The sequence below is a fragment of the Cupriavidus sp. 22TCCZM01-5 genome (genome assembly GCF_057798915.1).
The window spans coordinates 1-56234 of sequence record NZ_JBYOJR010000019.1 but is presented as its reverse complement, the minus strand read 5'-3'; the positions used below and the strand labels follow the sequence as shown (position 1 = coordinate 56234).

Here is a 56234-nt window from a genome sequence, read left to right as displayed (position 1 = left end):
GGCGGAGATGCCGGTCAGTTCGCAGATATCTTCTTCCTTCTGGACCTTGCCTTCGTCCAGCAGCTGGCGCCAGGCGATCGCGTTGTCGAGCGCCGACTGGTCCGACCGCTGCTCGTTGAGCATGAACGACAAGCGGTAGAAATCCAGATCACTGAGATCATTCTCGACAAAGCACTCCATCTCCAGCTTGCCGGCAGACGCCAGGGCTCGCTTGCGATAGTGGCCATCGATCAGGATGTAGTGGCCGGGACGGGACGGATCCGGCGCGGCCAGGCCCGGTGTCTTCTGCCCGTGCGTGGCAATTGACGCAGCGCGCTCTTGCACCACGGCAGGGTCATAGATCCTGCGCGCGTTGAGCGGATTGTCATGCAGGTGGGTCAGGAGAATCCGGACCAGCGGGCGGGAACTCTCGGTTTCCGCACTTTCAGCGCTGAAAGACGGTGCCTGTTCCTGTTGGCGCGCCTGCAGCAGGCCGTTCGGATGCTGTGAGATCGCCGCCTCCGCCCGTGCAAAGCGGTCCAGAGAATCGCTGCGGCTCTTTTCGGCCGCCATTCCGGCCAGCATGCCAGCCTTCAGGCTCTTGAGTTTGGTAGCCATGCCTTAATGCTCAATCAAAGACAACACTTCATCGACCATCATGTCGACCTCCTGCACGGCTTCGCGCGCGCCAGCAACGCCATGGACGGTGCATCCGATCGCCTGGCATTCGCGGAATGCCGATCGCGAACCAATCATGGAATTCAGTAGCGGAACTTCGCCATCGTCGCCAAGGATCTCGATCGCCTGGCGCGCGATCGACACGCGCCGTTGCACCATGTTCGCCATCACGCGGATCAGCAACGTCTCGTTCTGGACCTGTGCATGCTGCGCCAGCGTCTTCGCTGCCACGGCGGCCCACAGGTCGGGCGGCGAGGGTACCACGGGGATGATGGCCAGGTCTGAAATCAGCAGGGCACTGGATGGCGCCGCAGAATGTACGGCCGGCGGGCAGTCGACGACGATGTAGTCATAGTCCTGCACAAATTTACGGACTTCCCGATGCATGGCACCACCGGAGGGTGCCAGACCGATAACCGAGGCCGGAAAGGGACGCTCATCACTGGCCTGGGCCGCCCATCGTGTCGCCGTGCCCTGCTCGTCCATATCGACCAGCATGGACCGGGCGCCGCGCAGGCCCAGAGTTCCGGCCAGATGCATGCTCACCGTAGTCTTGCCGCACCCGCCTTTCTGGTTGAAGACCGTGATGATTTTTGCTGCCACGAGGACCTCTCTTTCAGCGCTGAAAGCGCGATTAACTTTAGGCGTCACTTTAGCCAAATCCCGGTGGGGCATCAACCCAATTCTAAATCTTTATAAAATATGTAACTTTTCCAAAGGAGACATCTTCCCGTCACAAAGCGCAAATCCGCCAATGTTTGATATTTCTGCTTGAAATGCGGCAGACAGTCCGCCTAAAGTATTTGTAGTGCGCTTTACGGCGCACATGACAGACCAGGACAAATCTGGTTATGATGCGCCCTACAGTCGAGTCAAGTCGTGTCAACCTCGTCGGCTTCCGTTCGGTATCTACGAGAATTCAACGTGCTTGAACGGTTGTTTGCGTGGTGTACAAGAACTTGCTTCGAAAGGAAATTCCTATGGCAACCGGTACGGTCAAGTGGTTCAACGAGACCAAGGGCTTTGGCTTCATCACCCCGGACGACGGCGGTGCGGATCTGTTCGCGCACTTCTCCGAGATCCAGGGCGCTGGTTTCAAGACGCTGAAGGATGGTCAACGCGTGACCTTTGAGGTCAAGCAAGGCCCGAAGGGTCTGCAGGCATCGGCCATCAAACCCGCCTGATGAGCGTGCGCCACGCAGCTTGCTGCGTGGCCATCGCGCGAAAGCAAAAAAGGCAAGCCGCGCGCTTGCCTTTTTTGTCGCCGGGTGCCGGGCTCAGCCCAGCTTGCGGACGCTGGTTCTGGATGGCTGCAGGATCAGTGCCTTGGAGGAGTCCGCATCGACCTTGGCGCCGGGATAGACCACCAGCACATCCTTGAGTGCCTTGCGGAACAGCGCCCGGAACTTCCGCTCGCTCTCGGTCTCCGTGCCGAACTGCATTTGCAAGGCTTCCCACGGAATCTCTGTACGCCGCTGGATCGTAAAGAAGCGGTACGTCAGCCACGAGTAAACATCGAGGGCAAAGGGCGACTGTTTCAGTGCCTTCAGCGCCCGCATGTCGACCGGTACCGGGCGATTCACCAGTTCGTTGAAGAACGGCTCGGAGAGCACCACGAAGCTCTCGAACATAGAGCCTTGCCCAGGCTGCATCGGATCCCACCACGTTGACAGCTGGTCGGCCAGCAGGTAACCGACGCGGTCGATTGACAGCGGCTCGTGGTTGCTGTTCTGGTTCTGGCTCGGCGTGGATTTGTTCTGGACAATTGCGATGGTGGCCGAGAACAGGCGGATCATCTGCTGCCGGACCAGCGTCATGGTGCCGCGCTTGCCACCCGTCGCCATCGGAATGCCAAGGTTGTACATGAACTCCGACAAGGAATTGCCCAGCGAGATGCGTCGGTCTTCCACCGTTCCGGTGAACTCTCCGCGCTTCTTCTTGGCCATGATTTCCTTGCCGATCCATGCAAGCATCAGGCGCGGGTACGAGCCATACGGATAGCCCAGCGAGACCGTTTCGGAAACGAGTTTCTGCCGGCCGTTGCTGGCGCGCTCAGAACGCTGCTGCGTGAAGTAGCCAGGCTGGATCATCAACGAAATGTTGCCGCTGGTACGTGTCCATACCGGCGGCGCACCCTTCGGCGCGCGATACGGCAGCGTTACCTGAACGCTGGCGCGGCTGAGAAAGCCGACTTCGCCACTTTGCCAGGCGTCCTCGCGTTCCATGGCTTGCGCCTCGTCGAACAGACGTTGGAATTTCTCGGACGGAACCAGGCTGTTCTCGTTACCGGGAACAATGATGCGGGATGGTTCTCCATCCATATCCAGGATGGAGCGATCCCCCGCGGCGACCGGGGTGCGTTTGATGGGCATATTAGCGTGCTTCGAATTACCCGCCTTTGTACGCGAAGCCGTAAACCTTGTCACGCAGAAACGGGTACGTATACGTTTCCTGCGGCGTTTACGTGAATGCCGACTGGTTTGAGGTGCCGTGTTTACCTGGTTGAGGAAAGGCTGGCGCTCGGTGGGCAACCCGGGAGGGTTGTCCACGGATGGCCAGTCCTTGGCTACAAGTAAACGATACCGATACGGGTTAACTACTTGTAAACCGTATACGGAGCGTTCAGGGCCTTGATTTCAAAACAGATTTTGACTGCGTGCGAACCCGAATCTGCGGGCAACCGTACTCGATTCTGCGAACCGCTGAACCTGATTCTGCGCAATGCCGAACCCGTTTCAGCGCAGGGGCCGAACCGGATTCTGCGTGGATAACTTATTGTTCCCACAGGCTTTTCCACAGCAAGAGGCCACCGCGGCGTACCAATTTCTGCGATGAAAGTGGCGCGACGTGCATTAAGAGGCACTGCTGCGTATACTTCTCCGAGTTATTCACGCAGAAACGGGTTCGCCCCCCGGGTATCCCTGTCGGCTTTCTCGCCCCAACCGTACCCATTTCTGCGTCGTCCGCGGGCAAAGCGTACCTGATTCTGCGTTCGGCCTCTTTTGGGGCTGTCGGGCGCCTCAGCGTACCTGATTCTGCGGCGTACCCGTTTCTGCGATTGCCTGGCCCGCGGCCTGTTCGACGCCTGCGTACCTATTTCTGCGTGGATAGGCGCGGTTCCGTTCAGCCTCTGCGTACCCGTTTCTGCGTTGGGTACTACGCCCTTGCTTCAGTATCCTTCGCGCAATGTCCATTATAACTACCATATGTAGCAAAAGCTAGCGCTCACATTTCGACGTATACGTAATCTTGTCTCGATAGCGAGTGCGTACCCGTTTCTGCGCGCGACTTGCCGTTGCAGGTTCCGGGCTAGCCAGCGATCCTTTCCACTTCGACTGCGTGGCGTACCCATTTCTGCGCACACTGGCACGAAAACACCCCGGATTAGGCGTACCCAATTCTGCGAAGCGCTCAATGAAGGGACTTTCGATGTGGAAATTCCGCGCCGCAGCAAAGCGCGTACCCATTTCTGCGGGCAGAAGGAGGCGCGTTGGCGCATGAGTCTGAGGCGTCTACGCGACGCTGGGAGATTCCAGTCCGGAGCGATCTTCGTCCCATGCGTACCCGTTTCTGCGCGCCGGGCATTGGGGCCTGCAATCGGCTAAGGGCAATGCGTACCTGTTTCTGCGGACGAAAGATCCGCGGAGCGTACCCATTTCTGCGTTGTGCGCTGCAGTACCTCGTCTAAGGCAGCTTTGAGATGGGAAAGGGCGTACCCGTTTCTGCGGAATCCGTCAGTCGGAGGATTTCGCTGGGACAGATGGGAGTTCTGTCCGGTCCGGGGCCTGGCGGGAAAGAGGAGAAAAAGGCGCCGGCGGCGGGTCTAGGCCGTCTCCGGGCACAAAAAAACCCGCCACAGGGGCGGGTTTCTTATCGTGGCGCGCTGGACGCGCCGCGTGCCTGCTTACAGCGGGGTGATGTTCGCAGCTTGCAGACCCTTCGGGCCGTTCTTGACTTCGAACGACACACGCTGGTTTTCCTGCAGCGACTTGAAACCCTCCGAGCGGATTTCCGAGAAGTGGGCGAAGAGGTCGTCACCGCCTGCGTCCGGCTTGATGAAGCCGAAGCCCTTGGCGTCGTTGAACCATTTGACGATACCGGTTTGCATGATTTGCTTTCCAGAAAAAATAAAAGAAGCGAATGGCGCATGCGCCACTCTAGACGGAACTCAAGGAAAGGACACCATGGACAACCGAAGTACCAGACGGTGGCTAACGAATGAACTGTTGCCTCGTCGCTTGAATCTAGACCGATTTATACGGGGGTTCGATGCCACCGTCAAGCTCGGGATGGCCCGTAGCCGGGGCTGGCCTCACATTCTGCCGCTGTGGGATCATCACGCCTTTTGCATGTCGTTCATGCGTCGGCGCAGACACATGTGCGTCCAATCTGCACCAGAGTAGGCTTGCCGCAAACTACGGGCCGCGCTGGCCTGAGTCACGGCCACGGCAACTCCGGCCCCGGTGCCCCCTTGCACAAGCAGCACGTCGACGCCGTAACGATAGACTGTCAGGAGACCTCCCATGTCGATACCGGAACCCGCCTCCAAGGCGGGTGGCCCCGCCATCAGCCAGTCCGCGCCCTCCCTGCTGGAGCGGCTTTTCAGCTTGTCCGAGCACCAGACGGACGTCCGCACGGAAGTCCTCGCGGGAATGACCACGTTTCTCACGATGGCGTACATCATCTTCGTGAACCCTTCGATCCTGGGGGATGCCGGCATGCCCAAGGATGCGGTCTTCGTGGCCACCTGCGTGGCTGCTGCGATCGGCACGCTGATCATGGGCTTCTACGCCAACTACCCGATCGCCATGGCGCCGGGCATGGGCCTGAATGCGTACTTCGCGTATACCGTGGTAAAGGGCATGGGCTTCGCCTGGCAAGCCGCGCTTGGCGCCGTGCTCATCTCCGGCTGCCTGTTCCTGCTGGTGACGCTGTTCCGCGTGCGTGAAATGATCGTCAATGGCATTCCGCATTCGATTCGCGTGGCTATCACGGCGGGCATTGGCCTGTTCCTGGCTATCGTCGCGCTCAAGAACGCGGGCATCGTCACCGCCAGCCCGGCCACGCTTGTGACCATCGGCGACCTGCATCAGCCGTCGGCCGTACTCGCGATTGTCGGCTTCTTCGTCATTGTTTCGCTGGATCAGCTGAAGGTGAAGGGCGCCATCCTGATCGGCATCCTGCTGACCACGGTGCTGAGCTTCCTTTTCGCGGGCAATACGTTCCACGGCGTGTTTTCCGCACCGCCGTCGATCAGCCCGACCCTGTTCAAGCTTGATGTGTCCGCGGCGTTGTCGATCGGCATCGTGAATGTGGTGCTGGTCTTCTTCCTGGTAGAGCTGTTCGATGCCACCGGCACGCTGATGGGCGTTGCCAATCGTGCGGGATTGCTCAAGGCCGGACGCATGGACCGCCTCAACAAGGCGCTAATGGCCGATAGCACCGCCATCATGGCGGGCTCGTTCCTGGGCACGTCGTCGACCACGGCCTATATCGAAAGCGCGTCGGGCGTGCAGGCCGGCGGACGCACCGGCCTTACCGCGGTGACCGTCGCGTTCCTGTTCCTGGCCTGCCTGTTCATCGCGCCGCTGGCCGGTACGGTGCCCGGCTATGCCACCGCGCCGGCTTTGCTCTATGTGTCTTGCCTGATGCTGCGCGAACTGCTCGATATTGACTGGAACGACGTGACCGAAGTGGTGCCTGCCGTGCTGACAGCGCTCGGCATGCCGTTTACGTATTCGGTGGCCAACGGCGTGGCATTTGGCTTCATCACCTATGCGGTGCTCAAGCTGCTGACCGGCCGCGCCCGTCAAGTGCCGATGATGGTGTGGATCATCGCCGCCGTGTTTATCTTCAAGTTCTACTATCTGCCTGGGCACTGATACCGGCAGGGCCGCAGACGCTACCTGTCCGGAATGCTTGCTGCGGCTCTGTCGCGTACCCAATTCTGCGTACGCGAGGGCAATTAGCGTACCCGTTTCTGCGGGTAGTTGCGGCCCGATTACATTGCCACAGAACCACCGGGCCGCCCAGGATGAGGACGCTGGGGCGCTTCTCGTGCGCATCATCCCAAAGGATGAGTCCGGCATGAGTTTGGTCGGACATCCCCCACTCGGGGCTGGACAAACCGATGCAAATGCACTGAACTATAGGCGTGGCAAAGAGGGGGCGCGCGTGACGCGCCCCTTCTCGACTCCGGTTCATTCGGGGAAGGCGCCGACGAGCGCCGTGATACAACTTCGGCAAGTCTGCCCGTTGTGGGACGCATCCGATCAGACCGTAATGCAATACGGCATCGCCACCACGAAGACAAAGCAGAGCGTGCGGACACATGTGCGCCAAGCGAAAAACAATTTCAACACAGAAGAGTGGTAAACGCGAACGTGTAGTGCCGGGGGTGTTGTACAACGGGGATCAGATCATGACCGCAGGAGAAATCCGGCGACCCGCCATCGGGCCCATCAGCGAGTCCGCCAGTCGTTCCATGCATCGCACCTGGGCTGTACTGGGAGAAGCCGCAGGTGAATCATCGAGCCGCAAGCACCGTCATGACGGCGCGGCCGTGTCCGATGTGACCTTATTGCTCGAGGAAGGCGAGTTGTCCTCGAGTGCGCGCCTGGCCGTAGAGAACCTGCTGCGGCGCCACCGGCTGCTTGAGGCGGAGCTTGTCCGCCAGCGCGAGCTGCTGCAGGAATGGATCCTGAGCCAGCAGACCTACAAGGTCCTCTACTACCAGTATTCCGGGCAGGCACCCGAGGCGCCGCGCGTCGAGCTGATGCGCGAGCGCGATGCTGTCCGACGCCGTCTCCAGGAGGAGCTGCACCTGGGCAGCGATGCTCTCGCTGTCATGGACGAGCAAGCGCGCAGTCAGTCCAGTTCGTGATACCGACGTCGAGTCCGCGGCGAGCGCACCGGCCGGGAGGGCCGGAGCCGATACGCCGGGAAACCGGGATGAACAATAAGCCCAACGTCCGGGAGATCGTTATGGACCGACTGTGCAAGGCGCCGGCACGCGCTGCGCAGGTCGTGGTCGTGTCGCGTCATGAGGATTTTGGTTTTACCGCTGCCCAGTTCGGCCCGGGCTGGGACGTGCGCCGCATCCATCAGGTGCGCGACCTGGAGCGCATCGTGCGCGGGAGCGCCCCCATGGCGGGCGTGATCGACCTGCAGGACGAATACAGCGATGCCGAACTCGCGCAGCTGGAGCAGGGCCTGCAACACCTGCACGTGTCGTGGGTGGCGATCACCAGCGACGCGCGGCTGGCCGACCAGCGCATTCGCCGCCTGATCCGGGATTACTGTGTCGACTACGTGCGTACGCCGTTTTCGCACGACGAACTGCTGTACACACTCAAGCATGCGCACGGCATGGCCTGCCTGCATCACGGGCGCACCACAGAGATGGCGCCGCACGGCACCATGATCGGGGAATGCGCGCCGATGCGCGCCATGTTCCGTTCGCTGGCAAAAGTCGCGCATAACGAAGCGCCGGTATTCATTTCGGGCGAGTCGGGCACAGGCAAGGAACTCGCGGCCCAGGCTATTCACGAGGCCTCGAGCCGGCGCAAGGGGCCGTTCGTCGCGATCAACTGCGGCGCCATCCCGTCGCACCTGGTGCAGTCGGAACTGTTCGGCTACGAGAAGGGCGCCTTCACCGGCGCGAACCAGCGCAAGATCGGCTGGATCGAGCAGGCACAGGGCGGCACGTTGTTCCTCGATGAGATCGGTGACCTCCCGCTCGAAAGCCAGGTCGCGCTGTTGCGCTTTCTGCAGCAGGGCACCATTACCCGGCTGGGCGGACACCAGTCCATTCCGCTGGACCTGCGCATCATCTCGGCCACGCACGTGGACCTGGTGGCGGCGCAGGGCGATGGCCGCTTCCGCTCGGATCTGTTCCATCGCCTGTGCGTGCTGACGCTGACCATCCCGGCGCTGCGCGAGCGCGGCGAGGACATCCTGCTGCTGGCCAATGCCGTGCTGGCCGAGCATGGGCACGAGGCGCACCGGCGCATCCGCGGATTCTCCCCTTGCGCTACGCAGGCGATGATGCAGTACGCGTGGCCGGGCAATGTGCGCGAGCTGATCAACCGGGTGCGGCGTGCCATCGTCATGACCGACAACCGCAAGATCACGGCGGAGGACCTGCAGCTGCTCGGCGGAACGGAGTTGCCGCGCAAGACGCTCGATGCCATTCGCGAAGAAGCCGAGCGCGAGGCGATCCGCAGCGTCATGGCCAGCCACGGCTTCCACGTCGTGCCGGCCGCGCGCGAGCTGAACGTGTCGCGCGTAACGCTATACCGGCTCATGCACAAGCACAACATCCGCGTGGAAACCCAGCCGCCCGCGGGCGAGTAGCCCGGAACCCGTCGCACTAACGGTCGCTCGGCAACGGTCGCGCGCCTCAGGCGCTCCAGGGAAAGGGGAACTGGCGACGTCCGCTCGCCGGTTCCCCCTTCCCCGTGCCCTGCGGCACGTCAGCGCACAACAGTGGTGACCGGCGCGCGTGGCGGATGGCCCGGTCCGGTCGTGTCTTGCGGCCCCGCAACCGACGTGGCCGCCAGGTTCATGCTGATCTTGCCGCGCGTATTGCGCGGCTGTGCATTGCTGCCGCCGTTGTTGTGGCGGCCGGGCGCCGTGTCGCGGCGGTCCAGGCCATCGTGTGCCTGCCGCTCACTCGGCGTCGCGGCGCCCGGGTCCTGCTTGAACTGCAGTTCGCCCCACGCCCAGCCGAAGCCGCGCACGTAGATGTCATTGCTGACGGCGGCATGCGAGTCGGCGCTGGCGTTATCGGGCCTGTCGAAATAGGCATAGCTGGCCGCGGCGGCGCTGGTCGAGAACAGAGCCAGGGCGGCGGCAAGATATCCGGCTTTCATGGGTGGCTCCTCCCTTGGTGGAAAAAAGTGCCCGCCGGGGGACGGAGCACAAGTTCCTGCTGGCTTGGGCGCTGCTCGGGCTGCGCGCCGTGGCCTGGTCTAGTGTCCCGTCCGGCGTCGATATGCCGCCACCGCAAGCGCCCGGCTCCACAGCGCGCAGGGCGATGCGGGCTGCACGGGCAATCGCGGATATGGCAGCAGCGGCGACGACAACAGGTCCATGACGGACGGTGGCGGTCCCGCCAACCGGTGTGAGCGCCGGCGTGCCGTCATGCGTGCTGGCGGATGACGCATGGCTGGGCCCCTCCTGCATCTGTGAGCAATTGCGCTACGGCTTCTTACGACTCCCTTTCGGACAGAGAGCGACAAGTGTGCCAATGGCCGCAAACGCTTGTTCTATGCGGCTTTCAGGCAAGTGAGCGGGGCTCCTGACAGGACCGCGTCGCGGCCGGCGACGAATTGGTTACGCTGCTGCAACGCCTGCGTCCCACATCATGCATCGCGGCTGCCAGCGTGCGTATGACTCACATGCCGCAATGCCGCGCCCTGTGCGGCATCGACTGGCCGCAGGGTCCACGCGCGGCGATTCCGGCACGGTTGCAGGGCTGATACAGGGCAGTGCCCGCGTTACACCCCTGCCGCCACCCGAGGCACGCAGAAACGGGTACGCTTTGCGGCCCGCCTTGCCACCCGGTCAAGCCTGCTCAGCGTGCCGGTGCCGGGGATTGCGCTGGTGCCGGAGATTGGCTCGCGCCGCTCGCCGCGGTGCCGGAAATCGGCTTGGGGCCGGGCTGGCTGCGCTCGCAGCCTGCCACCAGGCTCAGTCCAAGCAGCAGGATGGCGGCCAGAGACCGCCCCGGTGGGATGTGGGTCACATTGCCTCCTTTCGCAGCCCTTGCGGCGCAGGCGCCCGTTACAGGCGCTGGCAGGCGTGCCTTGTCTTACTGTAGCAGGTCGGCCCGGCCCCTCCGCGGACGGCGCCCCGGCTCGGTAAGGCGCGCCGATGCGCAGTATCATGAACGCAGGGGCCGCGTCCGCTGCGCCAGGCACAGAGCGGTGCCGCGGACGCGGCGTTCTGTCCGTAGTGCTGCGAAGGTTTCCCGAGCATGGCTGCCGAAGAACATAACCTGCCAGATGACCAGAATCGCGACCCCGGCGGTCATGCATCCCGTCCGTCCTCGGGCATGCGGCGCTACCTGCCTGACCGCCACACCGGCCAGCGTACGGTCCGCGTGGTCACGGCTGCCGTGCAATCCTGGTTCGTCCACCGCGCGGCCAGCAAGGGCGCCGCGCTGTCCTTCTACATGCTGTTTTCGCTGGCTCCGATCCTGGTGCTGGTGATCTCGATCGCGGGCCTGTTCTTCGGCGCCGAGGCGGCGCGCGGTGAGATTTTTGAGCAGATCCAGGGCCTGGTCGGCGAGCAGGGCGCCAGCGCGATCCAGGGCATCCTGGCAGCCACGCATCGTGCCGGCGGAAGCGGCGTGGCGGCCATGATCGCGACCGGCATCCTCTTTGTCGGCGCGACCAGCGCCTTTGCCGAGCTCAAAAGCAGCCTGGATGACATCTGGCACGTGCCCGTGCCGCCCACCGCGGGCTGGCAGCAGTTGCTGCGCTCGCGCCTGCTCTCGTTCAGCCTGGTGCTGGTGCTGGCGTTGATGCTGCTCGTATCGCTGATCGTCAACGCCGCGCTGGCCGTGGTGGATCGTTTCTGGGGACAGCTGTGGACGCAATCCTGGTTCTCGCCGGTCGCGGACGCGCTTTCCACAGGTTTTTCGTTCGCCGTGGTGACGGCGCTGTTCGCCGTGATCTTCAAGATGCTGCCCAATGCCCGCATTGCCTGGCGTGACGTCACCATGGGCGCGATCATCACCGCCCTGCTGTTTTCGGTCGGCAAGCGCCTGATCGGCATCTACCTGGGAAACAGCGCCGTGGCGTCGTCTTACGGTGCGGCGGGTTCGGTTGTGGCGCTGATGCTCTGGGTGTACTACTCGGCACAGATCTTTTTCTTCGGTGCGGAACTCACGCGCCAGTACGCACTGCAGTTCGGCAGCCTGCGTGGCCAGCAGGCGGATGCGTTTCCCGGGCCGGGCGGCGAACCGGTAAAATAGCGCCCCATTCCCTTTCGTGCGTGCCCGCAGTGCCGGCCCGACCGCCCGCGTGCGGTCCTTGCCGTTGCCCGGCCGGCCCCCGCATGCCGGGCCCTGCAATCCTCCCGATCCCTATCCGCTGCCGTGAGCTCGCTCGTATCCGAAATTGCGCGTCGACGCACCTTTGCCATCATTTCCCACCCTGACGCGGGCAAGACCACGCTGACCGAGAAGCTGCTGTGGTTCGGCGGCGCGATCCAGGTGGCCGGCGAAGTGCGCGCGCGCAAGGCCGACCGCCATGCCACTTCGGACTGGATGGAGCTGGAGAAGCAGCGCGGCATTTCGGTGACCTCGTCGGTGATGCAGTTCCCTTACCGCCGCGAGGCTGCCGAGGGCAAGGCCGAAGAGAACATCGTCAACCTGCTCGACACGCCGGGCCACGAGGACTTCTCCGAAGACACCTACCGCACGCTGACCGCGGTCGACTCGGCCGTGATGGTGATCGACTCGGTCAACGGCGTGGAAGCGCAGACCATCAAGCTGCTCAACGTCTGCCGCCTGCGCGACACGCCCATCCTCACCTTCATCAACAAGCTCGACCGCGAAGGCCGCTCGCCGATCGAACTGCTCGACGAGATCGAGGAGGTGCTGCAGATCCAGTGCGCGCCGATGACCTGGCCGATCGGCATGGGCAAGGCCTTCCGCGGCGTGTACCACCTGATCGACGACAAGGTGCAACTGTTCGACCCGCACGGCGACAAGGGCACCGCGGCCATCCTCGACGGGCTCGACAACCCCGAGCTGGACCGCATCCTCGGCAGCCAGGCCGACGAGCTGCGCCTGGAGATCGAACTGGTGCGCGGCGCTTCCCACATCTTCGACAAGGACGCGTTCCTGGCGGGCAAGCAGACGCCGGTCTATTTCGGTTCGGCGATCAACAACTTTGGCGTGCAGTCGCTGCTGAACGCGTTGTGCCAGCTGTCGCCGCCGCCGCTCGCACGCAACACCGAAACGCGCGTGGTCGGGCCGCAAGAAGCCAAGTTCACCGGTTTCGTGTTCAAGATCCAGGCCAATATGGACCCGCGCCATCGCGACCGCATTGCCTTCGTGCGCGTCTGCTCGGGCCGCTTCGAGCGGGGCATGAAGCTGCTGCACGTGTCGCAGGGCAAGACCGTGGCGATCAACAACGCCATCACGTTCATGGCGCAGGACCGCAACACCACGGAAGAGGCCTACGCGGGCGACATCATCGGCGTGCCGAACCACGGCACCATCCGCCTGGGCGATGTCTTCACCGAGGGCGAGCCCCTCAAGTTCACGGGCATCCCGTCGTTCGCGCCGGAATTCTTCCGCCGCGCGCGGCTGAACAACCCGCTCAAGGTCAAGCAGCTGCAGAAGGGGTTGCAGCAGCTCGCGGAAGAGGGCGCCACGCAGATGTTCCGCCCGCTCGCGTCCAACGACCTGGTGCTGGGCGCGGTCGGCATCCTGCAGTTCGACGTGGTGGCGCACCGGCTCGAGCATGAGTACGGCGTCGATGCCATTTTCGAATCGCATGAATGCGCGACCGCGCGCTGGCTCCGGGGCGAGCCGGCCGAGATCGAGAAGCTGATCGCCAAGGCCGGCCACAACGTGGCGCTCGATGGCGCCGGCGATCACGTCTACCTGGCGCCGAGCATGGTCAACCTGCGGCTCACGCAGGAGAAGTTCCCGAACGTGCAGTTCATGGAAACGCGCGAGATCGTCTGACGCCTGCCCATTCGAAAGCAAAACGGCCCGCAGCCATGCGGGCCGTTTTGCTTTGCCGGAACTGCCGCCGAACAGCGTTCAGCATTTCGTGTGCGAATGTCGGCAGTTGCATGCACGCAGTCGCGTGGCCGGCCGTAGAATGAGGGTTTTGCCGTGGCGGGCCGTGCGCGACTGCCTGAAGCGGCACCTTGTGTCGTTGCCGTGACCGGCCTGCCGCCGGCGATCTCCCGCCCATGTCTTCCCCTGCCGCCACTATTGCCGAAGCGCCCGACAGCGTCTTTGGCGACCCCTCGTTCCGCCGTTTCTGGTTCGCGCGCCTGTGCACCACCATTGGCTACCAGATCTTCACCGTGGCGGTCGGGTGGCAGATGTACGACCTGACGCGCGACGCGTTCATGCTTGGGCTGGTGGGCCTGGTGCAGTTCCTGCCCTCGGTGGTGCTGATCCTGATGTCGGGCCATGTGGCGGACCGTTTCGACCGCCGGCGCATCGTGCGGACCTGCCAGGCGCTTGAAGCGCTGATCGCCGTGGCCATGGCCGTGGCGAGCCTCTCGGGGCGGATCAACCCCGAGCACATCTTCCTGTTCGTCGCGCTGATCGGTGCCACGCGCGCGTTCGAGACGCCGACGCTGCAGGCGCTGTTGCCGAGCGTGGTGACGCCGCGCCAGTTGCCGCGCGCCGTGGCGCTGGCCAGTTCGGCGGGCCAGGCCGCCATCATCATCGGCCCGGCCATCGGCGGCTTTGCCTATGTCGCGGGCCCGGGGGTCGTGTACGCACTGAGCGCCACGCTGTTCGCGGTAGCCGCCGTGCTGGTCACCGGCCTGACCCTGCGCCAGCCCGTGCAGCGGCTAACCGCGCCGGTGAGCGTGAAGACGCTGTTTGCGGGGTTTGCTTACATCCGCAGCCGGCCGGTGCTGCTTGGCGCGATCTCGCTGGACCTGTTCGCGGTGCTGCTCGGCGGCGCGACGGCGCTGCTGCCGATCTATGCGCGCGACATCCTGCATACCGGCCCGTGGGGTTTGGGGCTGCTGCGTTCGTCGCCTGCCGTCGGCGCGCTGGTGACGGCGTTATGGCTGGCCCGGCATCCGCTCAACCGCCGCGCGGGCAAGGTGATGTTCGGCGCCGTGGCGGTGTTCGGCGCGGCCACGCTGGTGTTCGGCGTGTCGCACTGGCTGCCTTTGTCGATGGCCGCGCTGGTCGTGCTCGGCGCGTCCGACATGATCAGCGTGGTGGTGCGCTCGACGCTGGTCCAGCTCGATACGCCCGATGACATGCGCGGGCGCGTCGGCGCCGTCAACTCGGTCTTCATCGGCGCTTCCAACCAGCTTGGCGAGTTCGAATCGGGCGTGACGGCGGCGTTGCTGGGCCCGATCGGTGCGGTGGTTCTCGGCGGCGTGGGCACCCTGCTGGTGGTGGCGCTGTGGATGCGCCTGTTCCCGGCACTGGCCCAGCGCGACCGCCTGCACGATCACCCGGCCTGAGTGCCGGGGCGCGAGCGTACCCGTTTCTGCGTACGAACGCAGGGCTTGGCGGCGGCGCTTCCGGGGATCGCGTATAGTCACCGGACACTTTCCTGACGCCCATGGCCGCCCCTGACACCAGCCTCTACAGCGCGACCGATCCGCTGCGACACCATGCGGTGTTCAATGCGCTGACGGACTCGCGTGCGTCCCTGGAGCGCGCCACCGCGCTCGGCGACGGACTGGGCCTGGCACTGTGGCGCAACCGGCACGACAACACCGCGTATGCGCAGCCGGGGCATCACACGCTATCGGTATACCTGGAAGGCGGCCACTCCACGTACCGGCTCGACCAGCCTGGCAATCTTGGCGCTCCGGGCCGTCTGTGCCTGTTGCCCGCCGATCATGAATCGCGCTGGCACGTGGGCGGCACGCAGCGCTTTCTGCACCTCTATTTCGACCCCGAATACGTAGCCTGGCACTGCATCAGGCTGCTGGACCGCGAGCCGCGCGGCCTGCAACTGCGCGACCTGACCTTCGCCCAGGATCCGTACCTGTTCGCGCTCGGCCAGCGCCTGGCCGCGCTCGACTGGCAGGCGCCCGACACGCGCATGACCGGCAACGCGCTCGCCCACGACGCCGTCACCCACCTGCTGCTCAGCCATGCTTCGCACCGGCCGGGCGCCGACTGGCGCGGCGGCCTGTCGGCCATATCGCGCCGCACGGTGCGCGACTGGATCGAGGCCCATCCGGAACAGAACCCGACGCTCGGCGAAATGGCCGCGTTGGCAGGGCTGTCGGAATACCACTTCGCACGCATGTTCCGCGTGAGCTTCGGCATGCCGCCGCACGCGTGGATCCTGCGCGCGCGGCTGCAGCGCGCCATGCGGCTGCTGGACGACGCGCGCCTGCCCTTGAACGAGGTGGCAGCGCGCGCCGGCTTCGCCTCGGCGAGCCATTTCAACAACCGCTTCCGTACTGCGTTCGGCATCACGCCTGGCGCATGGCGCGCCGCCCGCACGCGTTGATCGTGCCCGCCGCTGGCGGCGGAGGTGGAAACCAAACCCTCCTTTGCATTGGTCCTCTTAAAAGCAGCGAACGCTTATGTACTGGCGCCGTTTGTCAGTGAATGTCTGACATTGAGGCGTGGTCAGGAGGCCGATTCCCAACTTTGCCGCGATGTTCGCGCCGATGCGCCCATGCGGCCTGCGCACGCAGAAACGGGTACGCCTCACAACCAGGAGACTTTTGATGAACTGGAACATCGACGCCAACAGGATCGAGAACGCCTGGAACTACCTCGTGCAGCTGGCCGTGCACCAGGGATGAACTGCATCGCTGCCCCGCTGATCGACGCACAGGGCGTCGCCGGCACGGTGCGCGAGACCGACCGTGCGAACCCGCTGCGTCGCACGGGCTAAGTGCGCGCGTCCTCATCCGCGAACAGCGTGCAGGCCCCGGCTTCGGCCTCGCTGACGTGGCGGCGGAACGCCGCGAACAGGTCGCGGCCCACGCCGTGACGGTTGGCGCTGAGGTCGGGCCGGTCGGGCTGGCGCGCGTTCCACTCGGCGTCGGGCACCAGCACGGTCAGTACGCCGGCGGGCGCGTCGACGCGCACCATGTCGCCGGTGCGCACGCGCGCGATGCCGCCGCCGTTGAGCGCTTCTGGACAGACGTGGATGGCCGCGGGCACCTTGCCCGAGGCGCCGGACATGCGTCCGTCGGTCACCAGCGCGACATGGAAGCCGCGGTCCTGCAGCACCGTCAGTGTCGGCGTGAGCTTGTGCAGCTCGGGCATGCCACATGACGCGGGTCCCTGCCATGGGAGTACCGCAACGAAATCGCGCTCCAGTTCGCCACGCTTGAACGCGGCGATCACGTCGTCCTGGTGCGCGAACACGATCGCGGGCGCTTCCACCACCTGGTGCTCCGGCTTCACCGCCGAGGTCTTGATGACCGCGCGCCCAAGCTTGCCGTCGAGCAGCTTGATGCCGCCGTCCGGCAGGAATGGCTGCGCGGCGCCGCGCACGATGGTGTCATCGAGCGTGGCGGCCGGCCCGTCGGTCCATTCCAGCTTGCCGTCGCGCAGCACCGGTTCGCGCGTGTAGGCCTCCAGCCCGCGGCCGACCACCGTCGTCACGTCGTCATGCAGCAGGCCCAGTTCGAGCAGCCCGCGGATCACGACCGACAGCCCGCCCGCCGCCTGGAACTGGTTCACGTCGGCCTTGCCGTTCGGGTAGACGCGCGCGAGCAGCGGCACCGCCGCCGACAGTTCGTCGAAGTCGTCCCACGTCAGCACGATGCCGGCCACGCGCGCCATGGCGATCAGGTGCAGCGTATGGTTGGTCGAGCCGCCAGTGGCCAGCAGGCCGACCACGCCGTTGACGAAGGCGCGCTCGTCGAGCACGTCGGCAACGGGCGTATATCGTTCGCCGCCGTGCACCAGGCGCAGCGCCTGCCGGGCCGATTCGCGCGTGAGCGCCTCGCGCAGCGGCGTGTTCGGGTTGACGAAGGCGGTGCCCGGCAGATGCAGCCCCATCATCTCCATCAGCATCTGGTTGGAGTTCGCCGTGCCGTAGAAGGTGCAGGTGCCGGGGCCGTGGTAGGAACGTGTCTCGGCTTCGAGCAGCTCCTTGCGGCCGATCTTGCCTTCGGCGTAGAGCTGGCGCACGTGTGCCTTCTCATCGTTACTCATGCCGGTGGTCATCGGGCCGCCGGGCACGAACACGGCAGGCAGGTGACCAAACGACAGGGCGCCCATCACCAGCCCCGGCACGATCTTGTCGCACACGCCCAGGTACAGCGCGCCGTCGAACATCTGGTGCGACAGCGCCACCGCCGTTGCCAGCGCGATCACATCGCGCGAGAACAGCGACAGGTCCATGCCGTCCTGGCCCTGGGTCACGCCGTCGCACATGGCCGGTGTGCCGCCGGCGAACTGCGCGGTGCCACCGGCCTCGAGCGCGGCTTCCTTGAGCCATTGCGGAAAGGCCGCGAGCGGCTGGTGCGCCGAGAGCATGTCGTTATAGGCCGAGACGATGGCGAGGTTCGGCCTTTCGTCGGCCTTGAGCCGGATCTTGGCCTGGTCCGGCATGGCCGCCATGGCGTGCGCGAGGTTGGTACAGGAAAGCTGGGCGCGCTCGACCTTCTGTCCCGCCATGGCGTGGGTACGGTCAAGGTAGGCCTGCCGGGAAGGGCCGCTGCGCGCGATGATGCGGGCCGTGACCCGTTCGAGCACTGGGTGACGTGGCATAGGTTTCTCCTGCGGGGTTGCTTCCAGCCTAGCGCACTTCGCGGCACGCTGCACGCCGTGCGGGGCGGACTCCGGGCACGCAGAAACGGGTACGCTTGTGGCCCGCGCGCCTCGCCAAGCGGCGGCGACTCACGTAAACTGCCCGGAACTTATGCGCCGCGGGCAGACACTCAATCCATGAGGCCGCATCGGGCAGTGCAGCGCTCGCAGTGTTCTGACCGCCATCCTTCAAGGAGTCCACGGTGAGCATGCCTGATTTCGACATGGTGCTGTTCGGCGGCACCGGCGACCTGGCCCGGCGCAAGCTGTTGCCATCCCTTTTCGAAGCCCATCATGCCGGGCTGCTGCATCCGCAGGCGCGCATCCTGGCTACGGGCAGCCAGCCGATCAGCCAGCAGGATTACCTGGATTCGCTAGAGCAGGGCGTGCGCCCGGGCCTGGCCCATGCGCCGCCTGACTCATGGGCCGCATTCCTGGCGCGCATCTGCTACGTGCAGGCCGATGCACGCGTGCCGGCGCACTTCGACGCGCTCGCGGAGAAGGTGCTGGCGCGCCATCCTGAAGTGGTGGTGTGCTACCTGGCCACGGCGCCGCACCTGTTCGTGCCGATCTGCGAACAGCTCGCGCGCACCGGGCTGAATACGCCCAATGTGCGCATCGTGCTGGAAAAGCCGCTGGGGCATGACCTCGAATCGTCGGAGGCGATCAACGCCGCCGTGGCGAAGTTCTTCGCCGAGGACCAGATCTATCGCATCGACCACTATCTTGGCAAGGAGTCGGTGCAGAACCTGATGGCGATCCGTTTCGGCAATGCGCTGTTCGAGCCGCTGTGGCGCCGCGAATGGGTCCAGGACGTGCAGATCACCATCGCCGAGGAGCTTGGCGTCGAGACGCGTGGCGATTTCTACGACCGGACCGGCGCGCTGCGCGACATGGTGCAGAACCACCTGCTGCAGCTGCTGTGCATGGTGGCCATGGAGCCGCCGGCGAGCCTGTCGGAAGACGCCATCCGCGACGAGAAGATAAAGATCCTCAAGGCGCTCAAGCCGATCACGCCGCAGCAAGTCGCGGAGAAGACCGTGCGCGGCCAGTACCGCGCCGGGGCCATCGGCGGCAAGCCGGTGGCGGGCTACCTCGACGAGAAGGGCATCGCCGCCGACAGCCGTACCGAGACCTTCGTCGCGATCAAGGCCGAGATCGCCAACTGGCGCTGGGAAGGGGTGCCGTTCTACCTGCGCACCGGCAAGCGCATGCAGTCGCGCGTGGCCGAGATCGTGGTCCATTTCCGCGATGTGCCGCATGCCATCTTTCCGCGCCCGCTGACGCTGTCGCCGCAGAACCGGCTGGTGATCCAGCTGCAGCCGGAAGAGAGCATCCGGCTGTACTTCCTGGTCAAGCAGCCCGGCGACACGCTGGAGCTGACGCCGACCTCGCTCGATCTCGATTTCGCCAACTCGTTCAAGGTGCGCCGCGCCGGCGCCTATGAACGCCTGCTGCTCGACGTGATCCGCGGCCGGCTGGGCCTGTTCGTGCGGCGTGACGAGCAGGTGCAGGCGTGGCGCTGGGTCGAGCCGATCCTCGACACCTGGGAAGAGAGCAACGTGCCGCCCAAGCCGTATACCGCCGGCACGTGGGGCCCGGCCGCCTCGTCGGCGCTGATGTCGCGCGACGACGCGCTGTGGCATGAGGAAGCCTGAGGCGGAGACACGACCATGCGCGATTTCGAACACGCAACGTTGATGGACCAGGCCGAAGCGCTGGCGATCTCGATCGGCCATGCGCTGGACCTGGCGATCCGCGCCAACGGCTGGGCCGTGCTCGCGGTATCGGGCGGACGCTCGCCGGTGCCGATGTTCGAGCGCCTGCGCTACCGGCCCGTGCGCTGGGAGGCGGTGACCGTCACGCTGGTCGACGAGCGCGTGGTGCCGCCGGACCATCCCGACAGCAACAGCGGGCTCGTCCGCGCGCACTTGCTGCGCGAGGCAGCGGCAAGCGCCGCCTTCGTGCCGCTGATCGCCGACGCCGCGGAGGTTGCCGACCCCGAGCGCGCGGTGGCGCGCCTGAACCAGGCGTACCGCCAGCCCGACGTGATCGTCCTGGGCATGGGCGAGGACGGTCATACCGCGTCGCTCTTTCCCGACGCACCGGAGCTGCAAGCCGCGCTGAGCGACCCCACGCCTGGCTACCTGCTCACGCATCCGTCGAGTGCGCCCCATGTCCGCGTAACGCTGAACCTGGCCGCGCTGCTGGCCGCCGAGCGGGCGTTCCTGGCGGTCGCCGGCGCGCAGAAGGCCAAAGTGCTGGACCGCGCCAGGCAGGGTCCCACGCCGGCCTTGCCGGTCAGCATCGTGCTGGCCAACCAGCGGCGCGGCTTCGATATCTTCCGCGCGTGATCGATGCCATGACTGCTCCCGCCGTGCCCGCCGACGACACCTATCCGCGCCTGCTTGGCGACGTGGGTGGCACCAACGTGCGCTTCGCGCTCGAAACCGCGCCGATGCAGATCGGCACGGTGACCGCGCTGAAGGTGGCCGACCATGCGTCGCTGGAGGCGGCCATGCGCCACTACCTCGACGGGCTGCGTGCAGCAGGGGCTGCGCTGCCGCGCTACGCGGCCATCGGCCTGGCCAACCCGGTCACGGGCGACCAGGTGCGCCTGACCAACCACGACTGGGCTTTTTCGATCGAGGCCACGCGGCAGGCGGTGGGCTTGGAGCGGCTGGTGGCCCTCAATGACTTCACGTCGCTGGCGCTGGCCTTGCCTTACCTCGGCGCGAACGATCTTGTGCAAGTGCGGCCTGGCCAGGGCGTGGCCACCGCGCCCCGCGCGTTGGTGGGGCCCGGCACCGGGCTTGGCGTATCGGGACTGGTGCCGTCCGCAGCCGGAGTCGCGGTGGCACTGGCCGGAGAGGGTGGCCATATCGAACTGATGCCGGTGACCGACGACGAATGGATTGCCTGGCACGCCGCGCAACGTACCTTCGGGCGCGTGTCGGCGGAGCGGCTTTTGTCGGGCATGGGCCTGTCGCATATCCATGCCGCGCTGTCCGCAGAAACGGGTACGCCCGTGGCTGCGCCGCTGACGCCGGAGCAGGTCACGGCGGGGGCGTTCGAGCGCCACGATCCGCTCTGCGAGCGCACCATGGCGGTATTCTTCGGCCTGCTCGGCTCGGTCGCGGCGGATGTGGCGCTGGTGCTGGGCGCGCTCGGCGGCGTGTACCTCGGCGGCGGCATCCTGCCGCGCTTCGTGCCGGCGCTGCAGGCGTCCGCGTTCAGCACGCGTTTCGTTGCCAAGGGCCGCTTGCAGGGCTATCTCGACAAGCTGCCGGTGTACGTGATCACCGCCAGCTATCCCGCGCTGCCAGGGCTGGCGCGCGCGCTGGCCGATGCGCTTCATGCCGGCCGGCCACAGACCGGATAAGACATGCGCGTATTGCTGGTGGAAGACGATGCCATGATCGGCGACAGCGTGAAACTCGCGCTGCGCCAGGAAGGGTTTGCCGTGGACTGGGTGCAGGATGGAGAGGCCGGCCTCGCTGCCGCCACCCCCGCGGGCGGGCCGGGAGACGCTGCCTGCTATGACCTGGTCCTGCTCGACCTGGGGCTGCCGCGCCGTTCGGGCCTGGACGTGCTGCGTGCCCTGCGCGCGCGCGGCGTGTCTACGCCGGTGCTGATCCTGACCGCGCGCGACGCGGTGGCGGACCGCGTGGCCGGGCTCAATGCGGGCGCGGACGATTACCTCGTCAAGCCGTTCGACCTGCAGGAACTGGCCGCGCGCATGCACGCGCTGGCGCGCCGCGCCGAAGGACGGGCCGAGCCGGTCCTCAGCTACGGCACCATTTCGCTCAATCCGGCGACACGGGAAGTGACACTGAACGGCGAGCCGGTACGGCTGTCCGCGCGCGAATTCTCGCTGCTGTCGGCGCTGTTGGCGCGCCCGGGCAAGGTCTGGTCGGTGGCGCAGTTGCAGGAGCGCTTGTACGGCTGGGATGACGAAGTGGGCAGCAACACGGTGGAGGTCTATATCCACGCGCTGCGCAAGAAGTTCGGCGCCGCGCTGATCCGCAATATCCGCGGCGTGGGCTATGTCGTGCCGCGGCTCGAAGAGGAAGCAGGACACTGATGCGTTCGATCCAGCGAACCCTGCTGTGGTGGCTGGCCGCCGGCCTGCTCGTCGGCATCGCCATGGCGACCGTGCTGATCTACGGGCAGGCCCGCCAGGAAGCCAATGCCCTGTTCGACTACCAGATGAAGCAGGTCGCGGCCGCGCTGCCGAGCCAGTTCGCCGACCCGGTGGCGCCGCCGTTCCTGGTCGAGGGCGGGGCCGGTGTCGACCTGCTGCACGCGGACGAAGATGTGGTCATCCATATCTGGGACGGCTCGGGCCGCAGCCTGTACCTCTCGCACGCGCATCCGGCCCTGCCGGCGCGGGCGGAACTGGGCTTCTCCAATGTCACGACCGGCGAAGGCGAATGGCGGCTCTACAGCATGCAGCTGGGTCCGGCCGTGGTGCAGATCGCGCAGCCCATGAGCGCGCGGCGCACGCTGGCCGCGCGCATGGCGCTGCGTACCGTGGCGCCGCTGCTGCTCCTGCTGCCGTTGCTGGCCTGGCTGGTATGGATGGCGGTAGGCCGCGGCCTGCGGCCGTTGCGCGAGATCGCCACCGAAGTGCGGGCCCGCGACGCCAGCTCGCTCGCGCCGCTGGCCGTGCGTCCGATGCCTGATGAGATCGCGCCGCTCAGCGCCGCACTCGACCAGCTCCTGGCGCGCCTGTCGCATGCGCTGGACACCCAGCGCGCGTTCGTGGCCGATGCCGCGCACGCGCTGCGTACGCCGCTGGCGGCGTTGCAGCTGCAGGCGCAACTGGTGGAGCGCGCCGAAGATCCGCAGGCCCGGCGCGAAGCGCTCGGCAAGCTGCGCCAGGGCCTGGAGCGCCTGACCCACCTGGTGGCGCAGTTGCTGACGCTGGCGCGCCAGGAACCCGGCGCGGTGACGCTGCCGCACGAGCCGCTGGACTTGCCCGGCGTGGCCGCCGGGGTGGTGGCCGACATGGCGCAGGCCGCGCTCGACCGCGAAATCGACCTGGGGATGGACGCCGACAGCGGCCCCATCCGTATACGCGGCGACGCCGATGCCCTGCGCATCCTGCTGACGAACCTGATCGACAACGCACTGGCGTACATCCCGCGCGGTAGCCGCGTCGACGTGCAGGTCCGGCACCCAACCGGCAGCCACGAGGTGGAACTGGTTGTCAGCGACAACGGGCCGGGCATTCCGGCGGCTGAGCGCGTGCGCGTATTCGATCGCTTCTACCGCTTGCCCGAAGCGCCGACCGGCGGCAGCGGGCTGGGTCTGGCCATCGTCGCCGAGATCGCGCAGTCGCACGGCGCCCGAGTGGCGCTGGAGGATGCGGCGCCGGGACTGCGCGTGCGCGTGACCTTCCCCGCCGCCTGAGCCGGCAGGCGCTTCAGACCGGCGTCAGCAGCGGCTCGCCGGCAAAGTGGCGGCGGGCATTTTCGAGGAACTGGTCCACCGAGGCCTGGATCGCTTCAGGCGACCAGCCGGCCATGTGCGGGGTCAACACCACGTTCGGGCAGTCCAGCAGCACCGTGGGCGGGGCCGGTTCGCTTTCATAGACATCCAGGCCGGCACCGCCGACCGTACCGGCATGCAGCGCCTGCGCGAGCGCGGCAGTGTCGACCACGCTGCCCCGCGCGATATTGACGAGAAAGCCCGACGCACCCAGCGCGGCCAGCACGCCGGCGTTCACCAGGTGGCGCGTGCCGGCGCCGCCGGGCGTTGCGATGACAAGGTAGTCGGCCCACAGCGCCAGCGCCGTCACGCTGTCGAAATAGCGGTACGGCGCGTCGGGACGCGCCATGCGGTTGTGATAGCCGATCTCCAGGTCGAACCCTTCGCCACGCCGCGCGATGCGCCGGCCGATGGTGCCCAGTCCGACGATGCCCATGCGCTTGCCCGAGAAGTTCGGGCGCAGCGGCAGCGCGTCGCGCCAGTGGCCGGCGCGTGTGTCGGTGTCCAGTTGCGGCACCCCGCGCACCGTGGCCAGCAGCAGCGCCATGGCGTGGTCGGCCACGCAGCTGTCATTGGTGCCGGCCCCGTTGGCCACTGCGATGCCGCGGGCGCGCGCATGTTCGCGCGCGATGTTCTCGAAGCCGGCGCCGAGCGCGCAGATGAGCTCCAGCTGCGGCATGGCGTCGATCTCGGCCGCTGTCAGGCCGATCGAGCCGATCGTGAGCACCGCCCGCGTCGTGCCGCCGTGCGTGGCCACGGCGTCGGCGCGCTTGGCGGCGTCTGGCGCGTAGTGCACGGTGAATCGCTCGCCAATGCTGGCGAGGTGTTGGGGCGACATCGGGTTCAGGACAATCAGGACGGGCTTCATGACGGGGAGACTGCAGGAGGACTGCCGCGTGGGGCGGCGACGGCGGAAAAGGCAAAGAGGCGCACATTCTAGCGCCGATGCGCCTTGCGTGCCGGCACGCAGAAACGGGTACGCCTGGCCGGGAATCATGCCCGCAGAAACGGGTACGCACGCAGAAACAGGTACGCTTCGTGGCGTCGCGCGTCAGGGACAGGTGGCGTTTGCGCTTTCCGGCGTAGCGATTTGCGGCTGAAATCCCGGGCGCCATGCCGCTGTTGCCAGGCACGCAGAAACAGGTACGCTTTTGCCGGCGCGTATCATCGAGTTCTCCTTCACTTCCGGAATCCCTGCATGCGCGCGATCGGCAATTTCCTCTGGTTCATCCTTGGCGGCGTCCTCATGGGGCTGGCCTGGTGGCTCGCAGGACTGCTGGCCTTCTGCTCAATCATTGGCATTCCATGGGGCAAGGCCTGCTTCGTGATCGGCAGCTTCACGTTCTTTCCGTTCGGCAAGCAGGCGATCAGCCGGCGCGAACTGAACCAGCGCGACGACATCGGCACCGGCGCACTCGGCATGGTCGGCAACGTGCTGTGGTTCGTCTTTGCAGGGATCTGGCTGGCGATCGGCCATGTCATGTCGGCCATTGCCTGCTTCGTGACCATCATCGGCATTCCGTTCGCCATCCAGCACCTGAAGCTGGCCGGCATCGCGCTGGCACCGATCGGGCAGACCGTGGTGAGCAACGAGGTGGCCGAGGCCGCGCGGCGCGATGGGGCGCGCGCGCACGTGGATGGGCTGAGGCGTTAAGCGTCTTCGGGCTGGTCGTCCCGCGTGGCGTGGGCAACCAGCTTGTCGAGCAGGTTCCCCAGCTGCGCCTGCTCCGCCTCGCTCAGGCAGCCGAAGATTTCGTCGTTGCGCCTGGCGATCATCGCGATGGCCTGGCGATACAGCGGCTTGCCCTGCGGCGTCAGTGCCAGCACCACGCCGCGGCCATCGGCCGCGCTCGCGGACTTGCTGACCAGTCCGCGCTCCACCAGCGCCTGCGCCGAACGGCTGGCCTGGCCCTTGGTCAGGTTGGCTTTCTGCGCGAGCGCATTGACTGACAGCGGCGCGAACGCGCCGATGGCGGCCAGGCAGCGGCCTTCGCTGAGCAGCAGGCCGCACTGCTCAAGGTAGGCGTAGGCGCTGTCCTTGTCGCTGAGCTTGTTGACCTGGTGCAGGCGGTAGGTCAGGAACTGGTCCAGGCGGGGCAGGGCTTTCATATCGGATCCGGGCAGGGAAACGGGACTTTACACCCGCGCCTCGGCCGTTTCGATCAGGTCGAGCACCGGGGCCAGTGCGTCCTGGCGGCTTATCAGGCCCAGGCAGACCATGGCGAGCAGCAGCGGCGCCTTGTCCTGGCCGACACCGGCCATGGCTTCGCAGAGGCGGGTGTAGGCGAGGTCGAGTTCTTCAGCTTGCACGGCGGGCTCTGTCAGCGGGGGTTTGCAGGAAGCGGGCGAGGACGGTGCGGAGCGGCTCCGGTTGCGGAGCGCGCCAGCGCGCCAGCACATAGCCGTCCGGACGGATCACGTACAGCGTGCCGGCTTGCGCGCCATAGCGCGCGAAGGCGTGGCCGTCGAGATCAGCCAATGCGCCGGGCTGCGGCGCACCGCCGGCGGGAACGATCACGCGAAGCTGCAGGTTCGTGGCATGCGCCTGCACCAGGGCCGTCAGTTCGTCCGGCACGGGCGCACCATCGCCGAACCACAGCAGCGTGAAGCATTGGCCGAAGCTTGCAGTCAGGTGCCCTTCACTCAGGCGCGCTTCCGGCGCGGGCATGCCCGGCGCCGCGCCGGGGCAGTCGTCGCCGAAGTCGGTCGGGCCGTTGAGCGCCGAGCCTGTATAGGCGATGGGTGCCGACTGGCGCGGGTTGATCAGCGAGCGTACCGCGGGTTGATCGAGCGCGAGGCGCAGCGTGGCCTCGCGCATCAGGCTGAAGGCGAAGTTGGGCGGCGCCATGAACTCTGTGCTCTTGGCACCGTAGGCGATGTTCTGCCGCGTGGCATGGACACGCTCGGTCGAGTAGGAATCGAGCAGCGCGGCGTCGGCGCGGCCATGGATGACCCAGGCGAGCTTCCAGGCGAGGTTGCCGGCATCGTCCAGTCCGGAATTGAGCCCGCGCACACCGAAGATCGGCACCAGGTGTGCCGCATCGCCTGCGAACAGCACGCGGCCGTGCCGGTACGCATCGAGCGTCAGGCACTTGGCGTTGTAGATCGAGATCCACAGCGGTTCCCACGGCTCGGTCTCGCCGATCATGTCGAGGTGGCTCTGCACGCGCGGCAGCACGTTCTCGGGTTTGACGGCTTCGACCGGATCCTCATCGTCGCGGATCTGGTAGTCGATGCGCCAGACGTCGTCGGGCTGGCGGTGCATCAGGATGGTCGAGCCGGGATTCGACGGCGGATCGAACCACGCCAGCCGCTCGACGTCGCGCCGCGTCTTCTGCACGATATCGACGATCACGTAGCGCCCTTCATACTGCGTGCCTTCCATGCGCAGGCCAAGCTGTTCGCGCACGGTGCTGCGGCCGCCGTCGCAGGCCACCAGCCACCGGGCGCGGACCTGCCGGATGCCCTGCGCGGTCTCGATGTCCACGCTGACACCGTCGGCGTCCTGGCGCACGGCCGCCACGCGCGCGCCGAAGCGCACGTCGGCGAGCGGGCCGCAGGCCAGCGCGGCCTGGTGGGCGAAGGCCTCCAGGTAGTACTGCTGGATGTTGACCATCGGCGCGAAGCGCTCGCCGGGTTCGCTCGGCATGCTGAAGTGCAGCACTTCGGTATCGCGGTAGTAGCTGCGTCCGCCGACCCAGGGCAGGCCCTTGCCGACAGTGGCCTGGTCGGCGCCCACCCAGCCGAGGATCTCCAGCGAGCGGCGCGACATGCAGATGGCGCGGCTGCCCGCGCAGTAGCCGTCGTCGGCCTCCACCACGAGCGAGGCGATGCCTTGCCGCGCGAGCAGGGCGCTCAGCGCAAGGCCAACCGGGCCGCCACCGGCGATCAGCACCGGTACGGAAGACGGCCACGGCCGCGCTTCGACGGCGGGCGGCGCGGGCATTGCCGCGCTGGCAGGGGCGGATAGGTCTGGCATGGACAAGCTCTGCGATGTAGTTGTGTGCGCAACTATATCGACAAAATAGTTGCGCACGAAACTAGTGTAAACCCCGGCGAACCGGTCTCTCGCCTATGCTTTGCCTGAAGCACTTGTCCGGCAACCCGCCCGTCCACCATGCCTTCCGCCCCATCAGAAGCCGCTCCCCGCCTGCCCTGGCTGCCCGCGCCCGGAAGCTGGCAATACCACCTGCTGCTCGGCGCGGCGGGCATGCTGGTGCTTGGGCCGCTGGGCGGGATCGCCGCGGCCTACATGAACTTCTCGCTCGGCTTCTTCGTGGGCGGGCAGGTGCTGGCCGGCATCCTTGGCTCGGTGGTGACCTGCGGCTACGGGGCCGCGGGCCGGCACGGCGCCAACTACATCCAGACCGCGGCGGCATCGGTGGCCGGCATGAGCGGCATGGCCGTGGTGATCCAGGCGATGAGCTGGCTCGGGCTGGCGCAGCCGCCGCTGTGGCAGCTGATGGCATACATGCTGTGCATCGGCATGTATGGCGTCGGCGTCGGCATGCTCTATACGCCGCTGCTGGTCGACCGCATGCAGCTGACCTTTCCGTCCGGCCTGGCGGTGGCCAATATCCTGCGCGCGCTGACCGATCCGCTGCTGTTGCGCCGTTCCGTGTCGCGCCTGGCCGGGGGCATGGCGGTGGGGCTGGCCAGCGGCCTCTGGGTGGCCCGGCTGGCGCCGCTGGCGGCGCTCGATGTGTCGGCCTCGACCATGGGGGCCGGGATGATCGTGGGCGCGCGCATCGGCATCGCGGCCTTGACAGGTGGCCTCGCGGGCTGGGCCATGACGCCATACTTTGTCTCGATCGGCTGGCTGGCGCCGGGCGAGCCGTTTCGCAAGATCACTTTCCTGATTGCGCTGGGCATGATCATGGGCGCGGCCGTGGTCGACGTCTCGCTGCTGCTGGCACGTGCGTGGCGACAGTGGCGCAGCGCAGCGGCGCCCGCGGCGCGGCAAGCCAGCGGGCCCGGCATGCGCTGGGTGGCGGCATGGGTGCTGCTTTGGGGCGCGGCAGTGGTGGTTGCGGGCGTGGCCTGGTTCGGGCAGCCGCTTGGCTTCCAGCTGATGGCAGTGCTGCTGGTGCTGGTGTTCGCGCTGGTCAACGGCATTTCGGTAGGCATGGTGGACCAGAACCCGATCTCGTCGGCGTTCGTGCTGTGCGTGATCCTGATGGCGGCAGCGGGGCTGCGCGCGCCGCATGTCGGCCTGATCGCCGCGACAGTGCTGCTGGTGTCCACGGCCGAGGCCTGCGACATGCAACAGGACCGTTCCACCGGCTGGCGCCTCGGCAGCAGCCGCATGGTGCAGTTCGGCTACCAGGTGGCCGGGATCATCGTCGGCGCGCTGCTGGCCGTGGCGCTCGCGCGGCTGTTCCTGCAGGCCTATCCGGTGCTGGCGCTGGACCAGACCACGCTCGCGGCCGACCAGCAGCCGGCGCGCTGGACCTCCGCGATGACCTACAAGATTGTCGGCGTGCTGCGCGGGCTGGCCGAAGCGCGTGGCTACCAGCACCTTGCCGTCGTCATCGGGTTGGCGATTGGCCTGGTGACGGAAGTGCTGCGCAAGGCGCTGCGCGCGCATGCAGGGTACCAGCGCTTTGCGCGGTCGGGCAGAACGGGCGGGGCGGTCGATTTCGCGCTGGACGCCGTGCTGCTGCCCTCTCCCTACGCCTCGTCGTTCGGCGGATTCGTCAATCTGCCCGCCGCGGCGTGGATGGCGGCGGGCGGCCTTGTGGCGGGCCTCACCGCGCGGTTCGGCCCGCGCGGCCCCAGCCGGTCCATGCCCGAGGACATGAGCACCGCTTCGCTGGTCGGCGGCGGGATGATCGCCGGCGACGCGCTTGCAGCCCTCATCACCGGCGTGGCAGGCCTGCTAATGATCACACGGGCCTGAGTGTCAAATTTTATTGACGCATCTGTCCAATATCTGATGGATTGTCAAACCAGGTGGCGCGCGTACCATTGCGCCCATACTGTCGAACTGGCTTGACTGGAGAACCGCCATGGCCCTTGACCAAGAATCCTTCGCCCTGCTGCGCGCTTCGGTGCAGCGCTTCATCGACGAACGCCTGAAGCCGGCCGAAGACACGCTCGAAGAGATCGACGACGTGCCGGCCGACATCGTCGCCGACATGAAGGAAATGGGCCTGTTCGGCATCTCCATTCCGGAAAACTACGGCGGCATCGGCCTGTCGATGTCGCAGGAATGCGATGTAGTGTACGACCTGGGCCACACCGCCTTCGCATTCCGTTCGGTGTTCGGCACCAATGTCGGCATCGGCTCGCAGGGCATCCTCATGGATGGCACCGAAGCGCAGAAGCAGGCTTACCTGCCGAAGATCGCCAGCGGCGAGCTGATCATCTCGTTCGCGCTGACCGAGCCGAACGCCGGTTCCGATGCGGCTTCGCTGCAGACCAAGGCGGAGCTCGATGGTGACCACTATGTCATCAACGGCACCAAGCGCTTCATCACCAACGCGCCACGCGCGGGCGCCTTCACGCTGATGGCGCGTACGGGCGGCCCCGGTGCGTCGGGCATCTCGTCGTTCATCGTGCCGGCCGACACCCCGGGCATCTCGCTGGGCAAGCCGGACAAGAAGATGGGCCAGCGCGGCACCAAGACCTGCGACGTGGTGCTGGAGAATGCGCGCGTGCCGGCCGCCAACATCATCGGCGGCGTGCCCGGCGTCGGTTTCAAGACCGCGATGAAAGTGCTCGACCGCGGCCGCCTGCACCTTTCGGCACTGGCTTGCGGCATGGCGCACCGCCTGATCACCGACGCCGTGGCCTATGCCAAGGAACGCAAGCAGTTCGGCAAGCCGATCGGCGACTTCCAGCTGATCCAGGGCATGCTGGCCGACAGCCAGGCCGAGCTGTACGCGGGCTTGTCGATGATGCGCGACTGCGCGCAGCGCTATGACGCCAAGCCGGCCGGCAAGAGCGATCCCGAAGTCAGCATGCTGGCCTCGTGCACCAAGATGTTCTGTACCGAAATGGTGGGCCGCATTGCCGACCGCGCGGTGCAGATCCATGGCGGCGCCGGCTACATCGCCGAGTACAAGGCCGAGCGCTTCTATCGCGACGTGCGCCTGCTGCGCCTGTACGAAGGCACCACGCAGATCCAGCAGCTCATCATTGCCAAGCACCTGCTGCGCGACTGATGGCAGTCACGGCAGCGGGACGCGACATGGGCAGCCTTCCGGATGGCCGCGGCGCGCGTCGCCTGCGTGCCGTGGTGGCCACCTACCGGCCGGACTTCCCGGCTTACACGCTGGCGGTGTCGCCAGCCGAGCTGATGGCGCTCAGCGCCATGCCCGGCGACCTGGCGGCAGCGCGCGATCCGCGCGCGCATGCGCACCTGGAACGCCTGCGTGAAGACGTGCACGACAGCGGCATCGCCCTGCCCGGGGCGATCGTGGTGGCGGTCAGCGGCGGGCGCATGCATTGCGAATGCGACCACCTGTATGCGCTGGAAATGCGGCCGCAGGCCGGGGACCGCCTTATCGTGATCGACGGCAATGAGCGCCTGCTGGCACTCGCCCATGGCGAGCGGCGCCACTGCCAGACGCTGGTGTCGGCGGTGTTATGGCACACCGCGCTGCAGCTGGCGGGAACCTCCGGCGCAGCCGCAGCCCACGACGTGGCAGGCAGCGCGCTGGCGCAGTCGGCCGCCGCGCGCTGGGCCAATGCCGCGCGCATCTCGCACTGAACACGCCCGGAACGCCATAAAGGAAACATGCCGCCAATTCCAATTGGCGGCATGCCTGTTTTTGGGGGATTCGGATCCGGCGGGATCCGGCGCCCGGGCCTTATTCGGCGGGCCAGACGCTGTCCACGTCCCGCAGCAGGTGTCCGGCAAGAATGTAGTCGCCGAGCCGCGTGGCCTTGGCTTCGAGGTCGAGCAATTCGTGGTCCGTCAGCGTGCCGAGGTCAAACTGACAGTAAAGGTTACGTTGCCGGAACGTTGGCTTGACCTTGGCGAGGCCCTCGATCAGCGCTTCGCGCGAGCGTACGGCGACACTTTCCTGGCCGCGATACTGCACCTTGATGCCGCGCTTTTCCCCGAGCCTGCCGAGTTCGACGGCGTCCTGCCATCCGGTCTCGTAGTCCAGCTCCAGCGCCAGCACTCCTTCCGCGGCGAGAAGCCGGAGCGCCTCCGCCTTGCTGCCAGCCCGCACGTTTGACATCCACACCTCTTGTCTCTACTTATACTGTACGAATATACAGTCAACGCCAGGGCACGGCAAGGGGCGTGCCTGGTTCCGGCGCCCGGATGCCGGCGCGTCGGCCCATTCTGGCCTGTCTCCTTTTCGCTTGCGTGACAGTGGCTATGGACGCGCGGCCGGCGCCTCGCCCGCTGCGGCCCCGTCGGGAGCCGGTACAGTACCGAAATCTCCCGCGTAGACCTGCGACAGCCCGGACGGTCGCACGTACTTGCGGATCACGGCGTTGACCGCTTCGGGCGTGGCTGCGCGCAGGCGTGCCTCCAGCTCCTCGGTGTAGGCCATGGTGCGGCCCAGGTAAAGCTGGTTGGCCAGCGCGTCGGCCAGAGCGCTGTCGCTGCTGCGGCTGACCATGCCCTGCTGCAGGATGCCGCTGACGGCTTCGGACAGTTCAGGGGCGCTGATGCCGTCGCGCACGAAGCGCTCCAGTTCCTCGGCCACGGCACGCTGCAGGCGTTCCAGGTTCCGCGGGGCATATTGCGCCTGCAGGCCGAAGCGGCCGGCGCGGTCCAGCGCACCCACATTGACCCAGCTCGATGCGCCATAGCTGAGCCCCTCCTTCTGCCGCAGGCGGTCGGCCAGGCGGCTGCGCAGCGAGCCGCCGCCGAACACGCGGTTGGCGATCAGCATCAGCGCGTAGTCGGGTTGGTCACTGGTCAGGTCGATCGGCTCGGCTGCCAGGTAGACCGCGTTGGCCTTGCCGGGCGTGGCCAGTGTGAAGTCCGCCGCGGCAATTGGCACGAAGGGCCTGTCCACGCGCGTAAACGGCTGCTGCGCGCGCCAGTCGCCGAACAGCTCGCCCGCCTGGGCGGTGGCCGCGTCGGCGTCGAAGTCGCCCACCAGGCTGAGCTGCGCATTGGCGGCGCCATAGAAGCGCGCGTGGAAATCGCGCACCTGGTCCAGCGTGGCGGCCTTGAGCGCGGCAATGCTCTCGTCGAAGGTGGACGCGTGGCGCGGGTCGCCGGCGGGGTAGGGATCGCCATGGCGGCCCAGCGCGTCGGAGGCCATCACGCCCGGCTGCCGGCGCACGCTTTCGATCTCGGCAATGGTGGTGTTGCGCAGCGTATCGAACTCGGCCTGCGGGAAGCTTGGCGTGCGCAGCATGTCGCGCACCAGCGCCAGCAGTTCGGGCAGTTGCTCGCGCCGGGTCTCGAAGCTTACGGTGACGCGCTCGGAGCCGCCCGAGATCATGACGCGCGCACGCAGGGCTTCGATGCGGTCGGCAAGCTGCAGGCGGTCCATGGTGCCGGTACCGCGCTTGAGCATCGATGCCGTCAGGCTGCCCACCGTGGTCAGGCCCTGCAGGCTCTGCACATCGCCCATGCGCAGGATCAGCGTGCCATTGACCACGCTGCCGCGCGTGGGCTTGGGCAGCAGCGCCAGCTGCATGCCGTTGGCAAGGGTCTGGCGCCGCGTATGGGCTTCGATATTGGCCGGGCTCGGGTCAAACGCCGGCACTGCCGCCAGCGCCGGCTTGCCCTGGTAGCCGCGCACCTGCGAGGCCACGTCCGGAGTCTCGGGAATCTGCGCACGCGGCGGCTTGTCCTGCGGCAGGAACAGCCCGACCGTGCGGTTCGACGCCTGGAAGTAATTGAGCGCGACGCGCTGCACGTCTTCGAGCGTCACGGTCTCGATGCGGTCGCGTGCGATCAGGAACAGGCGCCAGTCGCCCTTGGCAATGGCCTCCGACAGCGCAATGCCGAGCGCGCCCGGGTCGTTCATGTAGTGCTCGTAGGCATTGCGCATGCGCACGCGCGCACGTTCCAGCTCTTCGGGCGTGACCGGCGCTTCGGCGAAGCCCTCGACCTGCGTGATCAGCGCCGCGCGTGCCGGCGCCATCGGCTGGTCCTTCGCGGTTTCGGCCATGAACAGCAGCGTGCCCGGGTCTTTCATCGCGCTGAACGAGGTGCCGATCGAGGTGGCCTTCTTCTGTTCCACCAGCGCCTTGTACAGGCGCCCGCCGGGCGTGTCGCCAAGGATGATGGTCAGCATCGACAGCGCTGTCGCGTCGGGGTGGGCACCGGGGCTGACGTGGTACTGCGCCGCTACCAGCCCGCTGTCGCCGGGCCGCATCACGACCAGTTCTTTCGCGCCTTCCTGCGCTGGCTCCACGGTATGCTCGGGTGGCAACACGCGCGCCGGGCGCGCGATCGGGCCGAAATAGCGCTCGATGCGCGCGAGCGTCCAGGCCGGATCGAACTTGCCGGCCACCACCAGCACCGCGTTGTCGGGCTGGTAGTAGCGGCGGTAGAACGCGCGCAGGTTGTCGATGCTGACCTGCTCCACGTCGCTGCGCGCGCCGATCGGCGCCTTGCCATAGTTATGCCAGCGGTACGAGGCGGCCATCATCTGCTGGATCAGCATGCGGGCGGGACTGTTCTCGCCCATCTCCATCTCGTTGCGCACCACGGTCATCTCGCTGTCCAGGTCCGCGCGCGAGATGAAGCTGTTGACCATGCGGTCCGACTCCATGCGCAGCGCCCAGTCGAGGTTGTCGTCGCTGGCGGTGAAGGTCTCGAAATAGTTGGTGCGGTCCTGTGCCGTGGTCCCGTTGGAGGACATGCCGCGCCGCGCGAACTCGGTCGGGATGGCCTTGCCCGGCAGCGCAGGCGTGCCCTTGAACAGCAAGTGTTCGAGCAGGTGCGCCATGCCGGTTTCGCCGTAGTTCTCGTGGCGGCTGCCGACCAGGTAGGTCATGTTGACCGTGGTGGTCGGCTTGGCCGCATCGGGCGCCAGCACGATGCGCAGGCCGTTGGGGAGCCGGAACTCGGTGATGCCCTCGACCGAGGTGACCTCGGCCGCGCTTGCGCCCGCCTGCGCCAAAGCGGCCGAAGCCACCGGCGCCGCCGTGGCCGCCGCCGGCAGGCCCAGCCATAGCAGGCCCGCGAGCGCGAGCGAGCAGGTCAGCGGGAGCGGTTTGGCTGGGCGCATGGAATCTCCGGGAAACATCGCAGGCTGGTGATTCTAGCCGGACTCCGTGGCTCAGACTGTGCACCATGGCACGGTCGCTGGCCACAGGGGAATGTCCGAATCCGGCGGGTGCGCGCGTGCCCGAAGCGGTAGCATGCCTGCATGGAACTCGATCCCGATACCTGCTACAAGGCCGTGGCCTCGCACGACCGGCGCTTCGACGGCCGCTTCTTCGTCGGCGTGTCATCCACGGGCATCTATTGCCGGCCCGTGTGCGCGGTGCGTACCCCGAAACGCGAGAACTGCACCTTCTACGAAAGCGCCGCAGCGGCGGAAAAGCAAGGCTTCCGTCCGTGCCTGCGCTGCCGTCCCGAACTGGCGCCCGGGCACGGGCTGGCCGATCTTTCCGGCCGTCTCGCGCAGGCCGCCGCCACGCTGATCGACGAGGGCTTCATGGCCGATGCCGGCGTGGCCGCGCTGGCCGCGCGCATCGGCGTGACCGAACGCCACCTGCACCGCCTGTTCACCGCGCAGTTCGGCGTATCGGTGCTGGAGTACGTGCAGACGCAGCGCCTGTTGCTGGCCAAGCGGCTGTTGACGGACACCGTGCTGCCCGTGACCGAAGTGGCGCTGGCAGCGGGTTTCGGCAGCGTGCGGCGCTTCAACGACGTGCTGCGCACCCGCTACGGCCTGACGCCGATGGCCTTGCGCAAGCGCACGTCCGAAGGCGTGGCCGACCGGCTGGTATTCGAGCTGGGCTACCGGCCGCCGCTGGCGTGGGAGGCGCTGCTGGGTTTCCTGGCCGTGCGCGCGGTGGATGGCATCGAACAAGTGCGCGATGGCGCCTATGCCCGCACGCTCGCGGTGGAAAGCGGCGGCGTCGCGCACCGCGGCTGGCTGCGGCTGGATCATGTGCCCGGGCGGATGGTGCTGCGCGTCACCGTGTCGGCCTCGCTCGCGCGCGTGATTCCGCAGACCCTGGGCAAGGTGCGGCGCCTGTGCGACCTGGGCTGCCGGCCCGACATCGTCGACCGCCATCTTGGCGAGCTGGCTGGCGACGTGCCGGGCATGCGCCTGCCGGGCAGTGTCGACGGCTTCGAGATCGCGGTACGCGCCGTGATCGGCCAGGTGATTCCTGTGGTGCAGGCACGGCGCATCCTGGCACGGCTGGCGCAGGTGGCGGGAGAGGCCTTGCCGGCGCCGGCCATGCCCATCGGCGGGTGCGTGCCGTTGCAGCATGGCTTTCCGTCGGCCGCAGCGCTGGCCGCGCTGTCCGATGCAGCCCTGGCCGGCGCAGGCGTGTCGCCGGGCAAGGCGCGCACGCTGCGCGCGCTCGCGCAGCGGGTCGCCAGTGGTGCCTTGCCGCTGGAGCCGCACACGGCGCCCGAACAGACCGTGGCCGCGCTGCGCGAGATCGACGGGATCGGCGACTGGACCGCGCAGTACGTCGCCATGCGCGCGCTAGGGTGGCCCGACGCGTTCCCGGGTACCGACTACGCGCTGCGAAGGGTGCTCGGCGTGAATACCGTACGCGCCATGCAGGCACGCACCGCGCAATGGGCGCCATGGCGCGCGTACGCGGCCGTCCACCTGTGGCATCGCTATGAAGCGATGAAAGCGCAGGGCGATGGCGCGGTGATACCTTTGCCGGACATGACTCCTGCCAATTCCGATACCGAGGTGACGACATGACCAGCTACCGCCTGATCGACAGCCCGCTCGGGGCCATGCTGCTGCGCGCGGATGGCAGCTTCCTGACGGGCGTCTATTTCGAGGGGCAGAAGTACTATCCGCGCGACGCGCAGCCCGGGGCAACGCCCGCAAGCGCCGGGCGCGTGTTCGACGAGACGGCCGCGCAGATCGCGGCCTACTTCGACGGCACGCTCGAAGCGTTCTCCGTGCCGATGCGGCCGGCTGGCACCGCCTTCCAGCTACGTGTATGGGAGGCGCTGCGCACCATTCCGTTCGGCGCGACGGTGTCCTACGGCCAGCTGACGCGGCAGCTCGAACTGCCGCATGGCCACGTGCGGGCAGTCGGCGGCGCGGTGGGGCGCAATCCGCTGTCGGTGATCGTGCCGTGCCACCGCGTGCTGGGCGCGGACGGCGACCTGACCGGGTATGCCGGCGGTACCGACCGCAAGCGCGCCTTGCTGCGGCTCGAAAGCCACGCTGCGGCGGCACGCCTGCCGATCATGCAGCAGTCGGCGCTCGCCCTCGCCTAGCGCGGCAGCGCAGCCGGCGTGGCCCGCCTGTTCGTCGCCGTGGAAACGCCGCCGCCGGTGGCGGCGCATCTGGTCGGGCTCGTCCCGGCGGCAAGCGGTATCCGCCCCACGCCCGTGGCGCAGGTGCACCTGACCTTGCGCTTCCTGGGCGAATGCGAGGCTGCGCAGACCGAGCGCATTACCGCCGCGCTCGGCACGGTGCACGCAGCGGATTTCTCGATGCGCGTAGCCGGTGCCGGGCGCTTCCGCGGTCAGCAGGGCAGCGTGCTGTGGGCCGGCCTTGCGCCCTGTCCCGCGCTTGACGCGCTCTATGCGGCCATGACCGATGCCCTGCAGTCCGCGGGCATCGCGCCCGAACGGAGGCAGTTCCGGGCACACCTGACACTCGCGCGGTGCCGCCCCACGGTCCCTGATGCCATGCTGCGCGACTGGGTCGCCGCGCACCGCGAGCTTGCCGTACCGTCCTGGCAGGCGCGGCGCTTCGTCCTGTTCGAGAGCCGCCTTGACCGGCACGGTGCCACGCATGCGGCGATAGGCGCGTGGCCGCTCACGGCCCCCGATGACGCTTATATCGTGCCTGGCGTACCCGTTTCTGCGTGAGCGGAATCCGCCCGCCGCAGCGCGAAAGCGGCGCGAACGCTACCCCTCAAAAGTCTGTGCTCAAGTTTTGCCACAGAATGCCGAAGCCCATGCCATGAGTCTTGCCGTCGAATGCAGCGTCCCCTTAATATGCGGCGCTCGGGCGCAAGCCGATCTTGCCGCGACGCCTGCCTTGCCACGTGCGGCGCTGCCATTCTGATGTTGCGTGATTTCATGAGCCTCCAAGATTCTTCCGAGTCCACCCAAGCCGGTTCCGGCGCGCAAGACGAAATCGATGCGCAGGCGGGCGCGGCGCAGCCCGACGAGCGCTACCGCCTGACCCACACCTCGCAGATTGGCACGGTGCTGCGCGACCTGTCCTGGCAGAAGTGCCTGATCACGGTGCGCACGCGCACCGGTCATCAGTTCGTGACCTCGGTCCTGCACATCGATCCGGTCAGCCGCACCTTCATCTTCGACTGGTGCAATGCCGATGCCGAGCGCCAGGCGCTGATGACCTCGGACGAGAACGCGTTCTCGGGCCTGTTGCGCGGCGTGCCGGTCAACTTCATGGTCGGCCGCCCGGCGGCCACGCGCTACGAGGAGGGCCCTGCCTTCGTCGTGGAGTTTCCCGAGAAGCTCTACCATTTCCAGCGCCGCCGCCATTTCCGCGCCCGCACGCTGGTGACCAAAGGCTACCGCTGCGAAATCCGCAACCCGGACAACAGCGTGCTGGCCCTTGATGTCGCCGACCTGTCGCTCTCTGGCGTGGGCCTGCGCTCCAAGACCGTGGGCGAGGACCGGCTGCCGGTCGGCACCATGGTGAGCCGCTGCCGGCTGGACTTCCGCGAGCTGGGCAAGGTCGACATCGACCTCCAGGTCGTCGGGCACTGGCTGGTCGGCAACGACGACAGCGCCATCCATCATTACGGCTGCGCCTTCGTGAACCCGGACGGCCGCATGGAGAACTTCCTGCAGCGGCTGGTGTTCTCGCTGGAGCTTGCGCACCGCGGCTGAGGCGCCACGGTTTGCGCGCAGGGCCGGCCGCTGCCGCAGCGCATCGCGGATTTCGGCCTGACCGAGGCCATGCCGAGCCCTGCCCGCCTGTTCACGCCGTGATCAGGACGTAATCACGACGTAATCACGACGTAATGAGCCGCCCGATGGCCGCGGCGGCTTCGCGCATCGGCGGCAGCAGGCGCGTCACCATCTCGGCCTCCGTCACCTTGGCGGCGCGCACGCTTACGCTGATGCCTGCCAGCACGATGCCGGCGGCCGACCGCACCGGCACCGCGATTGCGCGCAGGCCCGGTTCCAGCTCTTCATCGACAATCACGTAGTCCAGTTCCCGGGCGCGCTCGAAGCAGCTCTCCAGTTCCTGGCGCGACACCTTGGTCTGCAGCGTGCGCGGCCGCAGTTCCGCATGCTCGAAGAAGCCGTCGAGCACCGACGCCGGCTGGTGCGCGAGCAGCAGGCGCCCGTTGGACGTGCAATAGGCCGGCAGCCGGCTGCCCATGCCGAGCGAATAGTTGACCACGCGCTGCACTTCCGAGCGCACCAGGTACAGGATGTCGGTGCCGTCCAGGATGGCCAGCGTGCAGGTCTCGTGGATGCGCGCGCTCAGGTTGTCGAGGATCGGCTGCGACAGCGACACCATCGACGTCGACGAGAAATACGCATGCCCCAGGTGCAGCACGCGCGGGCGCAGCGCGAACTGCCCGTCCTGCTGGCTCACGTAGCCGAGCTGCTCGAGCGTGTACAGGCAGCGGCGCACCGACGCGCGCGACAGCTGCGTGCGCTGCGCCACCTGCGAGATCGTCAGCGGGCGCTTGCGCTCGGAAAACGCTTCCAGCACGGTCAGGCCGCGCGCGAGCGACAGCATGAAGTTCGGGTCGCCGGAGAAACTGCCGAGCAGGTCGGACTGGGGGCGGGCAACGCGGACCGTATCGGCCTGGGCCTGGCCGATGCCAAGGGGGCGGGTAGTCTCCATTGTGTCTTGCTTTGTTCGATAATCGCGCAATCTTAAACGGAGTCGGCGCCGCAGGCCAGCGGTTTTGCGGGAATGGGGCACGGGGCGCCGCCATGGGCCAGCCGGGCCCGCTTTCGTCAGAGCTTCTGCTGCGCCGCGAGCGCGAGGATCTTGGCCCAGCGCCGCGCGTGGGTGCGCGTGGGCATGGGGATTTGCCAGAGCGGCCGGGCATTGTGCTCGAGCCGCAGGGCCAACGCCCAGGCGCCCGCATCCGCGACCGGCTCGGCGCCGGCGATGTCCGCGAAGATGAAGCGCGATTGGGCCTCGCCCAGCGCCACCGTGCCGAGCTTGCGCTCCGCGTCGACGCGCAGGCTGCCCCAGGCGCCATCGAGCGACAGGATGCGCTCGCCGCCGATGCGCACGCCATGGACGGCACGCCAGCGCCGCACGCCGTCGGCGACCAGTGCGGCCAGCAGCGCTACGCCGAGCGCGACGGCGCCGGCTCCGGCAAGGACGCCGGACGCGGCGGCGACGGCATGGTAGAGACGGACATAGCCGTAGATCAGGGCACCAATGAGGGCGAGGCCGAGCAGGATGAAGGGCACGTACGGTTCCGGCGCGTGCCGGGCGCGCCGCCCGGCGGTCAAAGCCCCGATTCTACCGGCGACCCGACGACCGGCGCGGTGCCTGCGTCAGCCTGGCGGCCCGCACCTTGTTCCGCCCGGCCACGGCCGCGCCTGCCTCATGCCTTGCGGGCGCGCAGAAACTTGAAGAACTCCACGCCTTCCTGCAAGCGCCGCTTCATCATGTCCCAGCTCATCAGCATCTCGCGCACGATTTCCCAGATCTTCGATGGCCTGAAATAAAACCGCTTGTAGAATTCCTCCACGCCAAGATAGATCTCTTCGCGCGACAGGTGCGGATAGCCGATGGTCGAAGCCTGGGTGCCGGAGTCATTGAGGAGGGTGATGACCTTGCTGTCATTCAGCCATCCGTTCTCGACCGCCTGCTTGTGAAGGACCGTACCCGGATAGGGCGCCGCGAGCGACACCTGGATGGTGTGGGGGTTGATCTCTTTCGCGTACTCGATCGTCTTCTTGATCGTTTCGTGCGTCTCGCCGGGGAGCCCGAGAATGAACGTGCCGTGGATCTTGATGCCGAGTTTGCGGCAATCGTCGCTGAACTGGCGCGCCATATCGGTGCGCAGGCCCTTTTTGACGTTGACGAGAATCTTGTCGTCGCCGGATTCGTAGCCGACGAGGAGGAGCCGCAAGCCGTTCTCCTTCATTACCTTGAGGGTCGAGTAAGGCACGTTCGCCTTGGCATTGCACGACCACGTCACGCCCAGCTTGCCAAGGCCGCGGGCGATCTCTTCCGCTCTCGGCCTGAGGTCGGTGAAGGTATCGTCGTCAAACATGATCTCCTTGATCTCGGGCATGTTGTCCCGGATCCACTTCACCTCTTCGAGAACATTCTCGACCGAACGCGTGCGATAGCGATGCCCCCCGACCGTGTGCGGCCACAGGCAGAACGTGCATCGGGATTTGCAGCCCCGTCCCGTGTAGAGCGACACATAGGGATGCTTGAGATAGCCACTGAAGTAATTCCTGGTCGTCAGGTCGCGCTTATAGACGGGCGCGACGAACGGAAGCTGGTCCATGTCTTCGAGAATGGGCCGGCCTTCGTTGTGCATGATGGCGCCGTCGGGCAGACGATAGCTGAGCCCGAGAATGGACGCGAACGGGAGGCCCTGCGCGATGTCGCGGCAGGTGAAGTCGAATTCTTCGCGGCACACGAAGTCGAGTGCATCACTGGCGGTAAGCGAGCCGTGAGGATCGACAGCCACTTTAGCGCCGACCATTCCGATGAGGACCGCAGGCTTGCGCCGCTTCAGGTGTTCCGCGAACTGAATGTCGCTTGGGAACGACGGAGAACTCGTATGAATGATGACCAGCTCGTATTGCTCGGCAATGCCAAGCGTCGTTTCGAGCGACAGGCCGTCCGCCGGAGCATCCACGAGGCGGCTGCCCTCGACCAGCGCAGCGGGCTGGGCGAGCCATGTCGGATACCAGAACGACCGGATCTCGCGCTTCGTCTGGAAGCGCGAGCCCGCTCCCCCATCGAAGCCGTCATATGAAGGTGCCTGCAGAAACAGCGTTTTCATAAATGTCCTCGAAGAAAGTAGTCGGCATGACTGCGATCAGCGACCCGCCTGCACGCACGCAGCGGCATTCAAGGGAGCGGGATGCGGCTCAAGATACTATATTTTGGTGGATCCGTTGCGATGTTTTCCTCGCTCAGCGCGGCGCACGACAGCGCTCCCGGCGGCCAGCGGCGGTGGCAACACGATTTCGCGCGTTCAGAACGTTCGGTGCTCCAAGTCGGGAGGTGATGTGTGGCCATGAATCACGACGGAACAGCCGGTGTGCCCGTGGGCAATGGCCGGCATCTCAGTCCGGCCGAATTTCTGCTGATGGCAGGGTTTCTCGCATACCGGGCCCCGCTGGCGCCGGTCGATGCCCGAGCCGCCGCCCGACGCGTCCTGGATGCCGTTCTCGGCGTGGCGGCGGCTCACGGATTCGCTGATGCGGATGCGCTCGAATCGATGATGGCGAGCTCCGAAAGATCTACGCGCGTGTGGACACTTGCGCAGCAGGCTGCCGCCGCCGTCGGCGATACGGTCGCTTACCTGCAAGTGATCCGCGATGCAGGGGTATTGCTGGAGGGGGACCTTTGAACAGGGCCGACGAGCAGCCGCGCATCAGGGCAGCCTGATGCGCGGGTAATCCGCGCGCAGCGCGCGCGTCATGAAAGCTTCCGCCCCAGCGTTTCCGGCACCATCGCCAGCCCGAGCAGCGAGACCAGGCCGCAGCCGATCAGGTAGAACGCCGGCGCATTGGGACTGCCGGTCATGTGGATCAGCACGGTCGAGAACAACTGGGCGAAGCCGCCGAATACCGCGATGGCGACGTAGTAGGTCACCGCCATGCCGGTGGCGCGCAGGCGCTGGGGCAGCACCTCGCTGACCAGCACCAGCGTGGCAGGCGAGGTCATCGCCATCGGGATCGCCAGGCAACCGACCACCAGCAGCAGGCAGGTCAGCGAGGGGAAGGCATTGATCAGGACGAAGGCCGGATAGGCCATCACCAGCAAGGCCACGCGCGACCACCACACCATGGTGCGGCGTCCGACCCGGTCGCTCAGCCATCCGGCGATCGGGCCGAAGATGACCATCATGCCCGCGGCGACAAAGCCGGCCCAGACCGCTTCGCCGCGCGGGATGTTCAGCTGGAAGCTGGCGTAGTTAGGCAGGTAGTAGGCGATCAGGTGCACCGCGGCGGCCAGGCCGGTCATCAGCAGCACGCTCGCCACCAGCTCGCGCCAGTGCAGGCGCATCAGTTGCCAGCCGCCGGCGGCGGCCTTCTTGCGGGCAGGCGGCTCCAGCGTTTCTTCCAGCCGGCGCCGGATCACCTGGCCGACGGGAATCACCAGGATGCCGATCAGGAACGCGACGCGCCAGCCCCAGTGCTCGAGGGCGCTGGCGCTCAGCGTATGGCTGAGCCCGAGTGCCACCAGCGCGGCGAAGACCGCGGCAATGCCCTGGCTGGCCGTCTGCCAGCTCGTGTAGAAGCCGCGCGAACGCTCGTCCGCGTACTCCATCAGCATGGCGGTGGCCGAGCCCATCTCGCCGCCGATCGCGAAGCCCTGCACCAGCCGCGCCACGATCATCAGGATCGGTGCCATGATGCCGAAGGCCGCATACGGTGGCGTCACCACCAGGATCAGCGCGCTGAACGCCATCAGCCACATCGACAGCAGCACCGCCGGCTTGCGGCCGAAGCGGTCGGCATAGGCACCGATCACCAGGCCGCCGAGCGGGCGCATCAGGTAGCCCGCGCCGAACGTGCCAAACGACAGCAGCAGCTGGCCGAACGGGTTGCCCACGGGGAAGTAGAGCGGAATGATCAGCGTGGCGAAGAAGTTGTAGACGCCGGAGTCATACAGCTCCAGCGCGCCGCCGATGGTGATGGCCGTAATGGCCGACGCCTTCGACATGGGTTTCTTCTGGTCCGCGTCCTGGCTTGAAACCGGCGGATGCGCCGGTGCGGCCATGGTGGTGGGATCGAGGGGCATTGCAAGTCTCCTGCCGCGGCCAGCCTGTGAATCGTGTCAGGCTGCCGCGTTGTCTGAATCCTAGTCCGATGAGGGGCCTCGGGCGGTCCCTTTCGCTTGATCTCGCTCCAGTCCTGCTATTCGGACTGGAGTCCGGCGCGCCGGACAACGAGTGGCCATTTCTTCTGTTCCGCTTCAATTAGGGCGGCGAATGCCTGCGGGGTGCTGCCTGCCGGTTCGAAACCCTGGCTGGTCAGGCGCTGCCGCACGGCCGGGTTGCGCATGGCCTTGCCCAGCTCCTCGCTCAACCTGGCCACCACCTGCGGCGGCGTGCCGGCGGGCGCCACCAGGCCATACCATTCGCTGCTGTCGATGCCGGCGACGCCGGCCTCCGCGAGCGTCGGCACCTCGGGCAGCTGCGGCAGCCGGTGCGTGCTCACGACCGCGAGCGCCTTGAGCTGTCCGGCGCGCAGCAGGGGCTCCACCACGGGGAGACCCGGGAACATCAGCTGGACATGCCCGCCGACCAGGTCGGCCAGCGCCGGTGGCGCGCCCTTGTACGGCGCGTGCACGAGATCTACGCCGGCCGCGCGCTTGAAGGATTCGCCGATCAGGTGAAGCTGCGTGCCGGGCCCCGAGGAGGCATAGCTGTAATGCCCCGGGCGTGACTTGGCTTTCGCCACCAGCTCCTGTACCGAGCCGGCCATCGCGGGATTGACCACCATGACGTAGTTCAGGCTGACCAGCTGGCCGATCGGCGCGAACTCGCGCGACAGGTCCACCGTGGCGTTGCCGGACAGGCTACGGTTGATGATCATCGGCGTGGTCGCGACCAGCAGGGTGTAGCCGTCCGGAGCGGACTTGGCGGCAGCGGCCGCGCCGATGTTGCCGGTCGCGCCGGGCCGGTTCTCCACCACCACCGGCTGGCCGAGGCCGCCGGAAAGCCGCTCGGCCACCACACGCGTGGCCATGTCGACGCTGCCGCCGGCGGGCCATGGCACGATGACGCGGACGGGGTGGTTCGGATAGGTGCCCTGCGCCCATGCCCCCGTCATCATCATGGCCGTGAGCCCGATCGCGCCAAGCGCTTGCCGCCTGCATCGCGTCTGGAATTTCATGACAGTCTCCTTGCTTCTTGTCCGTGCTCCGCCGCCATGGCGGAGCGCCGCTGCTTATTCCAGCCGGAATCCCGTCTGCTTGATGGCCAGCGCCCATTTCTTCTGCTCGGCCGCCATGAAGGTCGCGAACTCGCCGGGCGAACTGCTGCTGGCCGGCTCGTAGCCCTTGCTGGCCAGTTGCTGGCGCACGCCAGGCGCGTTGAGCGCCTTCTCGATCTCCTTGCCCAGCAGCGCGACGATGTCCTTCGGCGTGCCGGCCGGGGCCACCAGCCCGTACCATTCGCTCGCCTCGATGCCGGGGAAGCCGGCCTCCGCCATGGTCGGAATCTCGGGGAACAGCGGCAGGCGCTGCTTGCTTGCCACCGCAATGCCCTTGAGCTGGCCGCCCTTCACGAACGGCATCACCGCCGGCACACCGTGGAACATCATCTGGATATGGCCGCCGACCATGTCGGTGAGCGCCTGCGGGCCGCCCTTGTAGGGCGCATGCACGATATTGACCTGGGCCATCTCCTTGAAGACTTCTCCGACCACGTTCTGCTGCGTGCCGGGGCCCACCGACGCGTAGCTGAGCTTGCCGGGCTCCGCCTTCGCACGGGCGACGAGTTCCTTGACCGAGCCCGCGATTGCGGGACTGACCACCAGCATGTAGGGCGAGCTCGCCATCAGCCCGAGCGGCGCGAAGTCCTTGCCCAGGTCGAACGGCAGGTTCTTCTGCAGGCTCGCGTTGATGGCCATCGGCGCGCTGGCGACCAGCAGCGTGTAGCCGTCGGGCGGGGCCTTGGCTGCCGCGCCGGCGCCGATATTGCCGGTCGCGCCGGGACGGTTGTCGATCACGAACTGCTGGCCCAGGCTCGCGCTCAGCTTCTCGGCCACCGTGCGGGTGACGGTGTCGACGCCACCACCGGCCGGCCACGGCACGATGATGCGGACCGGCCGGTTCGGGTAGCCGCCCTGGGCCAGGGCGCTGGCGGCACAGGCGGCGAGCGCAATGGCGCCCAGGGAACGGCCGACGCGGTGCAGTACGGATGTCATGACTTGTCTCCTCGTTGTCGTTGTGCGGTCCCCGCGCCGCCTTGCAGCGGGGGCCTTGCTTACACCAGTCCGGTTCAGGCCGCCACGGTCGGTCGGGTGTTTTCGTTGCGGACGTCGCCGCTTTCCCACTGCGTCATCAGTCGTTCCCAGCGCACGCGGGTGGCAGCGAGGTTGCGCGCCTTGACATGGCCATAGCCACGGATGTCCATCGGCAGCCGTGCGATTTCCAGCGCCAGCTCCAGGTTCTGCGCGCAGAGCTTCGGCAGCAGCGCCTCGACGCAGTCGCGGTATGCCGCGATCAGCGCGCGCTCTTCGCGGCGCTCGGCGGTGTAGCCGAACGGGTCGAGCGCGGTGCCGCGCAGGCCCTTGAAGCGGGCCAGCACCGCGAACGCCTTGCGCACCCAGGGACCATAGGCAGCCTTGAGCGGCTCGCCATCCTTGTTCTTCCTGGCGAACAGCGGCGGCGCCAGGTGGTGCACCAGGCGGAAGTCGCCTTCGAACATCGACTCGACCTGCTTGCGGAACGCGGCGTCGGTGTGCAGGCGCGCCACTTCGTACTCGTCCTTGTAGGCCATCAGCTTGAACAGCGAGCGCGCCACGGCCTCGGAGAGGCGGGTGCCACCCGTGACGGACTCGGCGATCCTGACGCGGTCGACCAGGGCCTCGTACTGCGCGGCATAGGCGCGGTGCTGGTAGGCGGTGAGGAACTCGACGTGCCGGGCCAGCAGGTCGTCCAGCGTCGGCTTGCGCACGAACTGGATCACTTGCGCGTTGGCGGCGCGCACTGGGACGCGCGACATGTCGTGCGCGCACATCCGGCCCCATTCGAACGCGGCCTTGTTGCTGTCCACCTGCACGCCGTTGAGTTCGATGGCGCGCATCAGCGCGGCATGCGACAGCGGCACGCGGCCCTTCTGCCAGGCGTAGCCCAGCATCATCAGGTTGGCGTAGATGGACTGGCCCATGACCTGCTTCGAGACCTGTTCGGCATCGAAGCTGCCGACCTGGCCGCTGCCGACGGCCTGTGCAATGCGGCCGACGGCATCCTCGGTCTGCGGATCCCAGTCCGGATTGCGCACGAACGCGGCGGTCGGCGTGACATGGCTGTTGAGCACCACGTAGGTCCGCTGCGGCGACATGGTCGCGAGCGATGCCTTGCTGGCGGCCACCACCGTGTCGCAGGCGATCACCAGGTCGGCCATCGCGATATCGACGCGGCTGGCGTGCAGGGCGTCGGGGCTCGCGGCGATCTGGATGTGGCTCCAGGTCGAGCCGCCCATCTGCGCCATGCCGGTGGCGTCCTGCGTGATCACGCCCTTGCCTTCGAGGTGCGCGGCCATGCCCAGCACGCCGCCGATCGTCACGATGCCGGTGCCGCCGATGCCGGCCACGACGATGCGCCGGGGCGTGGCGGCATCGGGCAGCGTGGGCATGGGGATATCGGTCGGGACGGGCTGGTTCTTGCCGCCTGCCGACGGCTTCCTGAGCTGGCCGCCTTCGACGGTGACGAAGCTCGGGCAGAAGCCCTTGGTGCAGGAGAAGTCCTTGTTGCAGGTGTCCTGGTTGATCTTGCGCTTGCGGCCGAACTCGGTCTCCACCGGCTGCACGGCCAGGCAGTTGCTTTCCACGGAGCAGTCGCCGCAGCCCTCGCACACCAGCTCGTTGATCACGACGCGTTTGGCGGGGTCCGCCATGGTGCCGCGCTTGCGCTCGCGGCGCTTCTTGGTCGCGCAGGTCTGGTCGTAGATGATCACGGTCACGCCCGCCACTTCGCGCAGCTCGCGCTGCACCGCGTCCAGCTCGTCGCGATGGCGCACCGTGACGCCGGCCGCCAGGTTGCTGACACCCTTGTACTTTTCCGGCTCGTCCGTGACCACCACGATCTGCCGCGCGCCCTCGGCGGCCAGTTCGCGCGACATGGCTGGTACATCAAGCTGTCCATCCACCGGCTGTCCGCCGGTCATGGCCACCGCGCTATTGAACAGCACCTTGTAGGTCATGTTCACGCCGGCATGGATGGACTGGCGCACCGCCAGCAGGCCCGAGTGGTTGTAGGTGCCGTCGCCGAGGTTGGCGAACATGTGGTTGCGCTTGCTGAACGGCGCCTGGCCCATCCAGTGCACGCCTTCGCCACCCATCTGCGACCACGAGGTGGTCGAGCGGTCCATCCACACCACCATGCCGTGGCAGCCGATGCCGGCCGTGGCGACCGAGCCTTCCGGCACCTTGGTACTGGTGTTGTGCGGGCAGCCCGGGCAGAACCACGGCAGGCGGTCGGCGGCGCGCGAATCGCCCTGCGCGGTGGCGCGTTCCTTGGCCTCGATTTCCTGCAGGCGAACATCCATGCGTGCGGCCACGTCGGCGGGCACGCCCAGTGCCTTGAGTCGCTGCGCGATGGCCTTGGCGACCAGTGCCGGCGACAGGTCGGCCTTGGCGCGCAGCAGCCAGTCCCCGGCCGGCTTGCGGTGGCTCCATTCGCCGCCCGCACCGTCGGTGTGGTGGTATTTGCCGAACACGGCCGGGCGCGCATCGGCGCGATAGTGGTAAAGCTCGTCCTTCAGTTGCTGTTCGATGAGCGGGCGCTTCTCCTCGACCACCAGCACTTCGCGCAGCCCGTGCGCGAAAGCGCGCACGCTGTCGGGCTCGAGCGGCCACACCACGCTGACCTTGTGGACGCGGATGCCGAGCGCGCGGCAGGTTGCATCATCGAGGCCGAGGTCGAGCAGGGCCTGGCGCGTGTCGCTGTAGGCCTTGCCGCTGGCGATGATGCCGAGGCGGTCATCGGGGCCTTCGACCACGTTGCGGTTCAGGCGGTTGGCTCGCACATAGGCGAGCGCCGCCGGCCACTTGAACTCCATCATGCGCGCCTCGGCCGCGAGCGGATCGTCGGGCCAGCGGATGTGCAGGCCGCCCTCGGGCATGGCGAAGTCTTCCGGCAGGAGAATGCGCACGCGGTCCGGGTCCGCAATCACCGAGGCGCCCGACTCCACCACCTCCTGCACGGTCTTCATGCCGGCCCAGAGGCCGCTGAAGCGGCTCATCGCGAACGCGTGCACGCCCAGGTCCAGGATGTCCTGCACATTCGACGGGAAGAACACCGGCAGGCCGCACGCGATGAGGGTGTGGTCGCTCTGGTGCGCCAGCGTGCTGCTCTTGGATACGTGGTCGTCGCCGGCCAGCGCGATCACGCCGCCCAGGCGCGAAGTGCCGGCCAGGTTGGCATGCTTGAGCGCATCGCCGCTGCGGTCGACGCCGGGACCCTTGCCATACCAGATGCCGAACACGCCGTCGTACTTCTTGCTGGCCGCGTCGAAGTCGAGTTGCTGCGAGCCCCATACGGCGGTAACGCCGAGTTCCTCGTTGACGCCGGGCTTGAACACGACATGGTTGTCGGCCAGGATCTTCTTGGCTTGCCACATGGCCTGGTCATAGTTGCCGAGCGGCGATCCGCGGTAGCCGGAGATGAACGCCGCGGTGTTGTGGCCGGCCAGCGCGTCGCGCCGGCGCTGCATCAGCGGCAGGCGCACCAGGGCCTGCACGCCGCTCATGTAGGCGCGGCCGGATTCCAGTGCGTACTTGTCGTCGATCGACACGGCCTCCATGGCTTTCCGGGCGGCGTCGGGGAGGATTGGAGCGTTCATGGGACGGATTTCGCCTGTGTGTGGGTGGGGTAGGGGCGGCCAGCGTCTGCCGGTGACCCGGATATCGTTGATGTCGTCGCGGATCCGGCTAGGCCGGGAACGGGATGCTCAAGGTCCGGCCAAGGCCGGCCAGTTCGCGTGTGATGGCTTCGGGCAGGGCGATGCCGTGCGCGCGGCCTTCACGTTCGAGCTGGTCGCCCCGGTGGCCGGGAAGTCTTGCCTCGCTGCCGCCGGCAGCGAGGTAGTTGCCGGTCCATTGCGCCATGTAGTCGGCGAACAGCGCCTGGCCGGCAAACGCCTCGGGACGGACCAGCCAGACAAAGCCGCCCTGGCGACCGACCGCGCCGCCGTTGCCGACGCTGTTGCGCGCGGGGTCAAGCGAACCTGCGGTGGCGGCCAGCGCACCGGCCAGGCACTCGACCATCATGGCGATGCCGATGCCCTTGTGGCCGCCGGTCGGCAGCAGCGACCCGGCCAGCGCGCGCTGCGCATCGGTGGTCGGTTGGCCGTCGGCGTCCAGTGCCCAGCCTTGGGGAATGGGTTTGCCTTCACGCGCGGCGAGCAGGATATGGCCGCGCGCGGCGACGCTGCAGGCCACGTCGAACACGATCGGGGCCTGGCCCGGCAACGGGCAGCCGAAGGCGATCGGGTTGTGCCCGATGGCGGGGCGGGCAAAGCCCTCCATGCCTAGCACGGGCGGCGTGCGCTGTCCGACGATGCAGAACGCGCCAGCTTCGGCCGCGAGCAGTGCGTGGATGCCCAGTGCGCCCAGGTGGCCGCACGACTGCACGGCAACCAGTACGCTGGCACTCGATTCCAGCGCTGCGAGGCCCAGCCGCACGGCATGCGGCCCGGCGACCTGGCCCATGGCCCCATCGGCATCCAGCACGATGCCGCCGGGGAAAGTCCGGTGCGACATGGCGGCGCGCGGGTTGAAGTCACCGGCGCGCAGGCGCTCGACATAGGACGGCACGCGCGTCATGCCATGCGTCTTGTAGCCGCGCAGTTCGCTGCGCACCAGCGCGGTGGCGGCCTCGACGGCATGCGCAGGCGCCACGCCGCACGATTCGAATACAGCAGAAGTCCAGCGCTCCAGGCTTTGGGCGCTCCATCGCGTGGTCATGAAGATTTCTCCCGTACGATCATCAGGCGCTCGGTGAACGGCGCGGCGTAGACCGACTGGTAATAGAGTGGCTGGTCGCGCAGCGTGTAGCCGCGCATTTCCATGATGAAGGCAGGCGCCTCGGCGTCGAGCCCCAGCTCGCGCGCGGCGATTGCCGGTGCCGGACCGAAGCGGATCCACTGGTCCACGCGCAGCGTCGGCAGCGACAGCCGCTGGCCGATCAGCTCGCGCAGGTTCTTCTCCAGCGCCTCGCGGTCCAGGCCGCCCAGTTGCGCGAAGTCCTCCTCGCGCAGCCAGAATTCGCTGTACAGGTCGAAGCGGCCGCCGACATTGATCACGCGCTCGATGCGCACGTAGCCGTCGCCTTCGAGGAACTCCGACCACGGGCCCTTGCGCTTGATGCGCTTGACCGAACGCGCGTGGACGTAGGACGGCAGTTCGTTGCCGTCTTCATCGCGAAAGCGCAGGTAGCGGACATCGGCGGGCGCCACGCGCGTGCCGGACACGAAGGTGCCGCGCCCCTGCTCGCGCGTGATCAGTCCCGAGTGCGTCAAACGGATCAGCGCCTTCTGAATGGTCCCGACGCTCACGCCATGGATCGCGGCGAGCTCGCCTTCGGACGGCAGGCGGTCGCCTTCGCGCAGGGCGCCGGATTCGATGGAGCGGATGATCGCGTCGGAGACGCTGTTGAGTTTGGTCATGGTTGCTCAGAGGCTCAGTGCGAATCGACTGATCGCGGTCTCCCGGATATCGAGCACCTCGCTGGTCAGCCGCGTGCCCGATGCGACGTCCATCGCATAGGCATAGAGCTGATCGCCGAGGTCCGAAATCTTCTCGCCGTGCTGCAGGATCCCGCTGACGTCGAAGTCAATGTTGTCGGCCATGGTGTGCAGCGTATTGACGTTGCCGCACACCTTGACGGTCGGTGCCACCATGCTGCCGATCGGATTGCCCACTCCGGTGCCGAAGAAGGTGAGCTGGCACCCGCCGGCAGCAAGCGCAGTCAGATTTTCCACTGCCGCGGCCGGGGCGTCCATGAAGTGCAGGCCCTTCTTCTGCGGCGCCTCGCCGTAGCGCAGCACGCCGACGAGCGGGCTGTTGCCGGCCTTGGCCATGGCGCCGAGCGCCTTCTCCTCGACCGTGGTCAGGCCGCCGCGCTTGTTGTCAGGCGAGGGCTGGTCCTCGCGCATGTCGACGCCGCGCGAAATGGCCAGGTTTTCCATGTTGCGCACGGCGGTGACGAAATCCTCGCGCACGCGTGCGTTGGCGGCCCGCTCCGCAAACAGGTGATCGGCGCCGATGAATTCGGAGGTCTCGGAGATGATCACCGTGCCGCCCTCGGCGATCACGAGGTCGGCCATGCGCCCGATCACCGGGTTGCAGCTCAGGCCCGAGGTGGTATCCGATCCGCCGCATTCCACGCCGATCACCAGCGACGACACGGGGCAGGGCACGCGGCGCGCGCGCGACGCCCGGAGCGAAAGCTGCGCGGCCTTGCGCGTGCCTTCGGCAATGCAATCGACCGTGCCGTTGGGCTGCAGGTGCACGCGCTCGACGGGTTTGCCGGCGGCCTGGATGCGGCGCGCGACTTCTTCGGTGGACGACGGCTCCAGCCCGACCAGCAGCACCGACGCGATATTGGGGTTGCGGCCCAGGCCTGCCAGCGATTCGAAGGCGAAATCCAGATCGGCGCCGAACTGTCCGCGCACGAACAGCGTGGTCACGGGAATGCAGCCGCCCACGGTGCGCGCGATGGCGCGCGTGACCGGGTTGCAGTTATCCATGACCGAGACCACGGCGACCCAGTTGCGTACGCCGACCGCGCCGTTCTCGCGCGGGTATCCGAGAAAGGTGGTTGTCATCTGTCTTAGCCCTTGTGCAGGTCGCCGCGCGCGCGCGCCGACTCGATGTTGTGAACATGCATGTGTTCGCCGGCACGGATCGCGTGGCTGGCGCGGCCGATGACCTGGCCGTACTTGAGGATTTCCTGGCCCGCCGAGGTGTCGGCCACGCATACCTTGTGGCCGAACGGGACGTCCTGCAGCAGGACCAGCTTTCCCGACCGCTCGCCTTCCAGGGCGCAGGCGTCACCGGCATGGCCGGCGTCCAGCAGGGTGGCCACGTTGTCGGCCGGGTTGAGTACGATGGCTCGAGGCATTGATCAACTCCTGTATAGGTGTTGAGATGCAATGTAGAGAATCGCTGCGGGCTTAGTCAAGGATTAACACGCTTACCCCCGAGAAAACCACTATTCTTACGTAGAAGTCCTATATAGAAGTTGTTGACATCGACAGTGCGCGTGTCTATCGTCATAGCAACGGGGCCGCCGGGGTGCGGCACCGGATTCCAACAACCGAGGACAGGCATGAAGGTGGCATCACACCTGGAGAAAATTGCGAAGCTGCAGGGGTTGCGCGGGCGCCTGGATCCGCTCCAGGATTTCGAGCTGTGGTTCTGGGCGGGCATGACGGCGGGAACCCATGCGGTCAATGCAGCACTGCACCAGGCCGGGATCACGCTCGACGACGATATGTTTCCGACGCAGCCCGGGGTCTATCTGGTGCCGCAGCCGGACGGCAGCCTGAAGGCGGCGTTCCGGCCGCTTGGCGACGTGCTGCACGTCGGCCGTCCGAAGGTGGAGGCGCCGGTGCCCGCGGACATTGCCGCGATGATGGAAGACATGGAGCGCATCGAGCACTACCGCGACCCGTGCCTGCGCGAAGGCCTGGTGCCGACGCAGGCGATCGCGCAGAACTGCGAAGCGGCGCTGCAACGGTGCCTGCGCGTGCTGGCACAGCGCATGGAAGGAGGCGCGCGTGGACATTGAAGGACACATGGCGATTGCACGCCGCATCGAGGCATCGATGCATAAGTGCGGGCCAACCGATCACGAGATGACGATCGAGGCCGCGATGCTGGCCGGCACGCACTGGCTGAATGTGCTGCTGCACAAGCTCGGCACCACGCCGCCGCAGCAGGACGTGTTCCACAGCTACCTGCTGACGGTCAATGAATTCCGGCGACTCGCGGTGGCGGCGGAAAAGCCGCTTGCGGCGCTTGCCGCGATCGAGGACAGCCGCGCGCCGTACGTGCGCGGCAATCACGCCGGCGGCGAAGCCGCGGCCGAACGCGCGCTGACGCTGCTTTCGCTGATCCGGGCGACGGCGCTTGGCGCCACGTGAGCCGGCGGCGCGTGAACCGCAAACAGATCAAGAGACAAGTACAGAGTCAGACAAGGAGCCAACAGTGAAGGCAGTCCGCGTAGTACCAGGCCCGGAGGGCGGCAAGGTTGAAGTGCAGGATATTCCCGTGCCTGTCGCGGCGGCGGGCCAGGTGCTGGTGAGGGTCCGCGCATCGGGCCTGAACCGGGGGGAAATCAACCAGGCGAAGGAGCTGCGCAGCGGCAACACCATCACCACCGGCGTCGAGTTCGCCGGCGAGGTGGCCGAAGTCGGCGAAGGCGTGCACGGCTGGCGCAAGGGCGACCGCGTCATGGGTCATGGCCGCGGCTGCCAGGCCGAGTATGTAGTGGCCGACCCGATGGCGCTGATCGCCGTGCCGGACGGCATGTCGTGGATCGACGCGGCGGCCTTCCCCAATGTCTTCATCACCGCGCACGACGCGCTGGTGGTCAACGGGCAGCTCAAGGCCGGCGAGTCGGTGCTGATCAATGGCGCTTCGGGCGGCGTGGCGATGGCCGCGATCCAGATTGCTTCGCTGATGGGCGCGAAGCCGGTCATCGCCGCGTCGCGTTCGGCTGCCAAGCTGGACAAGCTCACCCAGTACGGCGTGGATGTCGGCATCGATGCGTCGAAAGACGACCAGGTCGAGGCGGTCATGGCGGCGACCGGCAACAAGGGTGTCGACATCATCATCGACACCGTGGGCGGCCCGGTGTTCGAGGCCAACATGAAGAGCCTTGCCGTCAAGGGTCGCCTGGTGAACATCGCACGGCTCGGTTCGGCCACGGCCCAGATCGACCTGTCGATGCTGTGGCTCAAGCGCCTGCAGCTGATCGGCGTGACCTTCCGCACGCGTACCGAGCAAGAGCGGCTCGAGTGCATCCAGGCCTGCGCGCGCGACATGCTGCCGTTCCTGCGCGCCGGCCAGGTACGGCTGCCGATCGACCGTACCTTTGCCATGACCGACATCGGCGCGGCCCACGAATACATGAAGCAGGACCAGCACGTCGGCAAGATCGTGCTGCTGGTCGACTGAAGCCATCGACACAAGAGGAGACATGATGACCATCGAAATCAAGCCGTTGACCGGCTCCGTGGGCGCCGCCGTCACCGGCGTCAACCTGAACGACCCGATCAATGACGCCACCTTCCAGGTTCTGCACCAGGCCTTCCTGGAGTACGGCATGCTGGTCTTTCGCGGCCAGTTCCTGCAGCCGGCGGCACAGGTGGCGTTCGCGCGCCTGTGGGGCACGCCGGTCCAGGGCAACCCGCTGCTGAAGGGCCTGGCGGAATTCCCGGAACTGTTCCAGGTCACCAAGATCCCGAAAGAGACCGCCTCCACCGAGGCCTGGCACTCCGACTCGATCTACACCGAGGTGCCGCCGAAGATCTCCATCCTGTCGGCGGTGACGATCCCGGTCGGCGGCGACACCATGTGGTGCAACCAGTACGCCTCGTACGAGCGGCTGTCGCCCACGATGCAACGCCTGATCGAAGGGCTGCGCGCGCGCTTCACGGGCGCCCGCCTGGCAAAAATGACGGGCTCGGACAAGGTGCCTTCGGCCGTGCATCCGATCGTGCGCACGCACCCGGAGACTGGGCGCAAGGCACTCTATGTCGGCCATCCGGACACGGCGCAGTGCATTGAAGGCATGACCGAGGCGGAAAGCCGCCCGCTGCTCGACTTCCTGTACGAGCACTCGGTCACCCCGGACAACGTCTACCGCCACATGTGGCAGGAGGGTGACGTGGTCATGTGGGACAACCGCAATACCATGCACTACGCGGTGCATGACTACGGCAATGCCGAGCGCGTGCTCAACCGCGTGACGCTCGAAGGCGACGTGCCCCGCTGAGCGGCACCCATACCGGCACCGCCCTGGCCGCCATTGGCCAGTGGCGTTGCCCGGCGCACTGCGTCCCGCGCGGGACGGCGCGGTCCACAGGAGAGTGAGAAATGCAGATAGGGATCCCGACTGAGACCCGGGAGGGGGAGGCGCGCGTCGCCGCCACGCCCGAGACGGTCAAGAAGTACGTCGCACAAGGCCACAAGGTCGTGGTGCAGGCGGGTGCCGGCGTACGGGCCAGCCAGCCGGATGCGGCCTATGAGGCCGCGGGCGCACGCATCGGCAGCGCGGCCGACGCCCTTGGCGCGCAACTGGTGCTGAAGGTGCGCGCGCCCGAGATCACCGAGCTGGCGCACATGAAGCCGGGCGCGGTGCTGGTGGGCATGCTCAATCCGTTCGATGCTGAGAACAAGGCGCGCATGTCCGCCGCCGGCATCACGGCCTTCGCGCTCGAAGCCGCGCCGCGCACCACGCGCGCGCAGAGCATGGACGTGCTCTCTTCGCAGGCCAATATCGCCGGCTACAAGGCCGTGCTGGTCGCGGCCCATCACTATCAGCGCTTCATGCCGATGCTGATGACCGCCGCCGGCACCGTGAAGGCCGCGCGCGTGCTGATCCTCGGCGCCGGCGTGGCCGGCCTGCAGGCGATCGCCACGGCC

At 67.0% G+C, this 56234-nt stretch carries 52 protein-coding genes (1 of these 52 running past the window's edge); 28 read left to right on the top strand and 24 right to left on the bottom strand.

What is annotated here, in order from left to right; genetic code table 11:
- Positions 1-597: the 5' portion of a ParB/RepB/Spo0J family partition protein gene (locus tag AC3FNH_RS18415; RefSeq protein WP_276102621.1), read on the bottom strand. The gene continues 414 nt to the left of window position 1, outside the view; the window shows 597 of its 1011 coding nt (coding positions 1-597); its start codon is at positions 595-597; its stop codon lies off the left edge, out of view.
- 3 nt (positions 598-600) lie between these two features.
- Positions 601-1260: an AAA family ATPase gene (locus tag AC3FNH_RS18410; RefSeq protein WP_011301451.1), complete on the bottom strand. Its 660-nt coding sequence runs from the start codon at positions 1258-1260 to the stop codon at positions 601-603.
- 377 nt (positions 1261-1637) lie between these two features.
- Between AC3FNH_RS18410 and AC3FNH_RS18405 the strand changes: the two genes are divergently transcribed.
- A complete protein-coding gene (locus tag AC3FNH_RS18405; protein ID WP_042880443.1) occupies positions 1638-1841 on the top strand; it encodes a cold-shock protein in 204 nt (67 codons plus the stop codon).
- A 93-nt stretch (positions 1842-1934) separates the two neighbouring features.
- Here AC3FNH_RS18405 and AC3FNH_RS18400 read toward each other — a convergent pair whose 3' ends face one another.
- Both AC3FNH_RS18400 and AC3FNH_RS18395 read right to left on the bottom strand, forming a co-directional pair.
- Positions 1935-3029, bottom strand: a complete 1095-nt coding sequence (locus tag AC3FNH_RS18400; protein WP_488721144.1) for a replication protein RepA — start codon at positions 3027-3029, stop codon at positions 1935-1937.
- A gap of 1532 nt (positions 3030-4561) precedes the next feature.
- Positions 4562-4765: a cold-shock protein gene (locus AC3FNH_RS18395; protein ID WP_035875195.1), complete on the bottom strand. Its 204-nt coding sequence runs from the start codon at positions 4763-4765 to the stop codon at positions 4562-4564.
- Between the two features lie 415 nt (positions 4766-5180).
- Here AC3FNH_RS18395 and AC3FNH_RS18390 point away from each other — a divergent pair, with 415 nt between their 5' ends.
- The 3 genes from AC3FNH_RS18390 to AC3FNH_RS18380 all read left to right on the top strand — a co-directional run bounded on the left by AC3FNH_RS18390 (position 5181) and on the right by AC3FNH_RS18380 (position 9012).
- Positions 5181-6539 carry an NCS2 family permease gene (locus tag AC3FNH_RS18390; RefSeq protein ID WP_276102619.1) on the top strand — a complete coding sequence of 453 codons (1359 nt, stop codon included), beginning with the start codon at positions 5181-5183 and terminating at the stop codon, positions 6537-6539.
- Positions 6540-7078: 539 nt separating this feature from the next.
- Positions 7079-7540: a hypothetical protein gene (locus tag AC3FNH_RS18385; RefSeq protein ID WP_488721103.1), complete on the top strand. Its 462-nt coding sequence runs from the start codon at positions 7079-7081 to the stop codon at positions 7538-7540.
- Between the two features lie 101 nt (positions 7541-7641).
- Positions 7642-9012 (top strand): sigma 54-interacting transcriptional regulator, encoded by a 1371-nt coding sequence (locus tag AC3FNH_RS18380; RefSeq protein ID WP_488721143.1) that lies wholly within the window; start codon positions 7642-7644, stop codon positions 9010-9012.
- 119 nt (positions 9013-9131) lie between these two features.
- Here AC3FNH_RS18380 and AC3FNH_RS18375 read toward each other — a convergent pair whose 3' ends face one another.
- A complete protein-coding gene (locus AC3FNH_RS18375; RefSeq protein ID WP_276102617.1) occupies positions 9132-9530 on the bottom strand; it encodes a hypothetical protein in 399 nt (132 codons plus the stop codon).
- Between the two features lie 704 nt (positions 9531-10234).
- On the bottom strand, positions 10235-10405 hold the full coding sequence (locus AC3FNH_RS18370) for a hypothetical protein (protein WP_488721102.1): 171 nt from the start codon (positions 10403-10405) through the stop codon (positions 10235-10237).
- A gap of 309 nt (positions 10406-10714) precedes the next feature.
- On the opposite strand from AC3FNH_RS18370, the gene AC3FNH_RS18365 reads away from it, so the two are divergent.
- From AC3FNH_RS18365 to AC3FNH_RS18345, 5 genes are all read left to right on the top strand, one after another.
- The gene (locus tag AC3FNH_RS18365) at positions 10715-11638 is read left to right on the top strand and encodes a YihY/virulence factor BrkB family protein (protein WP_276103339.1); all 924 of its coding nucleotides are present in this window, start codon (positions 10715-10717) and stop codon (positions 11636-11638) included.
- Between the two features lie 123 nt (positions 11639-11761).
- A complete protein-coding gene (locus AC3FNH_RS18360; RefSeq protein ID WP_488721101.1) occupies positions 11762-13363 on the top strand; it encodes a peptide chain release factor 3 in 1602 nt (533 codons plus the stop codon).
- Positions 13364-13596: 233 nt separating this feature from the next.
- A complete protein-coding gene (locus tag AC3FNH_RS18355; RefSeq protein ID WP_488721100.1) occupies positions 13597-14844 on the top strand; it encodes an MFS transporter in 1248 nt (415 codons plus the stop codon).
- A 101-nt stretch (positions 14845-14945) separates the two neighbouring features.
- Positions 14946-15851, top strand: coding sequence for a helix-turn-helix domain-containing protein (locus tag AC3FNH_RS18350; RefSeq protein ID WP_488721099.1), 906 nt, complete (start codon positions 14946-14948; stop codon positions 15849-15851).
- Positions 15852-15875: 24 nt separating this feature from the next.
- A complete protein-coding gene (locus tag AC3FNH_RS18345) occupies positions 15876-16244 on the top strand; it encodes a hypothetical protein (protein WP_488721098.1) in 369 nt (122 codons plus the stop codon).
- Here the strand turns inward: AC3FNH_RS18345 and edd are convergent.
- On the bottom strand, positions 16241-18076 hold the full coding sequence (gene edd, locus AC3FNH_RS18340) for a phosphogluconate dehydratase (RefSeq protein WP_488721097.1): 1836 nt from the start codon (positions 18074-18076) through the stop codon (positions 16241-16243). The two genes, AC3FNH_RS18345 and edd, sit on opposite strands and share 4 nt — an antisense overlap.
- 248 nt (positions 18077-18324) lie before the next feature.
- Between edd and zwf the strand changes: the two genes are divergently transcribed.
- The 5 genes from zwf to AC3FNH_RS18315 are packed head-to-tail and all read left to right on the top strand — an operon-like array spanning position 18325 to position 23530.
- A complete protein-coding gene (gene zwf / locus AC3FNH_RS18335) occupies positions 18325-19773 on the top strand; it encodes a glucose-6-phosphate dehydrogenase (protein WP_488721142.1) in 1449 nt (482 codons plus the stop codon).
- Between the two features lie 15 nt (positions 19774-19788).
- The gene (pgl, locus tag AC3FNH_RS18330) at positions 19789-20469 is read left to right on the top strand and encodes a 6-phosphogluconolactonase (RefSeq protein WP_488721096.1); all 681 of its coding nucleotides are present in this window, start codon (positions 19789-19791) and stop codon (positions 20467-20469) included.
- Positions 20470-20477: 8 nt separating this feature from the next.
- Positions 20478-21497 carry a glucokinase gene (locus AC3FNH_RS18325; protein WP_488721095.1) on the top strand — a complete coding sequence of 340 codons (1020 nt, stop codon included), beginning with the start codon at positions 20478-20480 and terminating at the stop codon, positions 21495-21497.
- 3 nt (positions 21498-21500) lie between these two features.
- Positions 21501-22199 carry a response regulator gene (locus AC3FNH_RS18320; protein ID WP_276102609.1) on the top strand — a complete coding sequence of 233 codons (699 nt, stop codon included), beginning with the start codon at positions 21501-21503 and terminating at the stop codon, positions 22197-22199.
- Positions 22199-23530: a sensor histidine kinase gene (locus AC3FNH_RS18315; RefSeq protein WP_276102608.1), complete on the top strand. Its 1332-nt coding sequence runs from the start codon at positions 22199-22201 to the stop codon at positions 23528-23530. Before AC3FNH_RS18320 ends, AC3FNH_RS18315 begins: the two co-directional genes overlap by 1 nt.
- Positions 23531-23543: 13 nt before the next feature.
- Here the strand turns inward: AC3FNH_RS18315 and AC3FNH_RS18310 are convergent, their stop codons facing one another.
- Complete coding sequence (locus AC3FNH_RS18310; RefSeq protein ID WP_276102607.1) at positions 23544-24476, bottom strand: 2-hydroxyacid dehydrogenase; 933 nt, start codon at positions 24474-24476, stop codon at positions 23544-23546.
- Between the two features lie 330 nt (positions 24477-24806).
- On the opposite strand from AC3FNH_RS18310, the gene AC3FNH_RS18305 reads away from it, so the two are divergent.
- Complete coding sequence (locus AC3FNH_RS18305) at positions 24807-25262, top strand: YccF domain-containing protein (protein ID WP_276102606.1); 456 nt, start codon at positions 24807-24809, stop codon at positions 25260-25262.
- Here the strand turns inward: AC3FNH_RS18305 and AC3FNH_RS18300 are convergent.
- From AC3FNH_RS18300 to AC3FNH_RS18290, 3 genes are read right to left on the bottom strand one after another with little or no spacing between them, the layout of a single operon-like run.
- A complete protein-coding gene (locus tag AC3FNH_RS18300; RefSeq protein WP_488721094.1) occupies positions 25259-25717 on the bottom strand; it encodes a MarR family winged helix-turn-helix transcriptional regulator in 459 nt (152 codons plus the stop codon). The genes AC3FNH_RS18305 and AC3FNH_RS18300 overlap by 4 nt on opposite strands.
- A 27-nt stretch (positions 25718-25744) precedes the next feature.
- On the bottom strand, positions 25745-25918 hold the full coding sequence (locus AC3FNH_RS18295) for a hypothetical protein (RefSeq protein WP_488721093.1): 174 nt from the start codon (positions 25916-25918) through the stop codon (positions 25745-25747).
- Positions 25908-27587, bottom strand: coding sequence for an FAD-dependent oxidoreductase (locus tag AC3FNH_RS18290; protein ID WP_488721092.1), 1680 nt, complete (start codon positions 27585-27587; stop codon positions 25908-25910). Before AC3FNH_RS18290 ends, AC3FNH_RS18295 begins: the two co-directional genes overlap by 11 nt.
- A 138-nt stretch (positions 27588-27725) precedes the next feature.
- Between AC3FNH_RS18290 and AC3FNH_RS18285 the strand changes: the two genes are divergently transcribed.
- The 3 genes from AC3FNH_RS18285 (at position 27726) to AC3FNH_RS18275 (ending at position 31322) form a co-directional block, all read left to right on the top strand.
- Positions 27726-29507 (top strand): OPT/YSL family transporter, encoded by a 1782-nt coding sequence (locus AC3FNH_RS18285; protein WP_488721091.1) that lies wholly within the window; start codon positions 27726-27728, stop codon positions 29505-29507.
- Positions 29508-29616: 109 nt separating this feature from the next.
- Entirely contained in the window at positions 29617-30774 is a 1158-nt protein-coding gene (locus tag AC3FNH_RS18280; RefSeq protein WP_488721090.1) for an acyl-CoA dehydrogenase family protein, read from the top strand.
- A gap of 26 nt (positions 30775-30800) precedes the next feature.
- Positions 30801-31322 (top strand): hypothetical protein, encoded by a 522-nt coding sequence (locus AC3FNH_RS18275; protein ID WP_488721089.1) that lies wholly within the window; start codon positions 30801-30803, stop codon positions 31320-31322.
- A 100-nt stretch (positions 31323-31422) separates the two neighbouring features.
- Here AC3FNH_RS18275 and AC3FNH_RS18270 read toward each other — a convergent pair whose 3' ends face one another.
- Both AC3FNH_RS18270 and AC3FNH_RS18265 read right to left on the bottom strand, forming a co-directional pair.
- Entirely contained in the window at positions 31423-31800 is a 378-nt protein-coding gene (locus tag AC3FNH_RS18270) for a PHA-granule associated protein 4 (RefSeq protein ID WP_276102600.1), read from the bottom strand.
- Positions 31801-31941: 141 nt separating this feature from the next.
- Positions 31942-34767 (bottom strand): M16 family metallopeptidase, encoded by a 2826-nt coding sequence (locus tag AC3FNH_RS18265; protein WP_488721088.1) that lies wholly within the window; start codon positions 34765-34767, stop codon positions 31942-31944.
- A 141-nt stretch (positions 34768-34908) separates the two neighbouring features.
- Between AC3FNH_RS18265 and AC3FNH_RS18260 the strand changes: the two genes are divergently transcribed.
- From AC3FNH_RS18260 to AC3FNH_RS18245, 4 genes are all read left to right on the top strand, one after another.
- Positions 34909-36438 (top strand): DNA-3-methyladenine glycosylase 2 family protein, encoded by a 1530-nt coding sequence (locus tag AC3FNH_RS18260; RefSeq protein WP_488721087.1) that lies wholly within the window; start codon positions 34909-34911, stop codon positions 36436-36438.
- Positions 36435-36968 carry a methylated-DNA--[protein]-cysteine S-methyltransferase gene (locus AC3FNH_RS18255; RefSeq protein ID WP_488721086.1) on the top strand — a complete coding sequence of 178 codons (534 nt, stop codon included), beginning with the start codon at positions 36435-36437 and terminating at the stop codon, positions 36966-36968. The genes AC3FNH_RS18260 and AC3FNH_RS18255 overlap by 4 nt, the downstream gene beginning before the upstream one ends.
- A gap of 18 nt (positions 36969-36986) precedes the next feature.
- The gene (thpR, locus tag AC3FNH_RS18250) at positions 36987-37568 is read left to right on the top strand and encodes an RNA 2',3'-cyclic phosphodiesterase (protein WP_488721085.1); all 582 of its coding nucleotides are present in this window, start codon (positions 36987-36989) and stop codon (positions 37566-37568) included.
- Positions 37569-37781: 213 nt separating this feature from the next.
- Complete coding sequence (locus AC3FNH_RS18245; RefSeq protein ID WP_276102595.1) at positions 37782-38564, top strand: flagellar brake protein; 783 nt, start codon at positions 37782-37784, stop codon at positions 38562-38564.
- Positions 38565-38688: 124 nt separating this feature from the next.
- Here AC3FNH_RS18245 and AC3FNH_RS18240 read toward each other — a convergent pair whose 3' ends face one another.
- The 3 genes from AC3FNH_RS18240 to hpnJ all read right to left on the bottom strand — a co-directional run bounded on the left by AC3FNH_RS18240 (position 38689) and on the right by hpnJ (position 41680).
- Positions 38689-39537, bottom strand: a complete 849-nt coding sequence (locus AC3FNH_RS18240; protein WP_276102594.1) for an IclR family transcriptional regulator domain-containing protein — start codon at positions 39535-39537, stop codon at positions 38689-38691.
- Positions 39538-39653: 116 nt separating this feature from the next.
- The gene (locus AC3FNH_RS18235; RefSeq protein ID WP_488721084.1) at positions 39654-40121 is read right to left on the bottom strand and encodes a hypothetical protein; all 468 of its coding nucleotides are present in this window, start codon (positions 40119-40121) and stop codon (positions 39654-39656) included.
- 137 nt (positions 40122-40258) lie between these two features.
- A complete protein-coding gene (gene hpnJ / locus AC3FNH_RS18230) occupies positions 40259-41680 on the bottom strand; it encodes a hopanoid biosynthesis associated radical SAM protein HpnJ (protein WP_276102592.1) in 1422 nt (473 codons plus the stop codon).
- A gap of 237 nt (positions 41681-41917) precedes the next feature.
- Between hpnJ and AC3FNH_RS18225 the strand changes: the two genes are divergently transcribed.
- Positions 41918-42253: a hypothetical protein gene (locus AC3FNH_RS18225; RefSeq protein ID WP_276102591.1), complete on the top strand. Its 336-nt coding sequence runs from the start codon at positions 41918-41920 to the stop codon at positions 42251-42253.
- 68 nt (positions 42254-42321) lie between these two features.
- Here AC3FNH_RS18225 and AC3FNH_RS18220 read toward each other — a convergent pair whose 3' ends face one another.
- The 8 genes from AC3FNH_RS18220 to AC3FNH_RS18185 all read right to left on the bottom strand — a co-directional run bounded on the left by AC3FNH_RS18220 (position 42322) and on the right by AC3FNH_RS18185 (position 52704).
- Positions 42322-43650, bottom strand: a complete 1329-nt coding sequence (locus tag AC3FNH_RS18220) for an MFS transporter (RefSeq protein ID WP_488721083.1) — start codon at positions 43648-43650, stop codon at positions 42322-42324.
- Positions 43651-43766: 116 nt separating this feature from the next.
- Positions 43767-44747 carry a Bug family tripartite tricarboxylate transporter substrate binding protein gene (locus AC3FNH_RS18215; protein WP_488721082.1) on the bottom strand — a complete coding sequence of 327 codons (981 nt, stop codon included), beginning with the start codon at positions 44745-44747 and terminating at the stop codon, positions 43767-43769.
- 54 nt (positions 44748-44801) lie between these two features.
- Positions 44802-45782: a tripartite tricarboxylate transporter substrate binding protein gene (locus AC3FNH_RS18210; protein WP_276102588.1), complete on the bottom strand. Its 981-nt coding sequence runs from the start codon at positions 45780-45782 to the stop codon at positions 44802-44804.
- A gap of 74 nt (positions 45783-45856) precedes the next feature.
- Positions 45857-49423 carry an indolepyruvate ferredoxin oxidoreductase family protein gene (locus AC3FNH_RS18205; protein ID WP_488721081.1) on the bottom strand — a complete coding sequence of 1189 codons (3567 nt, stop codon included), beginning with the start codon at positions 49421-49423 and terminating at the stop codon, positions 45857-45859.
- An 88-nt stretch (positions 49424-49511) separates the two neighbouring features.
- Complete coding sequence (locus AC3FNH_RS18200) at positions 49512-50546, bottom strand: Ldh family oxidoreductase (protein WP_276102586.1); 1035 nt, start codon at positions 50544-50546, stop codon at positions 49512-49514.
- Positions 50543-51247: a GntR family transcriptional regulator gene (locus AC3FNH_RS18195; RefSeq protein WP_276102585.1), complete on the bottom strand. Its 705-nt coding sequence runs from the start codon at positions 51245-51247 to the stop codon at positions 50543-50545. Before AC3FNH_RS18195 ends, AC3FNH_RS18200 begins: the two co-directional genes overlap by 4 nt.
- A gap of 6 nt (positions 51248-51253) precedes the next feature.
- Positions 51254-52408, bottom strand: coding sequence for a UxaA family hydrolase (locus AC3FNH_RS18190; RefSeq protein ID WP_276102584.1), 1155 nt, complete (start codon positions 52406-52408; stop codon positions 51254-51256).
- Between the two features lie 5 nt (positions 52409-52413).
- Positions 52414-52704, bottom strand: coding sequence for a UxaA family hydrolase (locus tag AC3FNH_RS18185; protein ID WP_276102583.1), 291 nt, complete (start codon positions 52702-52704; stop codon positions 52414-52416).
- Between the two features lie 207 nt (positions 52705-52911).
- On the opposite strand from AC3FNH_RS18185, the gene AC3FNH_RS18180 reads away from it, so the two are divergent.
- The 5 genes from AC3FNH_RS18180 to AC3FNH_RS18160 all read left to right on the top strand — a co-directional run.
- Complete coding sequence (locus tag AC3FNH_RS18180; protein WP_488721080.1) at positions 52912-53373, top strand: hypothetical protein; 462 nt, start codon at positions 52912-52914, stop codon at positions 53371-53373.
- Entirely contained in the window at positions 53363-53728 is a 366-nt protein-coding gene (locus AC3FNH_RS18175) for a hypothetical protein (protein WP_488721079.1), read from the top strand. The genes AC3FNH_RS18180 and AC3FNH_RS18175 overlap by 11 nt, the downstream gene beginning before the upstream one ends.
- Positions 53729-53792: 64 nt before the next feature.
- Positions 53793-54764: a zinc-binding dehydrogenase gene (locus AC3FNH_RS18170; RefSeq protein ID WP_488721078.1), complete on the top strand. Its 972-nt coding sequence runs from the start codon at positions 53793-53795 to the stop codon at positions 54762-54764.
- A gap of 25 nt (positions 54765-54789) precedes the next feature.
- Positions 54790-55584: a TauD/TfdA dioxygenase family protein gene (locus AC3FNH_RS18165; RefSeq protein WP_276102579.1), complete on the top strand. Its 795-nt coding sequence runs from the start codon at positions 54790-54792 to the stop codon at positions 55582-55584.
- A 101-nt stretch (positions 55585-55685) separates the two neighbouring features.
- A partial coding sequence (locus AC3FNH_RS18160) for a Rossmann-fold NAD(P)-binding domain-containing protein (RefSeq protein ID WP_488721077.1) occupies positions 55686-56234 on the top strand: 549 nt, incomplete at its 3' end.

What these genes read in the sequence shown, in the direction of transcription:
- AC3FNH_RS18405 (WP_042880443.1), top strand. Translation starts at nt 1,638, where the DNA reads ATGGCAACCGGTACGGTCAAGTGGTTCAACGAGACCAAGGGCTTTGGC.
- AC3FNH_RS18400 (WP_488721144.1), bottom strand. Translation starts at nt 3,029, where the DNA reads ATGCCCATCAAACGCACCCCGGTCGCCGCGGGGGATCGCTCCATCCTG.
- AC3FNH_RS18395 (WP_035875195.1), bottom strand. Translation starts at nt 4,765, where the DNA reads ATGCAAACCGGTATCGTCAAATGGTTCAACGACGCCAAGGGCTTCGGC.
- AC3FNH_RS18390 (WP_276102619.1), top strand. Translation starts at nt 5,181, where the DNA reads ATGTCGATACCGGAACCCGCCTCCAAGGCGGGTGGCCCCGCCATCAGC.
- AC3FNH_RS18385 (WP_488721103.1), top strand. Translation starts at nt 7,079, where the DNA reads ATGACCGCAGGAGAAATCCGGCGACCCGCCATCGGGCCCATCAGCGAG.
- AC3FNH_RS18380 (WP_488721143.1), top strand. Translation starts at nt 7,642, where the DNA reads ATGGACCGACTGTGCAAGGCGCCGGCACGCGCTGCGCAGGTCGTGGTC.
- AC3FNH_RS18375 (WP_276102617.1), bottom strand. Translation starts at nt 9,530, where the DNA reads ATGAAAGCCGGATATCTTGCCGCCGCCCTGGCTCTGTTCTCGACCAGC.
- AC3FNH_RS18365 (WP_276103339.1), top strand. Translation starts at nt 10,715, where the DNA reads ATGCGGCGCTACCTGCCTGACCGCCACACCGGCCAGCGTACGGTCCGC.
- AC3FNH_RS18355 (WP_488721100.1), top strand. Translation starts at nt 13,597, where the DNA reads ATGTCTTCCCCTGCCGCCACTATTGCCGAAGCGCCCGACAGCGTCTTT.
- AC3FNH_RS18350 (WP_488721099.1), top strand. Translation starts at nt 14,946, where the DNA reads ATGGCCGCCCCTGACACCAGCCTCTACAGCGCGACCGATCCGCTGCGA.
- edd (WP_488721097.1), bottom strand. Translation starts at nt 18,076, where the DNA reads ATGCCACGTCACCCAGTGCTCGAACGGGTCACGGCCCGCATCATCGCG.
- zwf (WP_488721142.1), top strand. Translation starts at nt 18,325, where the DNA reads ATGCCTGATTTCGACATGGTGCTGTTCGGCGGCACCGGCGACCTGGCC.
- pgl (WP_488721096.1), top strand. Translation starts at nt 19,789, where the DNA reads ATGCGCGATTTCGAACACGCAACGTTGATGGACCAGGCCGAAGCGCTG.
- AC3FNH_RS18325 (WP_488721095.1), top strand. Translation starts at nt 20,478, where the DNA reads ATGACTGCTCCCGCCGTGCCCGCCGACGACACCTATCCGCGCCTGCTT.
- AC3FNH_RS18320 (WP_276102609.1), top strand. Translation starts at nt 21,501, where the DNA reads ATGCGCGTATTGCTGGTGGAAGACGATGCCATGATCGGCGACAGCGTG.
- AC3FNH_RS18315 (WP_276102608.1), top strand. Translation starts at nt 22,199, where the DNA reads ATGCGTTCGATCCAGCGAACCCTGCTGTGGTGGCTGGCCGCCGGCCTG.
- AC3FNH_RS18310 (WP_276102607.1), bottom strand. Translation starts at nt 24,476, where the DNA reads ATGAAGCCCGTCCTGATTGTCCTGAACCCGATGTCGCCCCAACACCTC.
- AC3FNH_RS18305 (WP_276102606.1), top strand. Translation starts at nt 24,807, where the DNA reads ATGCGCGCGATCGGCAATTTCCTCTGGTTCATCCTTGGCGGCGTCCTC.
- AC3FNH_RS18300 (WP_488721094.1), bottom strand. Translation starts at nt 25,717, where the DNA reads ATGAAAGCCCTGCCCCGCCTGGACCAGTTCCTGACCTACCGCCTGCAC.
- AC3FNH_RS18290 (WP_488721092.1), bottom strand. Translation starts at nt 27,587, where the DNA reads ATGCCAGACCTATCCGCCCCTGCCAGCGCGGCAATGCCCGCGCCGCCC.
- AC3FNH_RS18285 (WP_488721091.1), top strand. Translation starts at nt 27,726, where the DNA reads ATGCCTTCCGCCCCATCAGAAGCCGCTCCCCGCCTGCCCTGGCTGCCC.
- AC3FNH_RS18280 (WP_488721090.1), top strand. Translation starts at nt 29,617, where the DNA reads ATGGCCCTTGACCAAGAATCCTTCGCCCTGCTGCGCGCTTCGGTGCAG.
- AC3FNH_RS18275 (WP_488721089.1), top strand. Translation starts at nt 30,801, where the DNA reads ATGGGCAGCCTTCCGGATGGCCGCGGCGCGCGTCGCCTGCGTGCCGTG.
- AC3FNH_RS18270 (WP_276102600.1), bottom strand. Translation starts at nt 31,800, where the DNA reads ATGTCAAACGTGCGGGCTGGCAGCAAGGCGGAGGCGCTCCGGCTTCTC.
- AC3FNH_RS18265 (WP_488721088.1), bottom strand. Translation starts at nt 34,767, where the DNA reads ATGCGCCCAGCCAAACCGCTCCCGCTGACCTGCTCGCTCGCGCTCGCG.
- AC3FNH_RS18260 (WP_488721087.1), top strand. Translation starts at nt 34,909, where the DNA reads ATGGAACTCGATCCCGATACCTGCTACAAGGCCGTGGCCTCGCACGAC.
- AC3FNH_RS18255 (WP_488721086.1), top strand. Translation starts at nt 36,435, where the DNA reads ATGACCAGCTACCGCCTGATCGACAGCCCGCTCGGGGCCATGCTGCTG.
- AC3FNH_RS18245 (WP_276102595.1), top strand. Translation starts at nt 37,782, where the DNA reads ATGAGCCTCCAAGATTCTTCCGAGTCCACCCAAGCCGGTTCCGGCGCG.
- AC3FNH_RS18240 (WP_276102594.1), bottom strand. Translation starts at nt 39,537, where the DNA reads ATGGAGACTACCCGCCCCCTTGGCATCGGCCAGGCCCAGGCCGATACG.
- hpnJ (WP_276102592.1), bottom strand. Translation starts at nt 41,680, where the DNA reads ATGAAAACGCTGTTTCTGCAGGCACCTTCATATGACGGCTTCGATGGG.
- AC3FNH_RS18225 (WP_276102591.1), top strand. Translation starts at nt 41,918, where the DNA reads ATGAATCACGACGGAACAGCCGGTGTGCCCGTGGGCAATGGCCGGCAT.
- AC3FNH_RS18220 (WP_488721083.1), bottom strand. Translation starts at nt 43,650, where the DNA reads ATGCCCCTCGATCCCACCACCATGGCCGCACCGGCGCATCCGCCGGTT.
- AC3FNH_RS18215 (WP_488721082.1), bottom strand. Translation starts at nt 44,747, where the DNA reads ATGAAATTCCAGACGCGATGCAGGCGGCAAGCGCTTGGCGCGATCGGG.
- AC3FNH_RS18210 (WP_276102588.1), bottom strand. Translation starts at nt 45,782, where the DNA reads ATGACATCCGTACTGCACCGCGTCGGCCGTTCCCTGGGCGCCATTGCG.
- AC3FNH_RS18205 (WP_488721081.1), bottom strand. Translation starts at nt 49,423, where the DNA reads ATGAACGCTCCAATCCTCCCCGACGCCGCCCGGAAAGCCATGGAGGCC.
- AC3FNH_RS18200 (WP_276102586.1), bottom strand. Translation starts at nt 50,546, where the DNA reads ATGACCACGCGATGGAGCGCCCAAAGCCTGGAGCGCTGGACTTCTGCT.
- AC3FNH_RS18195 (WP_276102585.1), bottom strand. Translation starts at nt 51,247, where the DNA reads ATGACCAAACTCAACAGCGTCTCCGACGCGATCATCCGCTCCATCGAA.
- AC3FNH_RS18190 (WP_276102584.1), bottom strand. Translation starts at nt 52,408, where the DNA reads ATGACAACCACCTTTCTCGGATACCCGCGCGAGAACGGCGCGGTCGGC.
- AC3FNH_RS18185 (WP_276102583.1), bottom strand. Translation starts at nt 52,704, where the DNA reads ATGCCTCGAGCCATCGTACTCAACCCGGCCGACAACGTGGCCACCCTG.
- AC3FNH_RS18180 (WP_488721080.1), top strand. Translation starts at nt 52,912, where the DNA reads ATGAAGGTGGCATCACACCTGGAGAAAATTGCGAAGCTGCAGGGGTTG.
- AC3FNH_RS18165 (WP_276102579.1), top strand. Translation starts at nt 54,790, where the DNA reads ATGACCATCGAAATCAAGCCGTTGACCGGCTCCGTGGGCGCCGCCGTC.